This window comes from Streptomyces sp. NPDC048106, assembly GCF_040706415.1.
Taxonomy (GTDB): domain Bacteria; phylum Actinomycetota; class Actinomycetes; order Streptomycetales; family Streptomycetaceae; genus Streptomyces.
On sequence record NZ_JBEZND010000038.1, the window covers coordinates 1 to 56568 of the forward strand.

General features: G+C 72.7%; 51 protein-coding genes (1 of these 51 only partly in view). 21 read left to right on the forward strand and 30 right to left on the reverse strand.

The genetic code is table 11. The annotated features are described in order from the left end of the window. Window positions 1-91: 91 nt before the first annotated feature. On the reverse strand, window positions 92-928 hold the full coding sequence (locus AB0927_RS30590) for an EamA family transporter (RefSeq protein ID WP_366671009.1): 837 nt from the start codon (window positions 926-928) through the stop codon (window positions 92-94). A 65-nt stretch (window positions 929-993) separates the two neighbouring features. Here AB0927_RS30590 and AB0927_RS30595 point away from each other — a divergent pair, with 65 nt between their 5' ends. Then, entirely contained in the window at window positions 994-1857 is an 864-nt protein-coding gene (locus AB0927_RS30595; protein ID WP_366671010.1) for a MurR/RpiR family transcriptional regulator, read from the forward strand. Window positions 1858-1880: 23 nt separating this feature from the next. Here the strand turns inward: AB0927_RS30595 and AB0927_RS30600 are convergent, their stop codons facing one another. The 5 genes from AB0927_RS30600 to AB0927_RS30620 all read right to left on the reverse strand — a co-directional run bounded on the left by AB0927_RS30600 (window position 1881) and on the right by AB0927_RS30620 (window position 10116). Further along, window positions 1881-2918: a rod shape-determining protein gene (locus AB0927_RS30600; RefSeq protein WP_366671011.1), complete on the reverse strand. Its 1038-nt coding sequence runs from the start codon at window positions 2916-2918 to the stop codon at window positions 1881-1883. Between the two features lie 144 nt (window positions 2919-3062). Beyond that, complete coding sequence (locus AB0927_RS30605) at window positions 3063-6824, reverse strand: SAV_2336 N-terminal domain-related protein (RefSeq protein WP_366671012.1); 3762 nt, start codon at window positions 6822-6824, stop codon at window positions 3063-3065. Next, window positions 6814-7899, reverse strand: a complete 1086-nt coding sequence (locus AB0927_RS30610) for a MoxR family ATPase (RefSeq protein WP_366671013.1) — start codon at window positions 7897-7899, stop codon at window positions 6814-6816. The genes AB0927_RS30605 and AB0927_RS30610 overlap by 11 nt, the downstream gene beginning before the upstream one ends. A 31-nt stretch (window positions 7900-7930) precedes the next feature. Then, window positions 7931-9727 carry a trypsin-like peptidase domain-containing protein gene (locus AB0927_RS30615; RefSeq protein ID WP_366671014.1) on the reverse strand — a complete coding sequence of 599 codons (1797 nt, stop codon included), beginning with the start codon at window positions 9725-9727 and terminating at the stop codon, window positions 7931-7933. Continuing rightward, window positions 9724-10116 carry a CU044_2847 family protein gene (locus tag AB0927_RS30620; protein WP_366671015.1) on the reverse strand — a complete coding sequence of 131 codons (393 nt, stop codon included), beginning with the start codon at window positions 10114-10116 and terminating at the stop codon, window positions 9724-9726. Before AB0927_RS30620 ends, AB0927_RS30615 begins: the two co-directional genes overlap by 4 nt. Before the next feature lie 261 nt (window positions 10117-10377). On the opposite strand from AB0927_RS30620, the gene AB0927_RS30625 reads away from it, so the two are divergent. Continuing rightward, entirely contained in the window at window positions 10378-14001 is a 3624-nt protein-coding gene (locus AB0927_RS30625; protein WP_366671016.1) for a S8 family serine peptidase, read from the forward strand. On the opposite strand, the gene AB0927_RS30630 is transcribed toward AB0927_RS30625, so the two are convergent. The 3 genes from AB0927_RS30630 to AB0927_RS30640 all read right to left on the reverse strand — a co-directional run bounded on the left by AB0927_RS30630 (window position 13979) and on the right by AB0927_RS30640 (window position 17938). Then, window positions 13979-15355, reverse strand: a complete 1377-nt coding sequence (locus AB0927_RS30630) for a carboxyl transferase domain-containing protein (RefSeq protein ID WP_366671017.1) — start codon at window positions 15353-15355, stop codon at window positions 13979-13981. The genes AB0927_RS30625 and AB0927_RS30630 overlap by 23 nt on opposite strands. Further along, on the reverse strand, window positions 15348-16799 hold the full coding sequence (locus AB0927_RS30635; RefSeq protein ID WP_366671018.1) for an acyl-CoA synthetase: 1452 nt from the start codon (window positions 16797-16799) through the stop codon (window positions 15348-15350). Before AB0927_RS30635 ends, AB0927_RS30630 begins: the two co-directional genes overlap by 8 nt. 128 nt (window positions 16800-16927) lie before the next feature. Further along, complete coding sequence (locus AB0927_RS30640) at window positions 16928-17938, reverse strand: MerR family transcriptional regulator (protein ID WP_366671019.1); 1011 nt, start codon at window positions 17936-17938, stop codon at window positions 16928-16930. 134 nt (window positions 17939-18072) lie between these two features. Between AB0927_RS30640 and AB0927_RS30645 the strand changes: the two genes are divergently transcribed. Then, a complete protein-coding gene (locus AB0927_RS30645) occupies window positions 18073-18975 on the forward strand; it encodes a hypothetical protein (RefSeq protein WP_366671020.1) in 903 nt (300 codons plus the stop codon). On the opposite strand, the gene AB0927_RS30650 is transcribed toward AB0927_RS30645, so the two are convergent. From AB0927_RS30650 to AB0927_RS30665, 4 genes are all read right to left on the reverse strand, one after another. Then, window positions 18965-19561 carry a hypothetical protein gene (locus tag AB0927_RS30650; RefSeq protein WP_366671021.1) on the reverse strand — a complete coding sequence of 199 codons (597 nt, stop codon included), beginning with the start codon at window positions 19559-19561 and terminating at the stop codon, window positions 18965-18967. The two genes, AB0927_RS30645 and AB0927_RS30650, sit on opposite strands and share 11 nt — an antisense overlap. A gap of 79 nt (window positions 19562-19640) precedes the next feature. Further along, window positions 19641-20873 (reverse strand): MAB_1171c family putative transporter, encoded by a 1233-nt coding sequence (locus tag AB0927_RS30655; protein ID WP_366671022.1) that lies wholly within the window; start codon window positions 20871-20873, stop codon window positions 19641-19643. Further along, window positions 20870-21472 (reverse strand): toxin-antitoxin system, toxin component family protein, encoded by a 603-nt coding sequence (locus AB0927_RS30660; RefSeq protein ID WP_366671023.1) that lies wholly within the window; start codon window positions 21470-21472, stop codon window positions 20870-20872. Before AB0927_RS30660 ends, AB0927_RS30655 begins: the two co-directional genes overlap by 4 nt. A gap of 81 nt (window positions 21473-21553) precedes the next feature. Further along, on the reverse strand, window positions 21554-24514 hold the full coding sequence (locus tag AB0927_RS30665) for a beta-galactosidase (protein ID WP_366671024.1): 2961 nt from the start codon (window positions 24512-24514) through the stop codon (window positions 21554-21556). A 75-nt stretch (window positions 24515-24589) separates the two neighbouring features. Here AB0927_RS30665 and AB0927_RS30670 point away from each other — a divergent pair, with 75 nt between their 5' ends. After that, on the forward strand, window positions 24590-25048 hold the full coding sequence (locus AB0927_RS30670; RefSeq protein ID WP_366671025.1) for an Rrf2 family transcriptional regulator: 459 nt from the start codon (window positions 24590-24592) through the stop codon (window positions 25046-25048). 24 nt (window positions 25049-25072) lie between these two features. On the opposite strand, the gene AB0927_RS30675 is transcribed toward AB0927_RS30670, so the two are convergent. The 3 genes from AB0927_RS30675 to AB0927_RS30685 are packed head-to-tail and all read right to left on the reverse strand — an operon-like array spanning window position 25073 to window position 26414. Next, complete coding sequence (locus AB0927_RS30675) at window positions 25073-25366, reverse strand: DUF397 domain-containing protein (protein ID WP_366671026.1); 294 nt, start codon at window positions 25364-25366, stop codon at window positions 25073-25075. Window positions 25367-25395: 29 nt separating this feature from the next. Beyond that, on the reverse strand, window positions 25396-25590 hold the full coding sequence (locus AB0927_RS30680) for a DUF397 domain-containing protein (RefSeq protein WP_366671027.1): 195 nt from the start codon (window positions 25588-25590) through the stop codon (window positions 25396-25398). After that, window positions 25587-26414 carry a helix-turn-helix transcriptional regulator gene (locus AB0927_RS30685; RefSeq protein WP_366671028.1) on the reverse strand — a complete coding sequence of 276 codons (828 nt, stop codon included), beginning with the start codon at window positions 26412-26414 and terminating at the stop codon, window positions 25587-25589. Before AB0927_RS30685 ends, AB0927_RS30680 begins: the two co-directional genes overlap by 4 nt. A 115-nt stretch (window positions 26415-26529) precedes the next feature. Here AB0927_RS30685 and AB0927_RS30690 point away from each other — a divergent pair, with 115 nt between their 5' ends. From AB0927_RS30690 to AB0927_RS30700, 3 genes are all read left to right on the forward strand, one after another. Then, window positions 26530-27009 carry an ATP-binding protein gene (locus tag AB0927_RS30690; RefSeq protein ID WP_366671029.1) on the forward strand — a complete coding sequence of 160 codons (480 nt, stop codon included), beginning with the start codon at window positions 26530-26532 and terminating at the stop codon, window positions 27007-27009. A 196-nt stretch (window positions 27010-27205) separates the two neighbouring features. Further along, a complete protein-coding gene (locus AB0927_RS30695; protein ID WP_366671030.1) occupies window positions 27206-27733 on the forward strand; it encodes a hypothetical protein in 528 nt (175 codons plus the stop codon). Between the two features lie 117 nt (window positions 27734-27850). Continuing rightward, window positions 27851-29014 (forward strand): serine hydrolase domain-containing protein, encoded by a 1164-nt coding sequence (locus tag AB0927_RS30700; protein WP_366671031.1) that lies wholly within the window; start codon window positions 27851-27853, stop codon window positions 29012-29014. A gap of 118 nt (window positions 29015-29132) precedes the next feature. Here the strand turns inward: AB0927_RS30700 and AB0927_RS30705 are convergent, their stop codons facing one another. Next, entirely contained in the window at window positions 29133-30158 is a 1026-nt protein-coding gene (locus AB0927_RS30705) for an NADP-dependent oxidoreductase (RefSeq protein ID WP_366671032.1), read from the reverse strand. Between the two features lie 72 nt (window positions 30159-30230). On the opposite strand from AB0927_RS30705, the gene AB0927_RS30710 reads away from it, so the two are divergent. The 3 genes from AB0927_RS30710 (at window position 30231) to AB0927_RS30720 (ending at window position 31951) form a co-directional block, all read left to right on the forward strand. Beyond that, window positions 30231-30665: a MarR family transcriptional regulator gene (locus AB0927_RS30710; RefSeq protein ID WP_366671033.1), complete on the forward strand. Its 435-nt coding sequence runs from the start codon at window positions 30231-30233 to the stop codon at window positions 30663-30665. 10 nt (window positions 30666-30675) lie between these two features. Beyond that, window positions 30676-31506, forward strand: a complete 831-nt coding sequence (locus AB0927_RS30715; RefSeq protein ID WP_366671034.1) for an EI24 domain-containing protein — start codon at window positions 30676-30678, stop codon at window positions 31504-31506. A gap of 79 nt (window positions 31507-31585) precedes the next feature. Then, window positions 31586-31951 (forward strand): hypothetical protein, encoded by a 366-nt coding sequence (locus tag AB0927_RS30720; protein WP_366671035.1) that lies wholly within the window; start codon window positions 31586-31588, stop codon window positions 31949-31951. Window positions 31952-31989: 38 nt separating this feature from the next. Here AB0927_RS30720 and AB0927_RS30725 read toward each other — a convergent pair whose 3' ends face one another. Continuing rightward, window positions 31990-32967, reverse strand: a complete 978-nt coding sequence (locus tag AB0927_RS30725) for an aldose epimerase family protein (protein ID WP_366671036.1) — start codon at window positions 32965-32967, stop codon at window positions 31990-31992. 47 nt (window positions 32968-33014) lie between these two features. On the opposite strand from AB0927_RS30725, the gene AB0927_RS30730 reads away from it, so the two are divergent. Beyond that, window positions 33015-33497 (forward strand): SRPBCC family protein, encoded by a 483-nt coding sequence (locus tag AB0927_RS30730; protein ID WP_366671038.1) that lies wholly within the window; start codon window positions 33015-33017, stop codon window positions 33495-33497. On the opposite strand, the gene AB0927_RS30735 is transcribed toward AB0927_RS30730, so the two are convergent. Further along, on the reverse strand, window positions 33472-34356 hold the full coding sequence (locus AB0927_RS30735) for an SGNH/GDSL hydrolase family protein (protein WP_366671039.1): 885 nt from the start codon (window positions 34354-34356) through the stop codon (window positions 33472-33474). The two genes, AB0927_RS30730 and AB0927_RS30735, sit on opposite strands and share 26 nt — an antisense overlap. A gap of 254 nt (window positions 34357-34610) precedes the next feature. Here AB0927_RS30735 and AB0927_RS30740 point away from each other — a divergent pair, with 254 nt between their 5' ends. Beyond that, entirely contained in the window at window positions 34611-35105 is a 495-nt protein-coding gene (locus tag AB0927_RS30740) for a DUF3145 domain-containing protein (RefSeq protein ID WP_366671040.1), read from the forward strand. A gap of 69 nt (window positions 35106-35174) precedes the next feature. Here AB0927_RS30740 and fabF read toward each other — a convergent pair whose 3' ends face one another. The 5 genes from fabF to fasR form a co-directional block, all read right to left on the reverse strand. After that, the gene (fabF, locus tag AB0927_RS30745) at window positions 35175-36437 is read right to left on the reverse strand and encodes a beta-ketoacyl-ACP synthase II (RefSeq protein WP_366671041.1); all 1263 of its coding nucleotides are present in this window, start codon (window positions 36435-36437) and stop codon (window positions 35175-35177) included. 113 nt (window positions 36438-36550) lie between these two features. Then, window positions 36551-36799: an acyl carrier protein gene (locus tag AB0927_RS30750; RefSeq protein WP_366671042.1), complete on the reverse strand. Its 249-nt coding sequence runs from the start codon at window positions 36797-36799 to the stop codon at window positions 36551-36553. Between the two features lie 81 nt (window positions 36800-36880). Further along, the gene (locus AB0927_RS30755; protein ID WP_366671043.1) at window positions 36881-37912 is read right to left on the reverse strand and encodes a ketoacyl-ACP synthase III; all 1032 of its coding nucleotides are present in this window, start codon (window positions 37910-37912) and stop codon (window positions 36881-36883) included. 17 nt (window positions 37913-37929) lie between these two features. Beyond that, on the reverse strand, window positions 37930-38856 hold the full coding sequence (locus AB0927_RS30760; RefSeq protein WP_366671044.1) for an ACP S-malonyltransferase: 927 nt from the start codon (window positions 38854-38856) through the stop codon (window positions 37930-37932). Between the two features lie 89 nt (window positions 38857-38945). Continuing rightward, on the reverse strand, window positions 38946-40151 hold the full coding sequence (fasR, locus tag AB0927_RS30765) for a fatty acid biosynthesis transcriptional regulator FasR (protein WP_366671045.1): 1206 nt from the start codon (window positions 40149-40151) through the stop codon (window positions 38946-38948). Window positions 40152-40248: 97 nt separating this feature from the next. Between fasR and AB0927_RS30770 the strand changes: the two genes are divergently transcribed. After that, window positions 40249-40902 (forward strand): pirin family protein, encoded by a 654-nt coding sequence (locus AB0927_RS30770; protein WP_366671089.1) that lies wholly within the window; start codon window positions 40249-40251, stop codon window positions 40900-40902. Window positions 40903-40912: 10 nt separating this feature from the next. Here the strand turns inward: AB0927_RS30770 and AB0927_RS30775 are convergent, their stop codons facing one another. Together AB0927_RS30775 and AB0927_RS30780 are read right to left on the reverse strand one after the other, a co-directional pair. Beyond that, window positions 40913-42607, reverse strand: coding sequence for a serine/threonine-protein kinase (locus AB0927_RS30775; RefSeq protein WP_366671090.1), 1695 nt, complete (start codon window positions 42605-42607; stop codon window positions 40913-40915). 75 nt (window positions 42608-42682) lie between these two features. Further along, on the reverse strand, window positions 42683-43510 hold the full coding sequence (locus AB0927_RS30780; RefSeq protein WP_366671046.1) for a serine hydrolase domain-containing protein: 828 nt from the start codon (window positions 43508-43510) through the stop codon (window positions 42683-42685). A gap of 194 nt (window positions 43511-43704) precedes the next feature. On the opposite strand from AB0927_RS30780, the gene AB0927_RS30785 reads away from it, so the two are divergent. Both AB0927_RS30785 and AB0927_RS30790 read left to right on the forward strand, forming a co-directional pair. Then, window positions 43705-44169, forward strand: a complete 465-nt coding sequence (locus AB0927_RS30785) for a MerR family transcriptional regulator (protein WP_366671047.1) — start codon at window positions 43705-43707, stop codon at window positions 44167-44169. Then, entirely contained in the window at window positions 44166-45182 is a 1017-nt protein-coding gene (locus tag AB0927_RS30790; RefSeq protein ID WP_366671048.1) for an aldo/keto reductase, read from the forward strand. Before AB0927_RS30785 ends, AB0927_RS30790 begins: the two co-directional genes overlap by 4 nt. Window positions 45183-45190: 8 nt before the next feature. On the opposite strand, the gene AB0927_RS30795 is transcribed toward AB0927_RS30790, so the two are convergent. The 3 genes from AB0927_RS30795 to AB0927_RS30805 all read right to left on the reverse strand — a co-directional run bounded on the left by AB0927_RS30795 (window position 45191) and on the right by AB0927_RS30805 (window position 48126). Next, entirely contained in the window at window positions 45191-46030 is an 840-nt protein-coding gene (locus AB0927_RS30795) for a DUF4429 domain-containing protein (protein ID WP_366671049.1), read from the reverse strand. Window positions 46031-46096: 66 nt separating this feature from the next. Beyond that, entirely contained in the window at window positions 46097-47314 is a 1218-nt protein-coding gene (locus AB0927_RS30800; RefSeq protein WP_366671050.1) for an alpha/beta hydrolase, read from the reverse strand. 185 nt (window positions 47315-47499) lie between these two features. Further along, complete coding sequence (locus AB0927_RS30805; protein WP_366671051.1) at window positions 47500-48126, reverse strand: TetR family transcriptional regulator; 627 nt, start codon at window positions 48124-48126, stop codon at window positions 47500-47502. 121 nt (window positions 48127-48247) lie between these two features. Here AB0927_RS30805 and AB0927_RS30810 point away from each other — a divergent pair, with 121 nt between their 5' ends. Beyond that, window positions 48248-49867 carry an MFS transporter gene (locus AB0927_RS30810; RefSeq protein WP_366671052.1) on the forward strand — a complete coding sequence of 540 codons (1620 nt, stop codon included), beginning with the start codon at window positions 48248-48250 and terminating at the stop codon, window positions 49865-49867. Window positions 49868-50296: 429 nt separating this feature from the next. Here AB0927_RS30810 and aceE read toward each other — a convergent pair whose 3' ends face one another. After that, complete coding sequence (aceE, locus tag AB0927_RS30815) at window positions 50297-53044, reverse strand: pyruvate dehydrogenase (acetyl-transferring), homodimeric type (RefSeq protein ID WP_366671053.1); 2748 nt, start codon at window positions 53042-53044, stop codon at window positions 50297-50299. A 459-nt stretch (window positions 53045-53503) separates the two neighbouring features. Here aceE and AB0927_RS30820 point away from each other — a divergent pair, with 459 nt between their 5' ends. From AB0927_RS30820 to AB0927_RS30840, 5 genes are all read left to right on the forward strand, one after another. Next, window positions 53504-53941, forward strand: coding sequence for a DUF3052 domain-containing protein (locus tag AB0927_RS30820; RefSeq protein ID WP_366671054.1), 438 nt, complete (start codon window positions 53504-53506; stop codon window positions 53939-53941). A gap of 123 nt (window positions 53942-54064) precedes the next feature. Next, window positions 54065-54523, forward strand: coding sequence for a peroxiredoxin (locus tag AB0927_RS30825; RefSeq protein ID WP_366671055.1), 459 nt, complete (start codon window positions 54065-54067; stop codon window positions 54521-54523). Between the two features lie 138 nt (window positions 54524-54661). Further along, window positions 54662-55237 carry a TerD family protein gene (locus AB0927_RS30830; protein WP_285554371.1) on the forward strand — a complete coding sequence of 192 codons (576 nt, stop codon included), beginning with the start codon at window positions 54662-54664 and terminating at the stop codon, window positions 55235-55237. A gap of 98 nt (window positions 55238-55335) precedes the next feature. Continuing rightward, window positions 55336-55914: a TerD family protein gene (locus AB0927_RS30835; RefSeq protein WP_366671056.1), complete on the forward strand. Its 579-nt coding sequence runs from the start codon at window positions 55336-55338 to the stop codon at window positions 55912-55914. A gap of 63 nt (window positions 55915-55977) precedes the next feature. Then, window positions 55978-56568, forward strand: the 5' portion of a protein-coding gene (locus tag AB0927_RS30840; RefSeq protein ID WP_366671057.1) for a DUF475 domain-containing protein. It continues 549 nt past the right edge of the window; the window shows 591 of its 1140 coding nt (coding positions 1-591); its start codon is at window positions 55978-55980; its stop codon lies beyond the right edge, outside the window.

The window sequence follows — 56568 nt, forward strand, 5'->3', positions numbered from 1 at the left end:
GGCTGCACACCTACAATCACCACCGCGGACACACCGCGCTGAAAGGCCAACCACCCGCCAGCCGCGTCCCCAACCTCACGGGTCAATACACCTAGCGCATGAGCCCGATCCCCGTCAGCACCACCGCCCCGGCCACCAGGCGCAGCCGTCCGAACGGCTCCCGGAACACCAGGGTCGCGATGACCGCGGCGACGAGGATGCCGGTCTCGCGCAGGGCCGCGACCGCGGCGACCTGGCCGTGTGCCTGGGCCTGGACCACGAGGCCGTAGGCGGTCATGGAGAGCACTCCGCCGAGCAGGCCGGTGCCGAGGACCGGGCGCACCTGGGCGAACAGCGCGCCGCGGCGCCGGGCCAGCGCGATCAGGGGCATGACCGGGCCCTGGAGCAGGAACAGCCAGGCGGTGTAGGCGAGGACGTCGGAGGAGTGCCGCACGCCCATGCTGTCGACCAGGGTGTACGACGCGATGATCGCGCCCGAGCCCAGCGCGGCGCCGAGGGCCGGCAGCTGGGCGCGGCGGATGCGGCCGGAGGCGAGGGCCAGGGCGGCGAGGCCCCCGGAGACCAGCAGCACGCCCGCCGCCTGGACCGCGGTGAGCGCCCCGCCGAGCAGGGTCACCGAGGCGATGGCCACGAGCAGCGGGGCGACGCCGCGCGCCAGCGGGTACATCTGCCCGAAGTCGCCCAGTTGGTAGGCGCGCAGCAGGAAGAGCTGCGAGGCGACCTGGAGCGCGGCCGAGGCCGCGAGGAACGGCCAGGCGCCCGCCGGGGGCAGCGGGGTGAGGGTGACCAGAACGGCCGCGCAGCCGGTGCACGCGACGCTGATCAGCGTGAATCCGACGAGCTTGTCCGGGATCCGGTGGGCGATCGAGTTCCAGACGGCGTGCAGCACCGCGGCCGTGAGGACGGCGGCGAGCACTCCGGCGGACATGGTTCCTGGCATGGTGCGGCGACTCCCGGACGGGACGGAATGGAATTCCACGGTACGCTATGGCCATGGAACAGAATTCCACCAGTGGTTCCGCCGGTACCGGTGGTTCCCTCTCCGCACGGATCCGGGCCCGGCTCCCCGAACTGCGCGAGACCGAGGCCCGGGTGGCGCGGGTGGTGCTCGACCAGGGCGCCGCGCTGGTCCACCTCAGCGTCAGCGACGTGGCCGCGCTGGCCGGCACCGCGTCCTCCACCGTCGTCCGCACCTGCCAGCGGCTCGGATTCCGGGGCTTCCAGGAGCTGAAGCTGGAGGCCGCCCGGCACGCGGCCGCACCGCCCCCGCCGCCGGTGGACGAGCCCGCGGCCCACGCGCTCGCCGCCACCCTGCACGCCTCCCGCGACGCCCTGGACGGCGTCGCCGCGACCCTCGACACCGGCACGCTCACCGCCGCGGCCGAGGCCCTGCACGCGGCGTCGCGGGTCGTCGTCCTGGGCGCGGGGCTGTCCGGCGCGGTCGCCCTCGACGTCGCCTACCGGCTGCGCGCCCTCGGCTGGCCCGTCGACGCGCCGCCCGACCCCCTCACCGCCCAGCTCGCCGCCGCCCAACTCCCGCCGGAAGGCGTCTGTTTCGCCATCAGCCACACCGGGGCCACCCGCACCACGGTCGACGCCGCTCGGCGCGCCCGGCAGGCCGGGGCCACCGTGGTCACGCTCACCAGCTACGCCCGTTCGCCGCTGAGCGAGACCAGCCACCATGTGCTCGTCGCGGGCGGCCAGGACCTCGTGTTCGGCCTGGAGACCTCCGCCAGCCGGATCGCCCACCTCGCCGCGGTGGACGCCCTGACCCATCTCCTGATGGGCCTGCGTCCGGAGACCGCCCGGCGCCACCTCGACCTGTCCGCGGACATCACGGCCGACCACGCCTACTGAACACCCGTCAGAAGAAGGGGGGTTCACGCGGCCAGCGGGTCGAGGACCAGCGGCTCGATCCGGCCCTCCAGCATCTCGCCGAGCCCCCGGGCCGCGCACAGGTCCGGGCGCTCGGCGATGAACACCGGCATCCCGGTGGCCTCGCGCACCCTCTGGTCGAAGCCGGGCAGCAGCGCCGAGCCGCCGACCATGATGATCCCGCGGTCGGCGAGATCGGCCACGAGGTCCGGCGGGCACTCGCGCAGCACCTTGCCGATGCCGTCCAGGACGGCCGTCAGCGGCGTCTGGATCGCCTCCCGCACGGACGCCGTGTCCACCCGTACCGTGCGCGGCAGCCCGGTCGCCACGTCCCGCCCGTTGATCTCGGTCTGCGACGGGCCCTGCGGGGTGAGCCCGTTGCCGGACAGGGCCAGTTGCAGCGGACGTACCGACTGGCTGGGCAGCACCAGTTCGTGCGCGTGCCGCAGGTACTGCACGATCGCGTGGTCCACCGCCTCCCCGCCCACCGGAATCCGCTCGGCGGTGACGATCGAGCCCAGCGACAGCACCGCCACCTGGGTCGCCGCCGCCCCGCACACCATGATCATGGTGGCCTCGGGCCGCTCCACCGGCAGCCCGCAGCCCACCGCCGCCGCGATCAGCGTGTCCACCAGCTCCACCCGGCGCGCGCCGAGACCGAGCAGCGTCTCGATCGTCGCCCGCTGGGCCAGCGGATCGGCGTCGTGCGGGGTGCACGCGGCCGCCCGCAGCCGGGCCTTACGGCGCAGCGACCGGCGCATCTTGTCGCCCATCAGGTGCCGCAGCATGCGCTGGGCCATGTCGATGTCGACCACCGTGCCGCCCGAGATGGGCCGCACGACCCTGATGTAGTCGGGGGTCCGGCCGGTCATCTGTTCCGCGAAGTCGCCCACCGCGATCAGCGAGCCGGACCGCACGTTCACGGCCGCGACCGAGGGCTGGTCCACGACGAGCCCCGCGCCCTTCACGTACACCCGGGTTCGGGCCGCGCCCAGGTCGACGGCGAAGTGACAGCGGCGCAACTGCTCCAGGCTGACGGACACGGCAGCTCCTCCCGGGCGCGGGCATTCGGCTTTTCCTGCTCACCGCATCCTGCGCGGCGCGGGGGGCCGGGCGCCTTTTCTGGGGGGCCGGGCGGGGCGCCGCCGAACGGGGGTAATCGCCGGGCTCCCCGGAGTGTCGCCGGGTCAGGAGGCGCGGATCGCCTCCAGCAGCGGTTCCAGCGAGGAGACCACGGCCCCCGCGCCGCCCTCCCGCAGCAGCCGGCGCCCGGCGGCCGTGGGGGAGAACCCGACGAAGGGCAGGCCGAGCCGCTGGGCCGCGGTCAGCTCGGCGACCGAGGAGCCGAGCAGCACCCCGCGGCCGGCCGGCGTGCCGAGATACTCCAGCGCCCGCAGCGGACAGTGGGGGTCCGGCGTCAGCAGACCGAGATCCTCCCGCCGCCCGTGCACCCCCGCGAGCGGCAGCCGGTACGACTCCACGCCCCGCTGCACCGCCCGGGAACTCACGTCCGACACCACGCTCACCCGCCGCCCGGACTTGTGCAGCGCGCGCACCAGCGCGAGCGAGCGGTGCGTCATGGGCGCGTCGGGCACGGCGGCCAGCTCCAGTTCCTCCAGCCGGTCCCGCAGCAGCGGCCCGAGCCGGTCGTGGGCGAACGCGCGCAGCAGATCCAGCGGATGCGGGAACGCGTCCCGGCCGCCCGGCCCCGCGACCGCCGGCAGTGGCCCGCCCGCCAACGCGTCGGCGGGATCGCGGTGTTCGGCCACGATGTTCAGCAGATCGAGTACGGCCGCCCGTGCGCTCTGCGCCGTGAACAGCCGGGTGAGGGGCCCGTCGAAGCCGATCAGCACGCAGTCGGCCTCGGCGAGCAGCACCCCGGGCGGCGGGGCGGCGGCGGGCGCGGGGCCGGGCGCGCCGTCCGTGCCCAGCCGCACGGTGTACGACACGCTGAGCCCCGGCACCGGCCAGTCGCGCACCCCCTCGTTGACCGCGCGCTCGGCCGCGCCCGCCCGGCGCGCCGGATGCCGGCCGGTGATCCGGGCCGCGGCGCCGCGCAGGTGCTCCAGCAGCCGGGCGGAGACGGCGGCGACCCCGGCCCGGACGAAGGCGACGGGGTCGTCCACCTGCCAGGTCAGCTCCGCGACGGCCGTGAACACGGCCTTCCCGGAGCTGGGCAGGGACAGGGTGTGCCGGGCCTGCCGCACGGTGAGGTCGACCGTGTAGTACGTCTCGGGGCGGGGCGCCCGGGTGCCGTACGGGTGGATCGGGTCGAGCAGGGTGAGCGGGCCGTCGGGGCGGGTGTGCACGACGGCCGTACGGCCCGGGGCGGGGACGCCCAGCTCGCGCAGGTCCCGGGTGATGAACGGGCCCTGGACCAGCTCGCGTCCGGGGTACTCGGCGGTGAGCGGGCAGTGCCAGGCCGCCGGGGGCGAGTCGGGGGCGTCGTCGCTGTAGAGCGGTTCGAAGGGCGGCGCGTCCCGGGCGGCGGAGCTGGCCGCGAAGTCGTCGTACAGCGCGGGCGGTACGAGGACGTCGACGCCCCCGGCGGTCTCCGGCGGCCGGACGAAGACCGGTCCGAACGTCACGCGCAGCCGCGTCGGCTCGGCCAACCCGGCGAGTGCGAAGGGGAGTTCGCGCAGCGCGGCGGCCAGCACGGGCAGCAGATAGGTGCCGGGCTCGACGCCCACCCGGTAGCCGTCCGGGCGGGCCCGCACCTGGAACCGGCCGGCGGGCAGGGAGCGGGTGACGATCTCGTGCACGGCGGCTTCGAGCGTGATGCGGGCCTCGGGGCGGCCGGTGAGGTCGTCGGTGGTGAAGAGGATCTCGGTGCCGCCCGGGTCCGGGTGCCCGGGGGCGAGCCCGGCCAGGATCTCCGTGACCGTCCGCAGCGCCTCGGCGCGGCTGCCCTGGCTGATCGGCGCGGCGTCCAGGCAGGTCAGGACCGGTCCGTTCGGGGAAAGGACCACGGAACGGGCGGTCACCTCGCCGCGCGGTCCCTCCTGCGCGTACAGAGCGAGGACCGCCTCGCGGAGCCGCAGCCCCAGGGCGCGCACCTCGTCGCGGGACAGCCCCGAGGAGGCGTCGGCCACCTGCTGGTGCAGCGTCGGGCCCTCCACGAACTCCCGCACCAGGTAAGGCTTTCCCTCGGCGAAGCCGTGGCCGAGGACCCGGGCGATCCCCGGATGCGCCACCCGCGCGAGGCCCTGGCAGAGCTGATCGAAGGGTTCCCGGTACTCGCCGGGCACGTACCGGCACACGACGACCAGCGCGCCCCCGTCCCGCGCGTCCTCGGCGACCCACCCCCCGATGCCCGCGTCCGACCTCCGCACCAGCCGGTACCGGCCCGCGAACAGCCGCACGCCGGCGGCCGGCGCCAGCCTGCGCACACTGTCCTCGCTGAGCATGGCGACCGGCTGCCGCTCCACCGGCGTCGGCGTGCCCCCCGGGGACGGCACCACCGCCCGGAAGCCGCCCGGCGCCCGGCCCGCCAGCTCGTCGATGAACTCGCCCATGCGGTCCAGGAGTTCGACGGTCCGGTTGCGCTCGGTCCGGGGCAGCCCGAGCAGCAGCAGCTCCCGTACGCCCTCCCGGAAGGCGTACGAGCCGGGCGGGGCGCCCGGGAGCGTGGTGAGCATGCCGCTGAGCACGACCTCGGCCAGGTGCCGGGGCCGCGGCTCCGGTTCCACCGCGGCCTGCACCAGCCGCATCACCGGCAGGTCGGGCCGCCCCACCGCGAGATGCCCGGCCAGCCGGAACGCCTCCGGGGACGCCGTCGCCCGGAACCGCAGCACCAGTTCCTCGGCGGACAGCCTGCCGACGTCCGTACGGTCCTCCGCGTCGCCCGGCAGCGGCCGCCCCAGCCGGGCCGCCGCCGCCGGGAACCGGGTCCCGCCGGGCGCGCTGATCAGCCCGGCCCAGTTCGCCAGCCAGCGCGGCTCCGGCTCCAGCACCGGGAGCACCACCGCGCCCGCCCCGCCGTCGGTCTCCGGCCGCTCGTACGGCGCGAACGTGAGCGCGGCCGAGGGCGCCACGGGATGCGGCGCCGAAAGCCGGCCCGGCGCGGCGGGCAGCGCCGACTCCCGCCACAGATGTTCGGGCAGCGGCTGGACGACGGCCAGCGGCATCCGGCGCGCCCAGCGGTGCAGGGTGGTGTACCACAGGGTGCCGGAGGGGCCCTCCCGCCACTGGGGGCCCATGCAGTCGCTGATCAGCAGGGTGACAGTGCGGCCGTCGGCGGGGAGCCGCCCGTCGGGGCCGCGCACGGCGCCGTCGGCGTCGGCGCGGTACAGGGCGACCGTGCGGAAGGCGCCCGACTGGGCCAGCGCGGTGTGCAGTTCCCGGATCAGGGGCCGCCACACCGGCATCGTGGGACCGGCGTCGTACACCAGGTTCAGGCTCAGCCAGCGTTCCCGGGCGGGGCGCAGCACCGGCAGCCACCAGTCCGGGTCCGCGCCCAGGCGGGCGATGCGGTCGGCGGTGGCCCGCTCGTCCAGCTCCCGGCCCACGGGCGCGTCGACCCGGCGGCGCAGGGGGCGCAGCGCGCGCTGGAGGGCGAGCGGGTGGCGCAGCATCGGGGGCGCGGGGGCCAGCAGGGTGGTGTGCGGCCGGTGGTCCGCGGCGGGCGCGGGGGAGGGGAGGCGCAGCGGGACCCGGGAGGGGGGTTCCGGCGTGGGTGGCGCGGGGTCCGGCCGGTGGTCCTCCACCTCGGGGAGCCGGGACGGAGCTCCGGCGAGACCGGGTGGTGGCGCCGGTTCGGTGGTCCTCCGCGCCGGGGTGTCGTCCCCCGCGCGCTCGGCATCCGCCTCGCCGTCGTCGCCCATGTGCCGCGCCAGCCAGAGCAGTTCGGCCAGTTCGCGCGGCGTCGGGGGCACGCCCCGGCCCGCCTCGGCCAGCACGGCGGCGAGGCGGACCAGGGCGTCCCGCGCGTCCGGGGTCTCAGAAGACATCGCTCTGCGTGCTCTGCCCCAGGTGCGGCATCAGCCGGTCGGCCAACTGGTCCAGGGAGCCGGCGTCCAGGTCGCTGGTGCGGGCCAGGTAGATCGCGTTGAGCAACTGGTCGGTGGCCAGGTCGCCGGTGCCGGTGCGGTCCAGGAAGCGGGCGATCAGCTCCTGCGCGTAGGCGTCCGGCTCGCCCAGGTGGGCGCGGACGATGTCGGCGAGGTGCCGGTCGTCCGGCCGGCGCAGCCGCAGCGTGACGCAGCGGCGCAGGAAGGCGGGCGGGAACTCGCGCTCGCCGTTGCTGGTGAGCACGACGAACGGGAAGGCGCGGCAGCGGACCTGGCCGCGCACCACCGGGACCGGCTCGCCGGTGCCGTCGGCCGGCACCCGGGCGGTGCCGTCCGGGGTGAGCCGGGCGGCGCGCACCAGCTCGGGGATCTGGTACTGGCCCTCCTCCAGCACGTTCAGCAGGTCGTTGGGCAGGTCGAGGTCGCTCTTGTCGATCTCGTCGATGAGCAGCGCGCGGGGGCGGGCGTAGGGCAGCAGCGCGGTGCCGAGCGGCCCGAGGCGCAGATGGTGCTCGATGCCCGCCTCGTCGGGCGCCTCCGCCATGGGCTCGCCCGCCTCGCCGGGCCCGCCGGGCGCCGGACCCGCGGGTTCCGGCCGGTCCTGGCGGGCGACCTGCTGCCGTGCCGCGTACAGGCGGGACAGGGGGTCGTACTGGTAGAGCCCGTCGTTGAGCGTGCTGCGGCTGGTGATGTTCCAGCGCAGCACCGGGCCGAGCCGCAGCTCGCGGGCGACGGCGTACACCAGGGAGGACTTGCCGGTGCCGGGCGGGCCGGTGACCAGCAGCGGGCGGCGCAGGTACAGGGCCGCGTTGACCAGTTGCACCGTGTCCTCGGTGGCCCGGTACGTCTCGGCGCGGTGCACCCGGTCGGGGGAGACGGCCGATCGGTCGGCGGCCGCGTCCGGCGGATCCAGCACCGGGCCGCCGTCGAAGGCACGCCAGGGCGGCGGCGGGGGCAGCCGCGCGATGCCGTCGTGCGGCGCGTTCGTACCGGTGTAGACGGGCCACAGGGGCATGGCTTCTTCTCCGTGGTGGTGGTGCGGGCGGTCAGTCGACGGGGGAGTGCAGGCTGGCGGCGGGCTCGGGGAAGCAGCGGGGGTCGTCCCAGAGAAGCTGGAGATCGCGCGCCCAGTGCCGGTCGGGTTCGTCGGCGGCGTCCGCGGTCAGCCGTAACGAGAGGACGTGGCGCGGGAGTTCGGCGGGCGGGACCTCGGCGACGGCGGCGGCGAGCTGGTCCAGGAAGGCGCTGCCGGGGCACGGTTCACCGGCGCGGGGAGGGGCGGCGGACACGGTGACGGCCGTGTCCCGGTGCCCGCTCCAGTCCCGGCGCGGCTCCTCGTACCCGCCCCCGCCGTGCCCCGCGCACGTCCGCTGCTCGTGCTCCCCCTCCGGGCAGCCCGTACGGGACCACAGCAGGACCGGGACCGGGACGGTGAGGCCGATCTCGAAGTGCTCCCGGGCCGCCGCGGGCGGGACCGCGAACCCGGCGAGCCCCGCGTCGCCGTCCCACAGCCGCTTGCGCAGGCTCGGCGGCCGCTCCTGGCTGCCGCACTCCACGCGGTGCACCTCCACCGGGCGCCCGGTGTCCAGTTTCTGCCACTTCTTGCGGAGCTGGTGCCGCAGCCGGTTGCTGCGGTGCCGCGCGCGGTCGGTCACCACGAGGGGGTAGGCGCAGCCGAGCGGAGTGCTGTCGTCCACGCCGCACTCCCAGTGCGCCACCGCCTCGTTGAGCCACTCGCGCGGCAGCACGAAGGTCACCAACTCCTCGGCGTCCGGGTCGAGATGGGCGACGGCCTCGTCGATGCGGTGCTGGACGTACGACCGTACGCCGGTGCGCGGCAGCCGGCGGGTGCCCACCGGGCGGCGCTGTCCGTCGCGGTACGCCGACACCTCCACGGTCACCTGGTCGGGCCCGGCGCCGCTGTGGTCGATCTCCACGACGACCGGCGCCCAGGGCGGGGACTCCTTCGCGGCGGGCGGCGGCACGGGCGCGGCCGGCGCACGGCCCGCGCCCACCAGTTCCCGCAGCCGCCCCGCGAACCGGTGCACCGCCGCCGGATCGGGCACCTCCCACTGCACATAGGCGGCGGCCGCGCCCAGCGTCGGGAACCCGCCCTCGGGCAGCGGCGGCCCGAAGGCGCCCACCGCGTCCACGTACAGCCGGTTGGGATCGCACTCCCGGGCACCCGGGGCCCGCCGCAGCAGTCCGTACAACTCCCGCAGCACCTCGGTGTGATGGCCCGGCGTGGGCACCAGCTCGCCCAGTTCCGGCCAGTACCGGGCCAGTACGTCCAGCGGCAGCATCCGGCCCTTGCGCACGTCCGGCGCGTCCGAGGCCGAGGTGACCATGCCGACCACCCGGCCGTCCGGCAGGGTCGCCGCCGCCCCGCTGAACCCGGCCACGATCGGCTGCCCGTGCCCCTGCCAGGCCACCAGCTCCAGCCATTCGTCCGCGATCAACTGCCCGGACACGGCCCGGTATTCGGCGAGCGTGCCCTCGTCGTAGCCCGCCGGGAAGCCGTAGGCGACCAGCCTGGGGCGCGGCTCGGCGTACGCGGCCTGGGGCGGCGCGAACCCGGCCGGGGCGAGCGGGACGTCCCGGTCGAGTTCCAGTACGGCCACGTCGCCGGGGTCGGTGGGGCCGCCCGCCCAGCCGCCGTGCGCGACGACCGACGCGGACACCTCGCCCAGCTCCCTGGCGTGCGGGAAGACCACGGTCACCGCGTCCTGGTCGCTGAAGCGGACGACATGGGCACAGGTGAGCACCCGGCGGGCGGTGACCAGGAAGCCCGCGCCCACCTCGTGGCCGCAGTGGATCCGGGCATGCCAGGCGGCACTGTTCATGGGCGCTCGGCGGGCTCCGGTCCGGCGGCGGCCTGACCCGGCACGGCGGGCACCGTGCCGCCCGCCGAAGTCCCCGGTGCCCAGCTGAGCTTGACGACGAGCTGCCCCTCGGCCGCCCCCTTGGCGATGACCGCACCGGCCTCGGCCGAGATCTTCACGCCGAACTCGATCTCCACCGAGTCGGGCCGCAGGCTGCCGTCCCTGAAGACCCGCAGCGCGGCCTCCGCCGCCGCCCGAACGCCGTCCAGCGCGCCCTCGAAGGTGCGCGTGGCCCGCACCATCTCGTCGCCGCGCGAGACCAGCCGGGTGCCGGGCCGGGGGCTCGCGCCGGCCCCCTCCACCACGACGAGCGCGCCGTCCTCGGTCCTGAACTCCACGAGCTGGTCCATGACTCCGCTCGTTCCCCCTCCGTAGCAGACCTGTGGGCAACCCCCATGGTACGGACGGGGCTTCGCGGATCCCACTCGATACTCCGGGCGGGTCAACCGCCGGAACGTGGCGAGAACCCGCCACTGTGACAACCCGCCACGCCCGGCCTCCTGTGCGCCCCCACCACTCGCACCACACTCGTGCCTGCACGCAAAGCATGTACACGACAGTTCTGAACGAGCCATTCCGGGCGCGCGATCCGGACGTGGAAGAGGGCGTGGATGACCAGAGGACCAGTCAGACGTCGGGCGGCGCTGCTGTCGGCAGGGCTCGTGCTGGCCGTGGTGCCGGTACCCGGGGCGGTCGCCGCGGACGGGAAGGCCACGGCGGCGAAGCCGGCCGGTGCCGCCCCGAAGACGGTCACCCTGGTCACCGGCGACCAGGTGACCGTCACCGACCTCGGGCACGGCAAGCGGACCGTCACCGTGCGGCGGCCGCGCGGCGCCGAGGGGGCCGTCCGCACCCAGACCAGCGACGGCGACCTCACCGTCGTACCGGACGAGGCGCTGCCCTACCTGCGCGCCGGGAGACTGGACCGGCGGCTGTTCGACGTGAGCGCGCTGATCCGCCAGGGCCTCACCGACAGTCAAGCCAAGTCCCTTCCGCTCATCGTGGGTTACGCCAAGGACACCCGTGCCCCCGCCGCCGCCCCGGCCGGCACCCATCGCACCCGGAGCCTGCCCAGCCTGCGCGGCGCGGCCGTCGAGGCGGGCAAGGGGCGCGCCTTCTGGCAGTCGTTCACCCGCGGTGACGGCGTCTCCAAGGTGTGGCTGGACGGGCGGGCCAAGGCCGACATGGCCGAGAGCAACGCCCAGATCGGCACCCGGGCCGCGTGGGACGCGGGGCTGACCGGCAAGGGCGTCACCGTCGCCGTGCTCGACACCGGCGCCGACCTGACCCACCCCGACCTGGCCGGCCGGATCAGCCAGTCCAAGAGCTTCGTCGACGGCGAGGAGGTCGCCGACCGTAACGGGCACGGCACCCACGTCACCTCCACCCTCGGCGGCAGCGGCGCCGCCTCCGACGGCAAGGAGAAGGGCGTGGCGCCGGACGCGACGCTCGCCGTCGGCAAGGTGCTCGACGACCAGCGCACGGGCAGCGAGTCGCAGATCATTGCCGGGATGGAGTGGGCCGCGCGGGACGTGCACGCCCGGATCATCTCGATGAGCCTCGGCTCCAGCGACCCGAGCGACGGCACCGACCCGATGTCCCAGGCCGTCGACAGCCTCTCCCAGGAGACCGGCGCGCTCTTCGTCGTCGCCGCCGGGAACACCGGCGCCCCCTCCTCGGTCACCTCGCCCGGCGCCGCCGACGCGGCCCTGACCGTCGGCGCGGTCGACTCCGCCGACCAGCCCGCCTACTTCACCAGCGCGGGCCCCCGCACGGGCGACAACGCCCTCAAGCCCGACCTGTCCGCCCCCGGCGTCGACATCCTCGCCGCCCGCTCCCAACTCGTCGACGGCAGCGGCTACTACACCACCATGAGCGGCACGTCGATGGCGACACCGCACGTCGCGGGCGTGGCCGCGCTGCTCGCGCAGGAGCACCCCGACTGGACCGGCGCGCGGTTGAAGGACGCGCTGATGTCCACCTCGCGCCAACTCGACGTCTCCGCCTACACGGTGGGTGCGGGCCGGGTGAGCGTGCCGGACGCCGTGGGTGCCACGGTGACCGCCACGGGCAGCGCCGACCTCGGTTTCCACAGCTGGCCCTACGACGCGGACAAGCCGGTCACCAGGACCCTGACCTACACCAACTCTGGTGACCAGGACGTCCACTTGACCCTGTCGGCGCAGGGGGCCCCGGACGGCGTCGCCACGCTCGCCGACTCCTCGCTCACCGTGCCCGCGCACGGCACCGCGACCACCACCGTCACCAGCGACGCCGCCAAGGCGCCGGTCGGCGAGACCAGCGGGCAGATCGTGGCCACCGACGACACCGGCGCGGTGCGCGCGCACACCGTGTTCGGGCTGGTCAAGGAGGACGAGCGGTACACGCTCACGATCCACGTCAAGGACCGCTCGGGCGCCCCCACGGCCGCCGACGTCACCGTGCAGCGGCTCGCCCAGAACGCGGACCCCGAGTCGGACCACGTCGGCGACTCCGGCACGCTCAAGCTCCGGCTGAAGCCGGGCACGTACGCCCTGACCTCCTTCCTCGACGTGCGGGGCAGCCACGGCGCCGACTCGCTCGGCCTCGGCTTCCTCTCCGCACCCGAGGTCACCCTCGACCACGACAGCGACGTCACCCTGGACGGCACCAGGCTGCGCGAGGTCAGGGCGGCGGTCTCCCGGCGCACCGAGACCCACCAGCTCCTCATGGAGTACGACCGCCACGCGAACGGCACCGACCTGTCCGGCGCGGTCCAGGTGCCCCTCACCTACGACAGCGTCTTCGCCGCGCCCACGCCCGAGGTCACCCAGGGCGGCTTCGAGTACCGCACGGTGTGGCGGCTGGCGAAGCCCCAGTTGGAGGTCAAGGGCATCGGCGAGGCGTCGGTGCAGTCCGGCGGGACGTTGTTCTCCGGGCGGCGGAAGCTGCCCCTGGTGGACGTGGGCGACGGTCCCCTGCCCTCCGCCGTCTCGGGCAAGGCGGTGCTGGCGCGTCTCGCCGACGGCGCCGACCCCCTGGCGCTCGCCCGGGCCGCGCAGGACGCCGGGGCCAAGGCGCTGTTCGTCACGGACGACACGCCGGGACGGCTGATGGACTGGTGGGGCAACGACGACAACACCGACCGCCCGCTGGTGATCGCCACGGTGAACCAGGCGGACGCGGCCCGGCTGCGGGCGGACGCGACGGTCGACATGACCGGCACCCCGGACTCGCCCTATGTGTACGACCTCTCCGAGGGCCACCAGGGGGCGATCCCGGACCGCGACCTCACGTACCGGCCCACGGCGCGCCAACTCGCCGCGCTGGACGTCTCGTTCCACGCGGACCGGCCGACGAGCGGCGGCGAGTTCCGGTACTCCCTCACCGACACCTTCCCCATGGGCATCGGCTTCCAGGAGGACATCGACCTGCCCGCCACCCGCACCGACTACGTCTCCACCGGCCCCGGCCAGCTCTGGACCGAGACCGTCACGATCGGCATGGGCACGCTGGAGGAGCGCGGCGGACCGGTCCGCTACCAGGGCGGCAGCCGGCCCCGGTTGCACTGGTTCCAGCCGGTGTGGCACCCGTGGCTCGGTTCCGGGCTCGGCTGGGGCGAACAGCGCACCGGGAACCAGATCCAGCTCAACACGCCCGGCTGGGGCGACTCGGGCCCCGACCACACCGGCTCCGGTGACGTGTGGGGCGACAGCGGCATGAGCCAGACCACGTCCGTCTACCAGGACGGCACCCTCGCCGACAGCGAGTCCGGCTCGTCCGCCTTCGTCTGGGACGCGCCGGCCGACGAGCACACCTACCGGGTGGTGACCGACACGGCCCTCGACGCCGACCACTGGAAGCTCACGACGACGGGGCACACCGAGTGGACGTTCCGCTCGGCGCGGACCCCGGACGACCACCCCACGACGCTGCCGCTGATCAACCTCTCCTACGGGCTGGACACTGACCTCGCGGGCACGGTGCCCGCCGGGCGGCGCCTGCCGGTGACGCTGGGCGCCCAGTACATGGCCGGGGCGTCGGGCACGGGCACGCTCGGCGGGGGCCGGCTGTCGGTGTCGTACGACGAGGGGGCGAGCTGGCAGGACGTGCCGCTCGACGGGGCCGGCGCGTCCTGGCGCGGCACGCTGGACGTGCCGGGCACGGCCACCTCGGTCTCCCTGCGGGCATCGGCCCGGGACGACAAGGGCGGCTCGGTGTCGCAGGAGATCGTCAGGGCGGTGGGGGTGAGGTAGGCGCCTCGCCGGTGGGCGCGACGATGCCCCGGATCAGGCCCAGCTCCAGCAGATCCTGCGGGCGGACGCGGAGCTGGTCGGCGGTCGCCTCGACCCGGTCGGGGGCGCGTTTGAGGATGGCCGCCGCCAGCTCCGGGGCGATGACCGAGAAGTAGCTGTCCGGGGTGGCCCAGGTGTTGCCGGGGGCGGCCAGCGCGAGGGCACCGCCCGAGCCGCCCTCGCCGATCACCAGCGTGGTCACCGGCACCCGCGCCCCGGCCACCGCCCCGAACACCTCGGCGATCGCCGCACCGGCCCCCTGCCGCTCGGCCGCCGCGTCGTTCGCCGCGCCAGGGGTGTCCACCAGCGTCAGCACCGGCATCCCCAGCCGGTCCGCCAGCCGGATCACCCGCGCCGCCGTCCGGTACCCGGCGGGCCGCGTCCCCGTCCCGGTCTGCGCGGCGAACGCGACGGTACGACCGTCACGCTCGCCGAACCCGCAGAGGATGCCGTCGGGATCCCGGCCGCCGCACCGGTCGCCGCTGAGGAGGGCGTGATGGGCGAAGTAGGCGTCCAGATAGGTTTGCGCGCGCGGGCGTTCAGGGGTGCGGGCGCGCTGGACGGCCACCCAGCCGGTGGCCGGGAGGCCGGGGGCGCCGAGGGCGGGCGGGACGGGGGCGGCCGTCCCCAGTCCCGGCCGGGACAGCAGCCGCAGCCAGACTCCCAGCACCTCCTTGAGGTCCTCCGCCCGCACCACCGCGTCCGCCGACCCCGCCGCCACCTGGGCCTCGGCCGTGTAGGCGGCGGGGTCGGCGTCGGCGGGGCGGACCCGGGAGCCGGCGAAGCCCACCTGGGCCCCGGGCAGGGCCAGGATCACGTCCGCGCCGGCGCCCAGGGTGGCCCAGCCGCCGCCGGTGGTGGGGTCGCGCAGGACGGCGATCTGGGGCAGGCCCGCCTCGCGAGTGAGCGCCGACTGGCGCGCGACCCGCTGGAGCTGGGTCAGCGCGACCATGCCCTCCTGCATGCGGCTGCCCCCGGTGGCGATCAACGGCACGACGGGCAGCCGGTGTTCACGGGCGTAGGTGTACGCCCCGGCGAGCCGGTCCCCGGTGCGTTCGCCCAGGGAGCCGCCGAGGAAGCCGAACTCGAAGGCGATCAGCACGGCACGGGTGCCCGCGACGGCCGCGGTGCCGCAGACGACGGACTCCTCCTCGCCGGTGCGTTCGGTGGCGCGGGCGCGCGAGGCGTCGTACCCCTGCCAGGCGAGCGGTCCGTCGGGCCCGGACTCCCGCACGGGCGGCGGGAGTTCGGCGAAGGTGCCGTGGTCCGTGACGAGGGCCAGCATCTCCCGTGCGGAGGGCCGCCGGTCAGGCATCGGGCAGGGCCCGCTTCATGATCTTCCCCATGTCGTTGCGGGGCAGGACGTCCAGGTGGCGGACGACCCGGGGACGCTTGTGCGGGGCGAGCCGCCGGGCGACGTGGTCGGCCAACTCCTCCGCTACCGGCGGGTTTTCGGGATCCGCCGGGACGATCCAGGCGACGATGCGCTCGCCCAGGTCCGCGTCCGGCTCCCCGGTGACCGCCGCCTCCCGCACGCCCGGGTGCTCCAGGAGCGCGTTCTCGATCTCGCCCGCGCCGATCTTGTAACCGCCGCTCTTGATGAGGTCGGTGGCCTTGCGCCCGACGATCCGCACATAGCCGTCCGGCTCGCGCACCGCCATGTCGCCGGTCCGGAACCAGCCGTCGGCGGTGAACGCGGCGGCGGTGGCGTCGGGCCGGTTCAGGTACTCGGTGAACAGGTTGGGCCCGCGGACCTGGATCTCCCCGACGCTCTCGCCGTCGCGACCGCCGATCTCCGACCCGTCCTCCTCCACCAGCCGCAGCTCCACCCCCGGCAACGGCACCCCGACCGTCCCCGCCCGGGCCTCCCCGTCCGCGCGGACGCTGGTGTTCATCAGCGTCTCGGTCATGCCGTACCGCTCGATGACCCGGCGTCCGGTGGCCGCCGCGATCCGCTCGTGGTCGTGGACCGGCAGCGCGGCCGAGCCCGAGACCAGCAGCCGGGCCCCGCCGAGCGCCTTGGCCAGCCCGGGGTCGCCGGGGAGGGCCTCGGCGATGCGGTGGTACATCGTCGGCACCCCGAACAGCATGGTCGCGCCGTCGGCCAGCGCCCGGGCCACGCCCTCGGTGGAGAACCTCCCCAGGTGCCGCACCGAGCCGCCGCGGCGCAGCGGGCCGAGGACGCCGAGCACGAGCCCGTGCACATGGAAGAGCGGCAGCCCGTGCACCAGCACGTCGTCCGCCGTCCACTGCCAGGCGTCGGCGAGCGCGTCCAGCGTGGTGGCGAGGGCGCGGCGGGGGAGCACCGCGCCCTTGGGCGGGCCGGTGGTGCCGGAGGTGTAGACGACGAGGGCGGGATCCTCCTCGGGGAACTCCGGGTGCGGGACGGCCCCCGCGGCAGGGGCATCGACGTCGACGTCGACCCGCTCCAAGTCCCCAAGAACCGACGGAAGTTGGTCGCCCGGAGCCGCGAGCACCAGGGCGGGCGCGCTGTCGGAGACGATATGGGCCAGCTCCTTCTCGCCCGACTTGGGGTTGAGCGGCACAGCGGTGGCACCGGCGAGCAGCACCCCGACGACGGCGACCACGGTCTCCATCTCGTTCGTCGCCCACACGGCCACCCGCTCGCCCCGGCCGACCCGCCGCGCCACCACCCCGGCCGCGTCCGCGAGCCCGCCGTACGTCAACGACCGCTCACCGAACCGCACCGCGGCCCGCTCCGGCGGACCACCGGCAAGGCCGGGAAAAAGTGAGGACACCCGACGCACTCCTTCACCCTCGGGACCATTGAGCCCCTTCCTACACCAGGATCCGCCCCACGACGACCGTGCCCGGCTCGCGCGCGAGCCGCGAGTCGGGCACGGTCGGCTCAGTCGGCTCAGTCGGCTCAGTCGGCCGAGAGGACGTCGGCCACGACACAGGTCACGTTGTCGGGGGCGCCGGCCGCGAGCGCGGCCGCCACCAGTTCCTCCGGCCCGGCGCCCATGGCCAGCAGCTCCCTGATCCGCGCGTCGGGGACGACCTCCGTCAGCCCGTCCGAGCACAGCAGATACCGGTCGCCGGGCAGCGGCTCCTGGAGGCGCAGGTCCGGGACGGGATCCGCGCCGCCGCCCAGCGCCTTGGACAGCAGCAGCTCGTGGGGCGACACCCGGTGGTCCTGGGTGAACCGGCACAGCTCGCCGTCGCGCAGGAGGTACGCCCGCGAGTCCCCGATGTGCGCGAGCGCCAGCCGGGTCCCGGTCCACAGCAGCGCGGTGAGCGTGGTGCCGACCTCGTTCGTGCCACGCGCCAGATCCGCCACCGCCACCCCCGCGGAGCGCACCGCGTCCTCCAGTGCCCCGAGCACCCCCAGCTCCCCGTCCGCGGGCAGCGATTCCGCCTCGTCCAGGAACCGCAGCGCCTCCACCGCCGCCCCGCTCGCCGCCGGCCCCGCGGGCCCGAACCCGTCGGCGACGGCGAGCAGCCTGCGGCCCGCGTACACGGCGTCCTGGTTGGTCGGGCGGACGAGTCCGCGGTCGGTGCGCGCGGAGTGTCGTAGTGCCAGCATGATGGTGGGTTCCCTTCCCGATGCGTCGGTGAGCTGCTCGACGAGAAACGCCGCGAGGTCCCGCCGTACCGCCGTCTCCGCCTCGACCCGCGCCCAGTACGCGCCGATCTCCCGCGCGGCGTCGCCCGGTTCCAGCGCGCACACGGCGCGTATCGAGGCGAGCGGCATCCCGAGCCGCCGCAGCCAGGCCACGAGCCGGGCCCGCCCCAACTGCCCGGCGGCGTAGTACCGGTAGCCGGTCTCGGGGTCGACCCGGGCGGGCCGCAGCAGCGCCAGCTCGTCGTACAGCCGAAGCGCCTTCGGCGACAGCCGGCTCAGCCTGGCGAACGCCCCGATCGTCAGCAGTTCCATCGCGTCCCCGTCTCCCGTCGTCCACCACCGATGCTGGGGCTTCACCAAAGGTGAAGGTCAAACCCCCTGTCCCGGTTCCGGGCCGCTTGTTAACCTCGCGGATGTTCGAACGCCGTACGACAGGGAGTCCCGCCGTGCCCCGCATAGCCCTCGCCACCTACGACCCCGGCACCGGGCCGAGCAAGGACGCGGATCTGCCGTCCCTCGTACAGGCACTGAACGACGCAGGCGCGCAGGCGGACGCCCCCTACTGGGACGACCCCGGCACCGACTGGTCCGCGTACGACCTCGTCGTCATCCGCTCCCCCTGGGACTACAGCTGGCGCGCGGCGGAGTTCACGGCGTGGCTGGAGCGGGTGGCGCGGGCGACCCGGATCGCCAACCCCGCCGAGATCATCCGGTGGAACATCGACAAGCGCTACCTGGGCGAGCTGGCCGCCGCCGGCGTCCCCACCGTGCCCACGACCTACCTCGCCCCGGGCGAGGCGGCCGGTCCGGGCCTGCCCACGGACCACGAGTACGTCATCAAGCCCACCTCAGGCGCCGGCGCCCGGTTCGCCGCCCGCTACACGGCCGCCGACCACGAGACGGCGGCACGGCACCTCGCGCGGATGCACGCGGAGGGCTTCACCGCGATGGTGCAGCCCTACCTCAAGGGCATAGACGTCACCGGCGAACGCGCCCTCCAGTTCTTCGGCGGCCGGCTGCTGCACGCCAGCCGCAAGGGCGCCGTCCTCGCCCCCGGCACGCCGTACGACGCCGACAAGGTCGCCCACCCCGATCTCACCCCCTGGCAGCCGAAGGACGACGAACTCGCGGTGGCGGAAAAGGCGTTGGCGGCCGTACCCGCCTCCTCCGCGCCCCTCCTCTACGCCCGCGTGGACCTCGCCGACGGCCCGGACGGCATGCCCCGCCTGATGGAACTCGAACTGGTGGAACCGAACCTCTTCCTCTTCCTGCACCCGGACTCCGTCCCCCGGGTGGCGGCGGCGATCCTCGCCCACCTCGACCAGGTCCGCGACGACGTCACGGCGTAGGAGAAGCGGAGCCGGGCGACGGGTCTCGACGGCTGACCCGCGCGGTCCGCTGAAGCAGGCCCCAGGTGAACTCGGCCACCACGTCATGGCGTACGCCGTCCCGGTCCGGCGCGGTGAAGGCGAGGCCCCAGCGGGTGGGGGCGGTGCCCTCCAGGGGGCGGGCCGGGGGGAAGGCGCGGGCCAGTTCGTCCACGGTGCAGGACCAGGGGACGAGGTCCTCCAGGGTCCGCAGCTCGGGCCCCACCGCGTGGGGCGCCCGCACGAGCCACTCGTTCCAGACGGCACCGCGGGGCCCGACCAGCACCTCGAACCGCAGGTCGGGCCAGAGCGGCAGCGGCCATCGCCGCGCCTCGCACTCGGCGTCGCCGATCCTGCGGGGCTCGACGCTTTCGGGTTCCCCGAGGACCGACCGGTACCGCGCGGCGGCGCTCCGCCCCCTCGGCGACCGCACCATCGCCTGCCACCGCTTGTTGGCCTCCCGCATCTCCGCGATCGACACGCCGAGCGCTCTCCGGGCCTCGTCCACCAGGTCCGGATTGTGATCGGCCATACGGCGCAGCAGCACCAGCTGGAAATCGAGGGTCATGTTCCTCATGGTGCCCCGCGCCGGTTCCCGGGGTCCGTCACTCCGGCACCGTTACTCCGGCACCGTTACTCCGGCACCGTCACTCCGGCACCGTCACTCCGGCACCGTGACGCTCGGGGCCAGGGGTCGCGGCGGCCAGGGACCGGATCGTCGCCAGGTCCTTCGGGCGGCGCAGCGCGTCCGAGATCGAGGCGATGTCCTTCAGGAGGCACGTGGGCTCGGCGTCCACCCCGGCCCCTCGCCCCCCGTTCTCGATCGCGTCCAGGATGCCCACCGCGGCGGACAGCGCGCGGGCGCGCTCCGCGGGGCGGCCCAGGGTGAGTGCCGCGGCGTACGCGCGGTCCGTCAGGTCCGGGTCCACGTGCCGGGCGAGCGGCAGCAGCGCGTCCCGGATGTACGTCTCCCGGCGGATCAGCCGCAGCTCCGTCCGCGCGCGCAGCGAGAACCGCGGGCCCGAGCCGTTCGCCGAGCGCAGCAGGCGGTACAGCGGGCCCAGCCGGTGGTGCGCCAGCCGGATGCGGCACCGGTCGTGCAGGGCCTGCCCGGCGTGCGGGAGGATGAAGCCGGCCGCCAGCAGGGTCGCCGAGAACGACGCCACGGGCGGGGCCAGGTCCGTGCTGAGCCAGTCCGGGTTCCGGCCGAGCCACCGCGCGACCACCGCCGTCACCTTGGACGCGTCGTACAGCAGGCTCAGCACGTACCCCGCGCCCAGCAGCCGCAGCCCCCACCGCAGCCACGGGTCCAGTCCCCGGTCCCGCACCCAGTTCCAGATCAGCCGGGAACTCAGCGCGCAGGCCACGGTGTGGGCCAGCAGATAGAGGAGGATCTCCTCGCGCATGAAGGGTGTTCGGGCGTAGTACGTGTCCAGGTCGCGCACCCGCTCCACCGGCACGTCGGCCAGCAGGAACAGCACCCACAGCGCGACGACCACCGTGGCGTACCCGGACACGATCCACCGCGTCGCCCGCCGGATGGCCGCCGACCGCTCGGCGAGCCCGTTGCGCCAGGTGACGATGAACAGCAGCCCCGCCCCGGAGTTCGCGGCGATCAGCGAATAGCAGAACGGCGCCGAGAAGTTGGGCACCCCGGTGAGCACGTTCATCCGGTGGATCATCGCCGGCATGCAGAACACGAACACCGTGCAGGAGAACAGGAGCACCCCGCCGACCGCGCGCAGCAGGGGGTCCCGCCACAGCCGGATGATCGTGGGCAGCTTCAGCAGCAGGGCGGCGGTCAGCAGCGTCGTCGGGACCCAGAAGGAGATGTAGAGCCGGCCGAGCAGCACCGAGGGGTCCAGTGCCAGTGTGTTCACCGCGCCGCTCCGCCCCGCCCGCGGTAGCCGAGGGCACGCTGCAACGGGTCGGGCGGCGCGTCCCCGGAGCCGCCGAGCCGGGACCGGAACAGTGTGGCGAGCCGGTGGCCGAAGTCGTCCGCCTCGGCCTCGTCCGCCTCGCGGGAGCCGTTGCGCGCGGCCACGGTGAGCGCCATGTCCGGCCAGCCGGGCGAGTCGGCGAAGGCCCGTGCCGCGGCGTCGCCGGCCAGATGATGGTGCCGGTGCCCGGCGTGCAGGTGCCACAACTCGTGGCCGAGGATGACGAGTTGCTGGACGTCCTCGGCCCGGTCCTCCACGATGACCAGGTCGAAGTCGGCGAACTCCACGCAGAGCCCGGTCACTTCGATCTCGTCCGGGAAGCGCTCGAATCGCAGCTCCAGGGGCCGTCCGCCGCGCAGCGTGCTCATCTCCTCGCACAGCGCCCGGCACAAACCCCGTACATCGTCGGGTGCTTCGGGCCGCGCGCGGACCGCCGTGGCCAGCTCGCCCGCCAGGGCGCGCATGGCCGTGCCGGCACCGGAGCGCCGCAACCGTGCGGTCAGCCGTGCCGCCCGCTGTCGCGCGCCCGCGATGCCCATCCGTTCCCCTTCTCGCCGACGGTGCCCGAACGAGCGTACGCGTCGGGATATGCCGTCGTCACGCGATCCCAGGGGGGCGGTTCAGGACACAACTACCTTTGCCGCCGTCAGTCCGCCGGCCGCCTTCCCCAGCAACGTCAGCCGGACCTCGCCCGGCCCCGACAGGGTCGTGAACTCGGACAACACCGCCAACGCCAGTGTGTTCTCGCCCCGCGTCCGCAGCACCCCGTTCGGCAGCACGAACGTATGCTGCGGGCCCACGTCGTTGACGTACTGCCCCATGTTCCAGCCGTTGAGGAAGATCTGCGCCCGGTAGGCCCGGTACGGATCGTCCGTCAGCGTCAGCCCGACCGAGGCGTCCACGTCCCCCGGAACGGCCAGCCGGAACGTGGTCCGGTACCAGGTGACCCCCTGGTACCGCTCGGCGCGCGGGAAGCCCACGGACTCCCAGTCCCCGTCCCGGAACCCGGGCAGGTGCCAGCCCGCCCGCTCCCCGTGCAGCCCGCCGTTGTTCAGCGGCCCCCGCACCGGGTCCGGCCGGCCCTCGCCCTGGATGCGCCAACTCACCTTCCGTGAGGCCCCCTTGAAGACCGCGGCCGTCAGTCCGCGCGCGGCCTTGTGGGTGTCGTCCGCCTTGCCGTCCTGGTCGTGCTGCATCCGCCGGACGAGGACGGACAGCACATGCCGGCCGGGGGAGCGCAGCGCGTCGCGCACCGGGAAGGACGCCGTGTCCGTCCAGGTCCCCCTGCGGATGGTCGCCGCGTCCGGCACCGGCATCCGGTGCGTGCCCAGCGGCTCCCCGTCCAGCCACGCCATCAACATCCCCTGGGTGCCGGTGCTGTAGCCGAGCGCGACCTCCTCGACACCGCTGGAGTCGTCGAAGGTGCCCCGGTACCAGACGTCCCCGTAGTGGAACCCGTAGTCGTCGGCGAACAGCACCGGCTGGCCCTCCGGGACGGCCGAAGTGCTGTACGACGCCTTCTTGTCCGCGACCCGCCACGCCGAGTCGTCGTAGCCCGGTCCGACTTCCGGGTTCTCCCGGCGCGTCCGCCACCCGCCGAGCGCGGGCAGCCGCACCTCGGGCACCCCGGGCAGCATCTCCTTGGTCATCAGGCTCCCGGACATCGTCACCCGGGTGGCCAGCTTCCGCCCGTTCCACACCAGGCCGGAGATACCGCGTGGTCCCCACACCTCCACGCTCGTCGTGTCGGTGACGTCGCCGGTCAAGTGGACCTCCGAGCCGCGCAGTTCGACGTGGCGCAGCAATTGCGGGCCGTACACCAGCAGGGTCCCGGACGGGGTGTCGTAGGGGAACAGCCGTGCGGAGGTGGCGTCGTCGGCGAAGAGGAGGAGCAGCGGGGTGTCGGTGTCGCCCTTCTCCACCAGCACGCGGATCAGACCGCTCTGCCCCAGCGGGGCGTTCACGTGCAGCCCCGAGTCGTCCACGCCCCAGGCCGCCTCCGGGTCGAGCCGCATGACGTCCGGGTCGGTGTCGCACCTGAGCACCAGCTCGGCCATCTCGCCCGTGCGCCCGGTGAACACCGCGACGTCCTGCCGCCCGGCCCTCAGGCACATGGCCGGCTGGACGGTGGCGTACTTCAGCGTCCGCCTGCCCAGCGAGAGGCCGGTGGTCAGCAGCTTGGCGTCCTTGCCCGGCACGGTGATCCGCAAGCGGCCCTCGGCGGTGGGCAGATCGGCCGTCACCGGGTCGGCGCCGTCATTGCGCGCGACGTACACATGGGCGCCGGTGTCCGGGTTGGTCAGGTGGTAGACCTTCAGCCCCTCGGCGTGCACGCCCGCCGCGCGGTCCAGCTTGGCGAAGTCGGGGACGCGCTGGAGCAGATGCCCGAGCTGGTGCATCGGCGCGATCTTCTCGGTGACGTTGCGGGCCTCGTCGATCGCGGCGCCGTAGTCGTACGACGTGTAGACGACCGGCGCGGGCAGCCAGCCCCAGGAGGTCCCGCCGAAGGTCATGTAGACGTTGTGGAGCGTGATGCCGTTGGCCAGGTTGGTCAGGTAGAAGCGGCGCTCGTAGGCGGAGTCCCGGGTGCGGCGCGCCTCGGCGTACCCCTTGCCGTCGTAGAAGGAGCCGCCCCACGGGTCGAACCAGCCGCCGCCGAACTCGGGCACGAACCCGGGCGTGGCGGGCGAGGCGCTCGCCCCGCCCGTGGCCCCGCCGGGCCCGAACCGCCCCCAGTCCGGCGGGGTCTTGGACGGCGAGGGATATCCGTCGAAGCCGTACAGCCAACCGCCGCGCTCGCCGCCGGTGTCGAAGGAGCCGGGGGTCCAGTACCCGTTGCGGCCCTTGTCGTTGTGGAACAGCGGCACGTCGATGCCGTCGGCGCGCACCTTCTTGTACAGGTGGGACATGTAGGCGCGGCTGTCGGCCGAGTCCACCCGCGCGTCGAACTCGTTCTCGATCTGGTAGAGCAGGACGGTGCCGGTGCCCTGGGTGAACAGGTGCTCGCGGGCGATCCGGTCGACCTGGGTCAGCCACTCGTCCACGTGGGCGAGGTACGTCGGGTCGGCCGACCGCGCCCGGCCCTTCGTCGCCGTCAGCCAGCCGGGGAAGCCGCCGCCGTCCACCTCGGCGTTGATGTACGGGCCCGGCCGCAGGACGACGTAGAGCCCGGTCTCGGCGGCCGTGCGCAGGAACAGGTCCAGGTCGCGGACGCCGGAGAAGTCGTACGTGCCAGGGGCGGGCGAGTGGTAGTTCCAGGCGACGTAGATGCTCACCGCGTTGTAGCCGTGCGCGCGCATCTTCTGGAGCACGTCCCGCCACAGGGACGGGCTCGGCAGCCGGAAGGGGTGCAGCTCGCCGGACCACAGGACCAGCCGTCTGCCGTCGACCAGCAGGGAGTAGCGGTCGTACCCGATGGTGTGGTGCCCGCCGTCCGCGCGCGGCGGGGCGGGCGCCGGGCCCGTCGGGGCGCTGCGGGCCGCGTACGCCGACGGCGCCCCGGTCCCGCCGCTGCCGCCGAGGGCGAGGCCGAGCGCGGCCGAGCCGGTCAGGGCACTGAAGGTACGTCTGCTGAGCGCCACGGTGGATCCTCCCGGCGGTCTTACGGGGGCGCGGGTGCGGCCATTCTCCACGTGAGAACGTCCCACAATGGATTCATGAGGATCTCGGCACGGGCGGATTACGCGGTACGGGCGGTACTGGAGCTGGCCGTACGGCAGGGTAACGGGCCCGTGAAGGCAGAGGAAATCGCGGCCGCGCAAGGGATCCCGCACAAGTTCCTGGAGGGAATCCTCGGCGATCTGCGACGCGCCGGGATCGTGGACAGCAGGCGCGGCGGGGGCGGCGGTTACCGGCTCGCCCGCGACGGTACGACGATCACCGTGGCCGACGTGATCCGGGGCGTGGACGGCCCGATCGTCTCGGTCCGCGGCGAGCGCCCGACCGACCTCTCCTACACCGGCACGGCCGAACCCCTGCTGCCCCTGTGGATCGCCCTGCGCGCCAACGTCCGCCGCGTCCTGGAGAGCGTGACGATCGCCGACCTGGCCTCGGGCACGCTGCCGGACCCGGTACGGACATTGGCGGCGGACCCGTCGGCGTGGGAGAACCCGTAGCGCCGACCGGTCCAGGAGTACGGATCAGCTCTGCGCCCCGGCGTAGGCGACGAACGCAGCCCAGGTGGTGGGGGCGAGGGCGAGCTGGGGGCCCTGCTTGGCTTTGGAGTCGCGGATGTGGATGGTGGCGGGGGTGGTGGCGACTTCGATGCAGTCATCCCCTGAGCCGCTGCTGTAGCTCGACTTGTGCCAGGTTTCGGCTACCTCCACGCAGTTGTCGCCGGAGCCGCTGCTGTACGTGGATTTGCGCCAGTTGAGGGCGACCTCGATGCAGTTGTCGCCAGCCCCGCTGCTGTAGCTGCTCTTGAACCAGTTCATGGGTTCCCTCGAATCCGGTGGAAACAGGCTCACCCAGTCTGCTCCGCAGAGTACGAGACGAAAGCCGACCAGGCGGTGGGGGTGAGGGCGAGCTGGGGGCCCTGCTTGGCTTTGGAGTCGCGGATGTGGATGGTGGCGGGGGTGGTGGCGACCTCGATGCAGTCGCCGGAGCCGCTGCTGCTGTAGCTGCTCTTGAACCAAACCAGTTCGGAGGGGCTGCTCATAGGTCTCCTCGAATACGTTCAAGCAGGCTCACCGAGTCCTGGAAGGTGAGAGCCTGTGAACGCATCCTGGCATATCGGCCGTTGAGCGCGCTGACTGACTTCGGGTCGGAGATGAGCACGCCGCACTCGGGCGCCTCCATGTAGGCGAACCACTTGTGCTTAGGGGTCTCCAGCAATTGCATCGGCCCATGCAGCCCTGCGTGTGATTCCCGGACCAACGGCATGATCTGGATCTCGACGTTTCGCAGCTGCGTCAGGCCGAGGATGTGGTCGATTGCCTCACGCATGACTTCTGTGCCGCCGGTCCGGCGCAGGAAGACTTGCTCTTCGATGATGAAGCTGAAGGCGGTGTTGGGCCGCTCCCGGAGCAGTCGCTGACGCTCGGCCCGAGCAGCCCAGTTCGCCTCGATCTGCTCGTCGGTCAAAAACGGCAGTTCGTCCAGGAACAACTGGCGTGCGTACGCCTCCGTCTGAAGCAGGCCCGGGATCATCCGGCACTCGTACGTGTGCAGCGTGATCGCCTGCCTCTCCAGCTCAGCCCACCGGCGGAACCAGGCGGCGAGCCCCGGTTGTCGTTCGAGGTGCTCCAGCGCCTTCCTCAAGGCGCTGGTGTTGCCGAGGACCGCCTCCGCCGCCTCGACGAAGTCGATGTCCGGCATCCGCCTCCCCAACTCAACTGACGCGATGGTGTGTTTGGAGAACCCCACCAGGTCCCCAAGCTCTTCCCGGGTGAGCCCGTGATGTTCGCGGAGTGCCTGTACAACCGCCCCGAACGTGCGCAGACTGTCTGACGACTCCGGCTCACCGCCGATTCCTGTTGCCATGAGCCGATCGTCACGCGCCGTCATGAGTACTGTCCAGTGCGTAACCGTGTACGCCCGCGCAGCGTACACGCGTCACCTCTGGTGAACCCTCTTTCCCAGCCGCCACATTGGGCGCATGACAGTACGCCCGGTCATCACCCCCACGCTCGTCCAGCGCCTCAGCCCCACCCCCCGCGGTGCCCGTCTCGCCCGGCGGCTCGCCGTGGCGCAGTTGGATGCCTGGGGGTTTCCGCACGACAGTGAGACCACCGGTGCCGTCGCCCTGGTCGTCGCCGAACTCGCCGCGAACGCCGTCACCCACGGGCGCGTGCCGGGGCGGGACTTCGAGCTGTGCCTCTCCCGCGAAGCGGACGGCATCCGGATCGAGGTGAGCGACACCCGCGCGGAGTGCCACCCGCCCGGCCCCGGTCACCTCTCCCCGCCCCCGGCGCTCGCGGAGTCGGGGCGGGGGCTGTTCCTCGTGGCCGCGCTCGCGGAACACTGGGAGGTGGTGGACCGGGATCCACCCGGCAAGACGGTGCGCGCCCTGGTTGCCGTACCGGCGTCTTCCGGGAACCTTCGCGACCCCGCACCAAACATTCACAGCGGTGCCTAGGAACGTGACGCGCGTCGACCCTAGTCTTCCGGGCGTCATGGACTACTGCCTCCCGTGCCGACGGCACCTCAACGGCGCCCTGGTCTGCCCGGGGTGCGGAACACCGGCCGACCGAATACCCGGTCCGACGCGGCCGGAGCCGGCACGCGGGGAGCCGGAACACGGGGGGCCGGAACCCGCGGAGCCGGAACTCGGGGTGCCCCCGAGGGCCCGCGCGGACCGGCGGAGCCGCCGCGCCGCCGCCCACCGCCGCCGTCGTCGCCGTACCGTCATGCTCGCCGCCGGCTTCGCCCTGGCGGCGGGCGGGCTCGGCTTCGCCGAGCTGGGCACGGACACGCCGCTGCCCTTCACGGGCGGCGGGACGGCCTCGGTCACGGACACCTCGGCGGGCGACGGCGACACCTCCGCCCCACCGGGCCGTACGACCGCCCCGCCCCAGGCCGGCGGCGCCTCGGCGGCCCCCGGCGCGTCCGCCACCGGCTCCCCGGCGCAGGGGGCCACCGCCTCCGCCTCCGCCACCACCTCCGGCTCCCCCTCCGCCACCGCCTCCGGCACCGTCGAGGCGCCGCCGTCCGCGACCACCGGCGGCGGCACATCCCCCACCACCCCGCCCACGACACGGCCGACCGCCGCACCCCCCACGACCGCCCCGGCGACCTCGGCGCCACCCCCGGCACCGTCTCCGACCCGCACCTGCGACCGCTTCCTGTGGTGGTGCACCTGATCAGGGCCGCCGGAATTGCGCCTCTCCCATGCCATCGGCCATCCGGGGCATCCATGACACCGAAGGGGCGTTGAAGCGGTTGAGTCGGTTACAGGGACAGGTTCTGAAGGAGAACGGATGACGCAGGACATCGCCGTGCACGGCACGGTCGCCGACGGATTCGAGGCGGTGCGGGAGGAGTTCGCCGCCTTAGTCGCGCGCGAACGGGACGACTACGAGGGCCAGCTCTGCGCCTATGTGCGCGGGCGCCGCGTGGTGGACCTGTGGGCGGGCGACGTCGGTGCGGGCGACGCGCTGTACGGCGTGTTCTCGGCCACCAAGGGCGCGGCCCACCTGGTCACGGCGCTCCTGGTGCAGGACGGCACGCTGGATCTGGACCGCAAAGTGACGTACTACTGGCCGGAGTTCGGCACCGAGGGCAAGGGCGAGCTGACCCTGAGGGATCTGCTCGCGCACCGGGCCGGACTGGTCGGCACGGATGCCGGGTTCACCCGCGCGGAACTCGCGGACGACCGGGTGATCGCCGAACACCTCGCCGACCAGCGGCCGTTCTGGCGCCCGGGGGCCGCCTTCGGCTATCACGCGCTGGTGATAGGAGCGCTGACGGGCGAGGTGGTGCGCCGGGCGACGGGCCGCACCGTCCAGGACCTGTACGAGGACCGGGTGCGCGCCCCCTACGGCCTCGACTTCCACCTCGGCCTCCCGGCCACCGCCGAGTCCCGCTTCCGCGGCCCGCAGCCGATGGCCCCCACCCCCGACGAGCAGGCGTTCCTCGACTCCCTGCCGAAAGACGGCCCGCACACCCTCACGGCCATCGCCTTCAACCGGCACGCGGCCGAACCGACCGACATGGCACGGCTGCACGAGGATCCGCTGATCCGCGCCAAGGGCCCCGCCTCGGTGGGCGGGGTCGCCTCCGCGCGGGGGCTGGCGCGGATGTACGCGGCGATGACCGGGGAGGTCGACGGCAAGGCGCCGCTGCTGAAGGCGGACACCGTCGCCGAGTTCGGCCGGATCCACTCCGCCGGTTACGACCTCGTGGCCCGCGGCCACATGTCCTTCGCCCTCGGCTTCCAGGCCACCGCCGACCTCTGGCACCCCTTCCTGGGCGCCGGGGCCCTGGGCCACAGCGGCGCCAACGGCACCCAGGCGTTCGCCGACCCGCGCACCGGCCTGGCGTACGGCTACACGCGCCGGAGGTTCGGCTTCACGCCGGGGGCGGCACCGGAGAACGACAGGCTGGCGCGGGCGGCGCATCAGGCGGCGCTGGCCACCGGGTGACCCCGTCGGGCGGGGGCGGGGACACGCGCCCCCACCCGGGGACGCGGGAAACCGCGCGAGCGACCCCCCGCCACCCGCGGCCGACAGCGCGCCGGAAGGCCGCCCGCCGCGCCGCGCGCTACGGCTTGACCACCATCTTTCCCGTGTTGTCACCCCGCAGCAGCCCCAGGAACGCCTCCAGGGTGTTCTCGATGCCGTCCACGACGGTCTCGCGGTACTTCAGCCGCCCGGAGGACACCCACGGCCCGACCTCCTTGACGAACTGCGGCTGGAGGTCGCTGTGGTCGTTGACGAGGAAGCCCTCGATACGGCCGCGCGTCTGGATCAGCCGCGCCAGGTTGCGCGGGCCGGGCGCGGGCTCGGTGTCGTTGTAGACCGAGATCATGCCGCAGACCGCGATCCGGCCGCCCCGCCGCAGCGAGCCGATCGCCGCCTCAAGGTGGTCGCCGCCGACGTTGTCGAAGTACACGTCGATCCCGTCGGGCGCGGCCTCGCGCAGTTGCTCGGACACCGGCCCGTGCTTGTAGTTGAACGCGGCGTCGAAGCCGTACTCCTCCACCAGCAGCCGCACCTTCTCGTCCGACCCGGCCGAGCCGATCACCCGCGCGGCCCCCTTGAGCTTCGCGAGTTGCCCCACCTGGCTGCCCACGGCCCCCGCCGCGCCGGACACGAACACGATGTCGCCCTCCTTGAAGGAGGCGGTGCGCAGCAGGCCCGCGTACGCGGTCAGGCCGGTCATGCCGAGCACCCCGAGGTACGCCGACAGCGGCGCAGCGTCCGGGTCGACCTTCACGGCGTGCCGGGCGTCCATGGCGGCGTACTCGCGCCAGCCGAAGAAGTGCAGCACGTGGTCGCCGGCGGCGATGCCCTCGGCGCGGGACTCGACCACCTCGCCGACCGCGCCGCCCTGCATGACCTTGCCCAGCTCGAACGGGTCGACGTACGACTTCGCGGCACTCATCCGGCCCCGCATGTACGGGTCCACGGAGAGGTACGTGTTCCGTACCAGGATCTCGCCCTCGCCCGGGGTCGGAACGGGCGTCTCCACGAGCGCGAAGTCCTCGGGCTCCGGCCAGCCGACGGGGCGGTTGATCAGGTGCCATTCGCGGTTGATGTGCGTGGTCATCGCGATCGTGCCTTTCATTTACTTCACTACCTGAAACAATGGTTAGTCTGAATATTTCAGGTTGTCAAGCAACCGGGTAGGCTGTGGGGCATGGCACCACCGCATCCCAGCCGTCCGGACCAGTTGACCTCGGACGTCGTAGAACTGATCGCCGAGGTCGTCGCGCGTTACCACGCGGACTACGACGAGGCGGCGGCCGCGCACGCCCTGACCGGCGCCCAGGCCAAGCTCCTCAGTCTGCTGTCCCTCGGGCCGCTGCCCATGCGCAAGCTCGCGCAGAAGCTGAAGTGCGAGCCGTCGAACGTGACGGGGATCGTCGACCGCCTGGAGGTCCGGGGTCTCGCCGAGCGCCGGCCGGACCCGACCGACCGCCGTATCAAGATGGCGGCGGCCACGGAGGAGGGGCTGCGGGTGGCCCGCGACCTGCGCGAGGGGCTGCGCTTCGCGCGGGAGCCGCTGGCGGGGCTCTCCGCGGAGGAGCGGGGCACTTTGCGGGACCTGCTGCGGCGGATGCTCGACGCGTAAGGTTTCCGCCATGCGTGATCTAGGGGCGGGATTCAAGTACGTATTCGAAGGTCAGCGGTGGGTGGCCCGGCATGGCCGGCGGTACGGGGTCGCCCTGCTGCCGGGCCTGATAGCGCTGGCCCTCTACGCGGTCGCGCTGGTCGCGCTGGCGATCTGGGGCGACGACGCGGTGACGTGGGCCACGCCTTTCGCGGACGACTGGTCGAGCCCGTGGGGGACGCTGTTCCGGGGCCTTCTGACAGCGGTGCTGTTCGCGCTGGGGCTGCTGCTGGCGGTGCTGACGTTCACCGCCGTGACGCTGGTGATCGGACAGCCGTTTTACGACAACCTCTCGGAGCAGGTGGACGCCGCCGAGTCGCCCGACGGCACGGCCCCGCGGTCCGACCTCCCCTTCTGGCGGGAGCTGTGGCTGTCGGCCCGCGACAGCGTCCGCATCCTGGTCCGGGCGACGGTGTGGGGCGTGCTGCTCTTCGCGCTGGGCCTGCTGCCGGTCGTCGGCCAGACGGTGGTCCCGGTGGTGGGTTTCTTCGTGACGGGCTTCTTCCTCGCGGAGGAGCTGACGTCGATCCCCTTGCAGCGCAGGGGGCTGGATCTGCGAAACCGTCTCACCCTCCTGCGTTCGCGCCGCCTGCTGGTGTGGGGCTACGGCACGCCGCTCGGCCTCGCCTTCCTGGTCCCCTTCGTGGCGGTCTTCCTGATGCCGGGGGCGGTGGCCGGCGCGACGCTGCTGGCGCGGGACCTGCTGGGGGAGGAGCGGGCGGGGGAGCGCGCGGAGGGGAACACCGGTGCGTCCGACGACTCCGAGGGCTCCGACCCGGCCCGGTGGCTTCCGGCCACGTGAGGTTGAATCCTTGACTACTTCTGGGAGGGACGGGCAGCCTCCCCGGCGTCCTCGTCGATCTCTTCCTCAGGAGGAAGCAATGCGTATCCGTGGAGTCAGCCGGACCGCGACCGGTATCGCGGTGGCGTCCGCCGCTCTGCTGCTCGGCTCGGCGGCGGGCCCGGCCTCGGCGGCAACCGGATCCACCGCCTCGGCCGACTGCGGTGACACCGGCACGCTGTGTGTCTGGGAGGGGGCCTTCACCGGTCGTACGGCCGTGTACTCCGACCTCGGCGGCGACTGCGTGACCCTGCCGTTCGGCGTGCTGGCCGACCTGAACATGACCGACAAGAGTGTCTCCTTCTACCCCAGCGGCGACTGCACCGGCTCGGCACTGGTCGCCCCGTCGCTGGACCTGCACTCCTGGACGAGCCACGGCGCGGTGTACAGCTTCCGGGCCTCCTGACCCCGCCGCCACGGCCCGGCGGCCCCCCTCAGCGCGCCTCAGCGCGTCGAGAAGCCGTACACCGTCTCCGACCGGTACACCTCGCCCGGCCGCAGCACCGTGGAGGGGAAGGCGGGGTGGTTCGGGGAGTCCGGGAAGTGCTGGGTCTCCAGGGCGATCCCCGCGCCGGGGACGAACGGCGCGGGCAGGTGGTCCCCGGTGTAGAGCTGGAGGCCCGGTTCGGTCGTCGACACGGTGAGGGTGCGACCGGAGGCCGGGTCGTGCAGCTCGGCGACCTCTTCCGGCGCCTTGCTGACACCCTTGTCCAGCGCGAAGTTGTGGTCGTAGCCCGAGCCCACCTTGCGGGCCGTACGGAAGTCGAAGCGCGAGCCGGCCACCTCGCGCAGCTCACCCGTCGGGATCAGGCCCTCGCCGACCGGCGTCAACCGGGAAGCGTCCAGCCGGAGTTCGTGCCCGGCCGCGGAACCCGACCCGGCACCGGCCAGGTTGAAGTAGCCGTGGCTGGTGAGCGCGACCACCGTCGGCGCGTCCGTCGTCGCCTCGTACCCGATCCGCAGCGCGCCCGACGCGTCGAGCGAGTACGTCACCGCCACGTCGAGCCGGCCCGGGAAGCCCTCCTCGCCGTGCGGACTCACCCGGGCGAGCCGCACCCCGTGCTCGACGGCCGCCGCCTCCCACACCCGCTTGTCGAACCCCCGCGCACCCCCGTGCAGCACGTTGGGCCCCTCGTTCGGCTCCAGGGTGTACACCGCGTCGTCCAGCGGGAACCGCGCCCCCGCGATCCGGTTGGCGTACCGCCCGATCAACGCGCCCAGATAAGGGTCCGGGTGCGCGAGATAGCCGTCGAGGCCGGCGAACCCGAGCACCACGTTCGCCGCCCGGCCCTCCCGGTCCGGAACCTCCACCGACCGCACGATCCCGCCGTACGTCAGGATCTCCACCCGGGTCCCGCCCCGCTCCAGCGTCCAGCGGTGGACCTCGGTGCCGTCGGGAAGTGTGCCGAAGAGTTCGCTCATGTGGAAAACCCTAGGTCACCCGCCGCGGTGCTCTGTAGCGTGCCTTCATGCGACCCGTCACCGTGTCGACCGAGGTTCCGTACGCGCCCGCGCAGGTCCACGAGTTCCTCGACGTGATGGCCCACCACGAGCGCTTCACCGACCACTACCTGAGCGACTGGCGCTACAGCGGCCCCCGCCGGGGCACCGGTGCCCGCGCCACCGTCACCGCGGCCCTGGGCGGCACGCGGACCGACGTCGGCATCGAGGTCATCGGCTCCGACCCGCCGCACCGCATCGTCGAACACAACGTCAGCGCGGGCGGCCGCCGCCAGGCCCACGGCATCTACACCATCGCCCCGCTCCCGGACGGCGGCAGCCGGGTCTCCTTCACCTACGCCTGGCTGTGCGCGCCCCTGCCCGAACGCCTCCTGGCCCCCCTCGTCCGCGCCACGATGCGCCGCGCCAACCGCACGGTCATGCGGCGCCTGGCCGCCGAACTGGCCCGGCACGAACGCGCCGGCGCTACGCCGCCGGAGCCGCCGCCGTGACCGTCCGGTAGGCGATCGCCGCCAGCCGGGCCTGGCCGTCCCTGCCGGGGTGGAACCAGTCCCAGTGGCTGAGCTGGTCGGTGCCGAAGCGGTAGTCGTACACCGCGTTTCCGTCGAAGCGGCAGCGGCGGTCGGTGGCGCAGACCTCCTTGAGGACCTTGTTGTAGGCGATCACCCGCTCCTGGACCCGGTCGCGTCTGCGCTCGGCCGCCGCGCTCAGATCGTCGGCGTCACCCAGCATCGAGGGGCAGATGCCGAGCTTCCAGACCTCCTTGCCCAGCGGGTTGCCCCGGCCCTGCTCCCAGAGCCGCTTCAGGTTCGGCACGCTCGCGACATAGAGCTGCGCCCTCGGCGCGGACGCGCGCAGGGTGCGCAGGGCCTCCTCGAAGTCCGCGCGGAAGCCGGCGACCGAGGTCATGGCCCGGGTGGAGGAGCGGCAGGCGTCGTTCGCGCCCACCATCACCGTGACCAGCTCCGGGTCGCGGCTCGCCGCGTCCGCCATCTGCTGCGAGAGATCGGCCATCCGGGCGCCGGTCATCGCGTAGTTCCAGCTGTGCGTGGCCGCGCCCGCCGCGCCGAGCAGCCGTACCGCCAGGCTGTCCACCTTGGCGTCGCTGCCCGTCGCCCAGGACACCTCGGGGCAGTCCGACAGCACCGTGCACGCGTCGAAGCCCCGGGTGATGGAGTCGCCCACCGCGGCGATCGAGGCCGGACTGCGGTTCCACAGCGGCGCCTTGGCGGTCCGCGCGCCGGTCCCCCGGGCCGCGGGCGAGCCCGGGGCGTCGCATCCGGCCACGCCCAGCACGGTGACCGCCGCCACGGCCAGGGCGGCCCGCGCCCGGTGGCTTCGCTTCCGCATCCCCGCGACTCTCCTCGCTCGACGTCGGGCTTTCCTCCATGACAACGTGCGAGGGTTCCCGGTGCCGGGCCCGCTGGAACGAACGGGGCCCGTACAAGCGTCCCCCTGGGTGAATGGTGGAGGATTCCTGGCAGCGGGACCGACGGTACGTCACACTCCTTGCCCCGCCGCACGGTAGCCTCGCCATCAGCGCGGCCGTCCTGCCACAGCCGCCGGCAAGCCAGCAAGATGTCCCGCTCTGCCCGGAGGTTCCGGTGACGACACGTGGAGTTCTGTACGTGCACTCCGCGCCGCGCGCGCTGTGCCCGCACGTCGAGTGGGCCGTCGCGGGGGTGCTCGGTACGCGCGTCAACCTCGACTGGATCCGGCAGCCCGCGGCCCCCGGCACCTGGCGCTCGGAGTTCTCCTGGCAGGGCCAGCCCGGCACCGCCTCCAAGCTCGCCTCCGCGCTGCGCGGCTGGCACCTGCTGCGCTTCGAGGTCACCGCCGAGCCCTGCGCCACCGCCGAGGGCGAGCGCTACAGCTGCACCCCCGACCTCGGCATCTTCCACGCCGTCACCGGCATCCACGGCGACATCCTCATCCCCGAGGACCGGCTGCGCGCCGCCCTCATCCGCTCCCAGCGCGAGGAGGCCGACCTGGAGGCCGAGATCGCCAAGCTGCTCGGCAAGCCGTGGGACGACGAACTGGAGCCGTTCCGGTACGCGGGCGAGGGCGCCCCGGTGCGCTGGCTCCACCAGGTGGTCTGAGAACGCGCAGGTGGTCTGAGAACGCGTGAAGGGGCCCCCACCAGCCGGTGGGGGCCCCTTCACGCGTTCTCAGATGGTGCGGAACGCCAGCACCACGTTGTGCCCGCCGAACCCGAACGAGTCGTTCAGCGCGGCGATGCGGCCCTCCGGCAGCGGGCGGGCCTCGCCGACGACGACGTCCGCGTTGACCTCGGGGTCGAGGTCCTTCACGTTGATCGTCGGCGGCGCCGTACGGTTCACCAGCGCCAGGATCGACGCCACGGTCTCGATGCCACCGGCACCACCGAGAAGGTGACCGGTCATCGACTTCGTGCCGGAGATCGCCATGTGCTCGACGTCGTCGCCGAACACCTTCCACAGCGCCTTGATCTCGGCGACGTCACCCTGCGGGGTGGACGTGGCGTGCGCGTTGACGTGCAGGACCTCGGCCGGCTTCAGATCCGTGCTGTCCAGCAGGTTCTGGAGCGCGTGCGCGATGCCGTTGCCCGACGGCTCGGGCTGCGTGATGTGGTGGCTGTCGGCGGAGATGCCCTGGCCGACCGCCTCCACGTAGACGCGGGCGCCGCGGGCCTTCGCGTGCTCCTCGGACTCCAGGATGATCACACCGGCGCCCTCGCCGAGCACGAAGCCGTCGCGGCCCGAGTCGAAGGGCCGGGACGCGCCCGCGGGGTCGTCGTTGTTCTTGGACATCGCCATCATGTTGCCGAAGGCGGCGATGGGCAGCGGGTGGATCGCGGCCTCGGTGCCACCGGCGATGACCACGTCCGCACGCCCGGTGCGGATCATCTCGATCGCGTACCCGATGGCCTCCGCGCCGGAGGCGCAGGCCGACACGGGGGTGTGCACACCGGCGCGCGCGCCCAGGTCGATGCCGACGTTGGCCGCCGGGGAGTTGGGCATGAGCATGGGCACGGTGTGCGGGGAGACGCGGCGCACACCCTTCTCCCGCAGCACGTCGTACTGGTCCAGGAGCGTGGTCACACCGCCGATCCCGGAGGCGATCACCGTGCCGAGACGGTCGGGGTTGACGGACGCGTCCTCACCGGCCCTGGCGGTGAAGCCGGCGTCCTTCCAGGCCTCGCGCGCGGCGATCAGCGCGAACTGCGCCGAGCGGTCGAGCTTGCGGGCCTGCGGCCGGGGGATGATCTCGCCCGGCTCGACGGCTACGCGGGCGGCGATGCGGACCGGGAGGTCCGCCGCCCACTCCTCTTCCAGAAGACGGACACCGGACTCGCCGGCGACCAGAGCCTTCCAGAACGAAGCTACGTCGCCACCCAGCGGTGTGGTTGCGCCGATACCGGTGACGACCACGGTGCGATTGGTCGGGCTCACGGGAATTCTTTCTCCAACGGATGCGGGAATCTACGGCGCCACCGCCGGGTGGCGGGGCCTCGCGGCCTGCCGGGCCTTGCGGCCTGACGGGCCGTAGGGCCTCAGCGAATGGCTCAGGCCTGGTGCTTGAGGATGTAGTCGGTCGCGTCACCGACCGTCTTGAGGTTCTTGACGTCCTCGTCCGGGATCTTCACGTCGAAGCGCTCTTCGGCGGCGACGACGACCTCGACCATGGACAGCGAGTCGACGTCCAGGTCGTCGGTGAAGGACTTGTCCGTCTGGACGTCCTCAACCGGGATGCCGGCGATCTCGTTCACGATTTCGGCGAGACCCGCGACGATCTCTTCCTGAGTGGCGGCCATGTCAGGCGCTCCTTCTTCGATATTCCAGACGGTTTGCGGCATTTGTCCCCCCGCCGAATCACACGATCCGGCACGGAGTGCCTAGGGGAGGGTAACGACCGTGGCGGCGTAGACGAGACCCGCCCCGAATCCGATGACGAGCGCGGTGTCGCCGCTCTTCGCCTCCCCGGTCGCCAGGAGCCGCTCCATGGCGAGCGGGATCGAGGCGGCCGAGGTGTTGCCGGTGGTACGGATGTCACGCGCGACCGTGACATGCTCCGGCAGCTTGAGGGTCTTCACCATCGAGTCGATGATCCGCACGTTGGCCTGGTGCGGGATGAAGACGTCCAGGTCGTCCGAGGTGATCCCCGCCGCGTCCAGCGCCTGCTGGGCGACCTTCGCCATCTCGAACACGGCCCAGCGGAACACCGCCTGGCCCTCCTGCGTGATGGCGGGGAACTTGATGTTGCCCGCGCTGTCCAGCGGAAGCTCGTTGACGTCGCCGACGTGGAAGCGGTCCCACGAGACGGTCTGCTTGATGGTCTCGGACTTGTCGCCCTCGGAGCCCCACACGGTCGGACCGATGGCCGGCTCCTTGGAGGGGCCCACGACGACCGCGCCGGCGCCGTCGCCGAACAGGAAGGCGGTGGCCCGGTCCTCCAGGTCGGTCAGGTCGCTGAGTCGCTCCACGCCGATGACGACGACGTACTCGGCGGAGCCCTCCACGACCATGCCCTTGGCCAGGGTGAGGCCGTAGCCGAAGCCCGCGCAGCCGGCCGAGATGTCGAAGGCGGCCGCCTTGCCGGTGCCGAGCTGGTCGGCGATCGAGGTGGCGATGGCCGGTGTCTGGGCGAAGTGCGAGACCGTCGAGACGACGACCGCGCCGACCTGCGAGGCGTCGATGCCGGCGTCGGCGATCGCCTTGCCGGCCGCCTCGACCGACATCGCGGCCACCGTCTCCTCGGGGCCCGCCCAGTGCCGGGTCTCGATCCCGGAGCGCGACCGGATCCACTCGTCGGAGGAGTCGATCTTCTCCAGGATCACCTCGTTGGGCACCACCCGGGTCGGGCGGTAGCCGCCGACCCCGAGGATGCGCGCGTACGGGGCACCCTTACTGGGCTTGATCTTCGCCATCTACGGCTCCTTAGGCGTCAGGCGTCGACGTGCTCGGTGATGAGCGCACGGGCCGCGTCGAGGTCGTCGGGGGTCTTGAGGGCCAGCGTCTTGACGCCGGGCAGCGCCCGCTTGGCCAGTCCGGTCAGCGTGCCGCCGGGGCACACCTCGATGAGCGCGGTGACGCCCAGCTCCTTGAACGTCTCCATGCACAGGTCCCAGCGCACCGGGTTGGCGACCTGGCCGACCAGCCGCTCCAGCACCTCGGTGCCGGAGGCGACGGCCCGGCCGTCCCGGTTGGAGACGTAGGTGACCTTCGGGTCGGCGGGCGCCAGGTCGGCGGCGGCCTTGGCCAGCGTCTCGACCGCGGGGGCCATGTGCCGGGTGTGGAAGGCGCCGGCCACCTTCAGCGGGACGACCTTGCGGACGCCCTCGGGCTTGTCCTCGCTCAGCGCGGCGAGCTGCTCCAGGGTGCCCGCCGCGACGATCTGTCCCGCGCCGTTGATGTTCGCCGGGGTCAGGCCCAGCTTCTCCAGGTGCGCGAGGGAGGTCTCCGGGTCGCCGCCGAGCAGCGCCGACATGCCGGTCTCGGCGATCGCGGCGGCCTCCGCCATGGCCAGGCCGCGCGTGCGGACCAGCTTCAGGGCCGCGGCGTCCGACAGCACGCCCGCGAAGGCGGCCGCGGTGATCTCGCCGACGCTGTGACCGGCCACCGCGCCCGGCGTGATCTCCGACATGGCACCGAGTGCCGCGGCGGACAGGATCCCGGCGGCGACCAGCAGGGGCTGGGCGACGGCGGTGTCCCGGATCGCGTCGGCGTCGGCCTGGGTCCCGTAGTGCACCAGGTCGAGGTCGATGGCGTCCGACCACGCGGCGACGCGGTCCGCGGCACCGGGGAGTTCGAGCCAGGGGGTCAGGAAGCCGGGCGTCTGGGCGCCCTGGCCGGGAGCGACGAGTACGAGCACTCTCACACTCTCTCTTGGGTACGGGCACGGCCGCCCGTGGGGACAGGGACGAAGAACACGAGGGGCTTTTGTTGACCTCCGACAAAACCCTATGTCTGGGGGTCGCCGTCGGCCAGGCGCCCCAGGATCAGCGCGATCCGCAGCGTGAACGCGGATCGTACATCCGAAGGCGACCATCCGGTGACGTCCGTCACACGTCGGAGCCGGTAGCGCACGGTGTTCGGGTGAACGAAGAGCATCCGGGCCGCGCCCTCCAGGCTGCTCGCCTGCTCCAGGTAGACACTCAAGGTCTCCAGGAGTGCCGATCCGGCCTCTCCCAGCGGTCTGTAGATCTCCTCCACCAACTGCTCACGGGCGCTCGGATCCCCCGCGATCGCGCGCTCCGGCAGCAGATCGTCCGCCAGCACCGGCCGCGGCGCGTCCTGCCACGCCGTGCACGCCTTCAGACCCGCCGCTGCGGCCTGCGCGGACCGGGTGGCGGCCAGCAGGTCCGGCACCACCGGACCGGCGACCACCGGACCGGCCGCGTACGGCCCGATCAGCGACTTCGCCACCGCGAGCGGGTTGGGGTTGCCGCCCGCGATCACCACGAGACGGTCCCCGAGGACGCCGGTGAGCACCTGGACCTTGGCGTGCCGCGCGGCCCGCCGGATCGCCTCCACGGTCAGTTCGCTGTCCCCGTCCGGCGCGGTGCCGAGGACGACGCACACATGGTCGGGGGAGTTCCAGCCCAGTGCCGCGGCCCGGCTGACCGCGCCCTCGTCGGCCTCGCCGCTGAGCACGGCGTTGACCACGAGCGACTCCAGGCGCGCGTCCCAGGCACCGCGTGCCTCGGCGGCCTGGGCGTATACCTGGGCGGTCGCGAAGGCGATCTCCCGCGCGTAGACCAGCAGCGCCTCGCGCAGCACGCTCTCGTCGCCCGGCGCGGCCACCTCGTCGATGGCGCTCTCCATGACCTCGATGGTGGTGCGCACCATCTCCACGGTCTGCCGCAGCGTGATCGCCCGGGTCAGCTCGCGCGGCGCGGTCCCGAAGACGTCCGTGGAGATCGCCTGCGGGGCGTCCGGGTGCCGGAACCACTCGGTGAAGGCCGCGATGCCCGCCTGGGCGACCAGCCCGATCCAGGACCGGTTCTCCGGGGGCATCGCCCGGTACCACGGCAGGGTCTCGTCCATCCGCGCGATGGCCTGGGCGGCGAGACTCCCGGAGGACTTCTCCAGCCGTTTCAGGGTCGCGGCGTGCGTGTGGACGGAGGCTGCTGCGGGATCACCGGGGTGGGATTCGGGTTCGGGCACGGGGACAAGAGTGCCTTATCCGGACGGGAGCATGCGTCGCCGGGTCGGCGACCCGGCACCCGCGCGCAGCGGGGGCCCGACTACGGTGGGGGACGTGATGGACGTACGGCGCGCCGCCGAGCGCTACCCGGGCGGGGACCCGGCGGCCGGGATCGAGACCCGCCACGCCTTCTCCTTCGGCCCGCACTACGACCCCGGCAACCTGCGCTTCGGCGCGCTGATCGCCTGCAACGAGGAACGGCTCGCGCCCGGCGCCGGGTTCGACGAACACCCGCACAGCCACACCGAGATCGTCACCTGGGTCGTCGAGGGCGAACTGACCCACCGCGACTCCGCGGGCCACGAGCGGACCGTGCGCCCCGGAGACGTCCAGCACCTCAGCGCGGCGGCGGGCGTCCGGCACGTCGAACGCAACGACGGCGAGGGCCCGTTGACCTTCCTCCAGATGTGGCTGGCCCCGCTGGAACCGGGCGGCGAGCCGGCGTACGGGATCGTCCCGGGCATCGCCGACGCCACCCCCTACGCGGTACCGGCCGCGGGCGCGATGCTCCACGTGCGCCGCCTGGGCGCGGGGGAGCGGACCGCCGTACCGGACGCGGCGTATCTGTACGTCCACGTCGTGCGCGGCGAGGTGCGGCTGGACGGCGGGGAACTGGGCGCGGGGGACGCGGCGCGGATCACCGGCGCGCGCGGTCTCACGGCGGTGGCGGTGACCCCGGCCGAGCTGCTGGTGTGGGAGATGACGGGCTGAGGGGCACGGGTCAGTCGTCGCTCGCGGGCTCCGCGTTGCGCCAGATCGTCAGGTCGACCGTGATGTAGTCGCTGGGGCTGTGGCGGGCCGCCGAGCCGCGGTAGGTGACCAGGGCGATGTGGCCGGAGTTCGTGTACACGCAGATCTGCGAGCCCTTGCTGAGCTGCGAGAGGTGGACGCGCTCGGCGTACCGGGTCACCTTGCGGCAGGTCGCCAGCGAACCGTGCTCGGCGTTGTTCAGCAGGACGACCTTGTCGCTGTAGCTGCCGACGGCAGGGGTGTCGTCGTCCGTGTCGTCGTAGTCGGCGTAATAGAAGTCGGCGGTGTCCTCGTACCAGGGGGAGCTGCCGTCCCCGGTGACCGGCTTCGGCGGCGAGTCGGCGAACCGCACCCAGTAGCCGTTCGGGATGTTGACGCCCTTGAAGGCCACCGGCTTGGGGTCGGGGCGGCGCTGGCCGGTCGCGGTGGAGGGGCTCCGCGAGGAGCCGTCGTCCGCGGTGTCGCCGAGGTGGCTGAGCACCGAGACGCAGCCCACGCCCCACAGCAGGGCGAACCCGACGGCGGCGCCGATGGCGATCTTCCGGCCGACGCGGCGTTTCGGCCTGGGCGGCTGCCAGACGTAGGGCTGGACGTACGCCGGGTACGGCCGCGGCGGCACCGGCTGCTGGTACACGGGAACGCGCGGCGGCTGGGCGACGGCCGGCGGGACCGGGGGGTGGCCGGCCGGCCGGACCGGCCGGGTCACCGGTGCGGTGGGCGGCGGTGCGGCCGGTGCGGCCGTCGGGGCCGAGGCGAGCGCGGCCGAGGCGGAGACCCGCTGGGTGATCTGCGCCGTGAGCGCCGCCGGCAGCCAGGAACCGGACTGCCGCAGCGGCGTCGGCGACGCCTCCTGGCACAGCGCGACCACCTCGGCGGGGGTGGGCCGGTCGGCGGGGTCCTTGGCCAGGCACCGCGCCACGAAGGCGAGTTGGCCGGGCATGCCGTCGAGGTCGGGCTCCTCGTGCACGATCCGGTACAGCACCGCGTGCGAGGGACCGTCGCCGTACGCGCCCTGGCCGCGCGCCGCGAACACCGCGACCTGGCCCAGCGCGAACACGTCCGAGGCGGGCGTGACCGGCCGGCCCGCCGCCTGCTCCGGCGACATGAACGCCGGGGTGCCGACCGAGACGCCGGTGCCGGTCAGGGCGGTGGCGTCGGCGGCCCGGGCGATACCGAAGTCGATCACCCGGGGGCCGTCCCCGGCCAGCAGCACGTTGGACGGCTTCAGATCGCGGTGCACGATGCCCGCGCCATGGATCACCGACAGCGCCTCGGCCATCCCCGCGAGCAGCAGCAGGACCGACGGCAGCGGCAGCGGGCCGTGCTCGGCGACCGCCGTGGCCAGCGAGGGCCCGGCGACATAGGCGGTGGCCAGCCAGGGCCGGGCGCCCTCGGTGTCGAAGTCGATGACCGGCGCGGTGTACAGGCCCTGCACCCGCTGCGCGGCCCGCACCTCCTGCCGGAACCGGCGCCGGAACTCCCCGTCCTCGCCGAGCTCCGGCCGGATCGTCTTCAGGGCGATCGGGTGCCCGCCGGGCGTGTACGACAGATACACCGTGCCCATGCCGCCCGAGCCGAGCCGGGCGGCGAGCCGGTAGCCCGCCACCGCCCGAGGGTCACCGCTGTCCAACGGCCGGAACTCGTCGTCGTCCCGAAGCCCGCTCATCATCTTCCCCCGATGCGTACCACTGGCGAATCTCGTGGATCTCCTTGTGCACGGGGGAGATTATCGGACCGCTGGTCAGCGGATGCCGCGCGTCTCGGCCAGCACCGCGTCGGTGAGGACCGGCCACGCCTCGACCGCCCACGGCCCGAAGGCGCGGTCGGCCAGCGCGGCACAGGCCAGGCCCGCGTCCGGGTCGATCCACAGGAACGTACCGGCCTGGCCGAAGTGGCCGAAGGTGCGCGGGGAGGAGGAACCGCCGGTCCAGTGCGGGGACTTGCCGTCGCGGATCTCGAAGCCGAGGCCCCAGTCGTTGGGGTTCTGGTGGCCGTAGCCCGGCAACACGCCCTTCACGCCGGGGAACTGGACCGTCGTCGCCTCCGCGACGGTGCGCGGGTCCAGCAGCCGGGGCGCCTGCACCTCCGCCGCGAACCGCAGCAGGTCCCCGACCGCCGAGACGCCGTCCTTCGCCGGGGAGCCCGCGAGCGAGGTGGCCGTCATGCCCAGCGGCTCCAGCACCGCCTGCCGCGCGTACTCGGCGAACGGGATGCCGGTCGCCTTGGCGATGTGGTCGCCGAGCTGCTCGAACCCGGCGTTGGAGTACAGCCGCCGCTCCCCGGGCGGCGCCATCACCCGGTGCTCGTCGAAGGCGAGGCCGGAGGTGTGCGCCAGCAGGTGCCGCACCGTCGCCCCGGGCGGCCCGGCCGGCTCGTCCAGCTCGATCGCCCCCTCCTCGTACGCCACCAGCGCCGCGTACGCGGCCAGCGGCTTGGTCACCGAGGCGAGGGGGAAGCGGTGGGCGACGGGCCCGTGGGTCCCCAGGACGGTCCCGTCGGCTCGTACGACACCCGCGGCCGCGGTGGGCACGGGCCAGTTCTCGATCGACGCCAGGCTGTTCAACGACATGCCGCCGAGCCTATGCGGCGCACGGCACGAGCGGCGCCGACGGGTCCGGATCCCGCCCCGCCGCACTGTCGCGGCGGGGCCCGGGATGCGAGACTCGTGCCCCGCGCGCCCTCCGGCGGTCTCCGGCTGGTACTGCGGTTTTCTTACCGGCTCCGCTTGCTTGGAGTGCACTCGAAGGTCATAGCGTTGAGCACATGACGGTGATGCAGACCACGCCCGCGACCCTTGAGGACTCCCAGCCCGCCGACATCTGCGCCGCCCGGCCCGCGCGGCACCCGCGCCCGGACGGCCAGGACCGCTACACGATCAGTGAGGTCGTCGCCTTCACCGGCCTGACCGCGCACACGCTGCGCTGGTACGAACGGATCGGCCTGATGCCGCACATCGACCGCTCGCACACCGGTCAGCGCCGCTACAGCAACCGCGACCTGGACTGGCTGGACCTGGTGACCAAGCTGCGCCTCACGGGGATGCCGGTGGCGGACATGGTCAGATACGCGGAACTGGTGCGCGAGGGGGCCGCCACCTACCGGGAGCGGCAGGAACTGCTGGAGCAGACCCGCCGGGACGTGCTCGGCCGGATCGCGGAGCTGCGGGACACGCTCGCCGTGCTCGACCGCAAGATCAATTTTTACGCTACTGAGGGGAACGTGCGATGACCGACGCCAGGATTCCGACGGCACACCTGGGAGCGCGGGGGCCCGAGGTCGGCGTGCAGGGACTCGGCTGCATGGGCATGAACTTCGGCTACGGCCCCACCGACGCCGACCAGGCGCGCGCCACCCTGGACCGGGCGCTGGAGCTGGGGGTGACCCTCTACGACACCGCCGACGCGTACGGCGCCGGCGAGAACGAGCGGTTCCTCGCCCCCTTCTTCCGGGCCCACCGCGACGAGGTGGTGATCGCCACCAAGTTCGCCCTGTCCATCCCGAAGGACGACCCGACCAAGCGGGTCATCCGCAACGACGCCCCGTACATCCGCGAGGCCGTCGAGGGCAGCCTCCAGCGGCTGGGCGTGGACGAGATCGACCTCTACTACATGCACCGCCGCGATGTGAACGTGCCCATCGAGGAGACCGTCGGCACGATGGCGGAGCTGGTGCGCGAGGGCAAGGTCAAGCACCTGGGCCTCAGCGAGGTCACCGCCGAGGAGCTGCGCGCCGCGCACGCCGTGCACCCGATCGCGGCCGTGCAGTCGGAGTGGTCGCTGTTCAGCCGGGACATCGAGGCGCACGTCGTACCGGCCGCGAGGGAACTGGGCGTCGCCCTGGTGCCGTACTCGCCGCTCGGCCGGGGCTTCCTCACGGGTGCCTTCGCCGACGCCGACAAGGACCTCACGGCCGGCGACTTCCGCCGTCAGCAGCCCCGCTTCACCGGCGACAACGCCGCCGCCAACACGGCCCTGCTCCAGCCGCTGCGCACCATCGCCGCCGCGCACGACGCCACCCCGGCCCAGATCGCCCTGGCCTGGGTCCAGCAGCGCGCCGCCGTCGACTCCCTGGCGGTGATCCCGATCCCGGGCACCCGCAAGGCGAACCGGGTGGAGGAGAACGTGGGCGCGACCCGCATCACCCTGACCGGGGAGGAGCTGGCCGAGCTGGAGCCGATCGCGGGCAAGGTGGCGGGCGACCGGTACGCGGACATGACGTTCACCTCCGCCGGCCGGGAGTGACCCGTCCCCTAGAGTTCCGCCAGCAGCTCGGCCTTCTTGCTGGAGAACTCCTCGTCGGTCACCAGCCCGGACTGGTGCAGCTCCCCGAGATGCCTGATCCGCTCGGCGATGTCGGCGGGGTCGCGGCGGCACCGTGACACCGCCGGCGCGGGCCCGCGCGCACGCACCGCCGCGAGCACCGCGGCGGCGAACGGCAGCGACTCGTGCACCGGTCCGTAGCCGAGCCCGAACACCACCGCCGCCGGGTCCTGATCCGGTTCCGGGACCGGCGGCGCGCCCGAGGCGCGCAGCCGCAGGAACCCCTCCAGGGCCTCCGGCGACCGCCACTCCACCCCGCTGAGGTCGGCGACCGAATAACTCTGGTCGCCGGCCTTCCACTTGGCCGTGGACGCGCCCGTCCAGGACCACCGGAACCGCACGGACGTCCCGTCGAACGTCGCCTTCCCGTCGTACGCCTTGAACTGCAACGGCGCAGCGGGCGCGGCCACCAGGTACCGGTCGGCCGGACCCGACTCCGTCAGCCGCGCCGCCAACTCCTCGGCGCAGGACGCCGCCTGCGTCTCCCGCTCGGCCGGCAGGACCAGCCGGTAGGGGTCGGACCCCTCTTTGAGCTGCCCGTCCGCCGCCTCCATGAGCGGGTCGGCGCCCGCGCGGGGCACCAGCCGCATGACGAGGGTGCCCTTTCTGCCCGGCACGAGTGTGACCTCTTCCAGCGCGGACAGCGGGATCCGCCGCTCCCCGAGCGCCTGGAACAACTTCGGTGTTCGAATCCCCCGTTCGTAGCGGATGAGCACGGAGTCGGACTCGAACTCCCAGACGGCATGAAAACCCGCCAGTACGTCACCCATGCGGCTCATCGTATGCGGCACGTGCCCCTCCGTCGCCACCCGCGCAGACCGCACTTCCTGCTGTTTCTACGCGCGTTGGGCCGTGGTCGTCGCGGGCAGACCGGACCGGCACGCGTCATTCTCACCGGCGCACGTCACCGAGTCGTACGCGCCCGTGCCGATGTCGGCGAGGTTGCGCAGGCTGTCCGTGCCCGGGGTGAAGTACCCGGCGTGGCCCTGCGCGTCCCGCGCGGACAGCACCCGGGCGCCGAAGCCGGCCGCGACCGGGTCCGCGCCGTGCCCGAGCCCGCCCAGCTCCAGGTACGGCACGTCCTGGATCCAGTCGGTGGCGTCCCGCATGGCCCACACCCGGGCGGTGGTGCCCAGACCGGCGGCCTTGGAGACCCGCATGCCGGGGCTGGCGGCCACCGCTATGTCGGCGACCCGCGGGGGCATCTGGTGCGCGGCGACCCCGCACACCACGGACCCGTAGCTGTGGCAGAACATCGACACCGGGGCCCGGCCGGGCAGGGCACGCAGCAGCGCGTTCAGCCGCAGGGAGCCCTCCGCCGCGCGCGCCCCGGTGGCCGCGTCCACGCCGAGGCCGTCGGGGGAGGTGTAGTCGGCCCAGGCGATCACGGCCGTACGGGTCTCTGGGGCGGCCGTGCGCTCCGCCGCGTACAGCGCCTTGGCCATGCCGACCGGGGCGGTGTAGGGGCGGTTGGTCTTCTGGAAGGTGAGCACGTCGGTGTCGACGCCGGGGACGACGACCGAGATCCGCTGCGCTTTTGCCAGGTTCCCGAACACCTCCGCGATGCGGCCGGTGCCCTCCGGGTCGAAGGAGAGGATCTGGCGGCCGGGAGTCAGCAGCGACTCGTAGCGGTGCATACGACGGCCCGCGTCCTGCTGTCCGGCCGCGCTGAGCCGGTTGTCGTGCATGCGCTTGCGTTCGAGCACGCGCTCGTGCTCCAGGGCGATGTGGTTGGCCCGGTAGCGCAGGGAGACCGGCGCGCCGTTCATGTTGCCCACCGCGAGCGGATAGCGGTGGGCGAGGCGGGCGCGGTCCTGCGCGGAGAGCGAGGCGAAGAAGCGGGTGAGCCGCGCGGGGTCGGCCGCCGGATCCGGCAGCCGCAGGCTGTGGAGGCTGCCGTGCCGCCACTTCTCGAGCGAGGCCTGGAGTCCGCCCGACTCCCGGTGGGTGCGCAGGGCGGTCCAGCCGGTGGTGGCGAGCATCACGAACACGACGGCCAGCGCCAGCATCGCGCGCCAGACGTTGAGTTGCGGGGAGGTATCGAAGGAAGTCACTGGGAGGACACACTAGGAGAACGGGACGGTCTCGCGGTAACCCAGTGACCGGGATCACGTTTCGTCGTAGATCGAACACCCGGTGAACGATCTTTCGAACCTGTCGCAGTCGATCTGCTGAACACCACATCGGCGGTCCCCCCGAACGCATCTCCGTCGATCTTCCCGACGTGATGCCAACGGCCTCAGCTCGTGCGCCAGTTCCCCCGGAGGGCCGAACTCACCTGATCGAGGTAGGCCGCGGTGAGCGATCTGACGGCTTCCAGGCTGCAGTCCCGGCCCTCGCACCACTGCCGCTCCGTGACCCTTATCACCCCGCCGAACACCGCCACCGCGAGCCTCGGCCGGGGGTCCGCGTCCACGTCCACGCCCTCCCGCTCGGCCAGCAGCCGCGCGAGGGTCTCCTCGACGGCGGTCGAGCGGCGCAGATGGGCGGCGAGCAGCGCGGGCGTCGACTCGATCGTCCGGTACATGCGCAGGTACAGCTCCATCGGCACGGCCGACTCGACGGTCTCCCGGATCGTGTCCCAGTCCTCCAGGACCGCCTGCCGCAGCGCCTCCATCGGCGCCTCGTGCGAGGGCCGGGCGCGCAGGGCGGACAGGAAGAGGGACTCCGTCATCTCCTGGACCGCGAAGGCCGCGTCCTCCTTGCCCGCGAAGTAGCGGAAGAAGGTGCGCTGGGAGACCTCGCAGGCCGCGGCTATCTCGTCCACCGTCGTGCGCTCGTAGCCCTGCGTGGTGAACAGTTCGAGAGCGGCCCGCAGCAGCGACTCCCGGGTACGCCGCTTCTTGCGCTCGCGCAGCGTCTCCATGGCCTCTCGACTGCCCCTCTCTGAACATCCGGCCAATTCGGCAAATGGCGGTGTGCCCTGTCAGTTACCGACTTATGAAATTGTTTGTCAAATGTCAGTGGCTGTCACTAGTCTCGAACGCATGACTGGTCAGACCATCATCGACACGACGGGATCGGGTGACGGAGCCCCGCCGGCCCAGGCGGAGCAAGCCCGTGCCACGGGGATGCGCGGCCATCCGTGGCTCACCCTGTTCACCGTCGCCGTGGGGGTCATGATGGTGGCCCTGGACGGCACCATCGTGGCCATCGCCAACCCGGCCATCCGCGACCATCTGCACGCGACCTTCGCCGACGTGCAGTGGATCACCAACGCCTACTTCCTCGCCCTCGCGGTCACCCTGATCACCGCGGGCAAGCTCGGTGACCGCTTCGGCCACCGGCAGACCTTCCTCATCGGCGTGACCGGCTTCGCCGCCGCCTCCGGGGCGATCGGGCTGTCCAACAGCATCGCCGTCGTCATCACCTTCCGGGTCTTCCAGGGCCTGTTCGGCGCGCTGCTGATGCCGGCCGCGCTCGGCCTGCTGCGGGCCACGTTCCCGGCCGAGAAGCTCAACATGGCCATCGGCATCTGGGGCATGGTGATCGGCGCGTCCACCGCCGGCGGCCCCATCCTCGGCGGCGTGCTCGTCCAGCACGTCAACTGGCAGTCGGTGTTCTTCATCAACGTGCCGGTCGGCGCGATCGCCCTGGTCCTGGGCCTGCTGATCCTGCTCGACCACCGTGCGCAGAACGCGCCGCGCTCCTTCGACCTGCTCGGCATCGCCCTGCTGTCCGGCGCGATGTTCTGCCTCGTGTGGGCCCTCATCAAGGCGCCGGGCTGGGGCTGGGGCTCGGGCGAGACCTGGGGCTTCATCGCCGCCTCGGTCCTGCTCTTCGCGTTCTTCGCGTTCTGGGAGACCAAGGTCTCCGAGCCGCTCATCCCGCTCGGCCTGTTCCGCTCCGTGCCGCTGTCGGCCGGTGTGGTCCTGATGGTCCTGATGGCCATCGCCTTCATGGGCGGCCTGTTCTTCGTGACCTTCTACCTCCAGAACGTGCACGGCATGACGCCGGTCAACGCGGGCCTGCACCTGCTGCCGCTCACCGGCATGATGATCGTCGCCTCGCCGCTCGCCGGCGCCGCGATCACCAAGCTCGGCCCGCGGATACCGCTGGCCGGCGGCATGGCCGCGACCGCGATCGCCATGTACGGCATGTCCACGCTCAAGACCGGTACCGGCAGCGGCGTGATGTCCGTCTGGTTCGCCCTCCTCGGCCTCGGCCTCGCGCCGGTCATGGTCGGCGCGACCGAGGTCATCGTCGGCAACGCGCCCATGGAGCTGTCCGGTGTCGCCGGTGGTCTCCAGCAGGCCGCCATGCAGATCGGCGGCAGCCTCGGCACGGCGGTGCTGGGCGCGGTGATGGCATCCAAGGTCGACAGCGCGCTGCCGGGCAACTGGAAGGGCGCGGGACTGCCGCCGCTGACGCAGGGCCAGCTCGACCAGGCGTCCGAGGCGGTGCAGGCCGGGGTGGCGCCGGTGCAGAAGGGGATGCCCCCCGAGATGATCGCCAAGATCACCAACGTGGCGCACGACACCTTCATCTCCGGCATGAGCCTCGCGTGCCTCGTCGCCGCGGGCGTCGCCGTGGTCGCGGTCCTGGTCGCCTTCCTCACCAAGCGGGGCGGCAACGCGGAGGCGGGCGCGGGCGTGGGTCACATCTGACCCCCGGTCGCCCGGCCGGGTGACTCGGCCGGGGTTCGCTGGCGCGGCGCGCCCGGCGCGGGACAGAGTCTTCCCCGGGCAACCCGGCCGCAGACGCCCACCGCGGGAGGGGAGCGGTGCGCGTCTGCGGCTCGCCACGGGAACGCGGACCGGGCGCTGGCGGGGGGCCGCCCGCGGGCGGCCTGGCCGGTGCCGGTACGCGTCCCCGCGTCCGGCCCGCCGCAGCCCGCCCGCGTCCACCCGGCAGGGTTACGGGTCGCCCCGGCCGCACCGGGGTGCGCCGCCGGCACCCCGGCGCAGGTCCCGCCGTCAGGGCGCGGGCCCACCCGTACCGCCGGGCCGCGCCGGTGGGCGCGGGCGAGCCGGTCGGTGCCGGGACGCGTCTCCGCGTCCGGTCCGCCGAAGCCCGCCCGCGCCCACCCGGCAGGGTTACGCGTCGCCCCCGGCTGCGCCGGGATGTGCTGCTGTCACGTCCAGTACCTGGTAGCGGTCGATCGCCTGCTTCAGTACCGAGCGGTCGATGCGGCCCGCTCGGGCCAGTTCCGTGAGGACCGCCACCACGATCGACTGCGCGTCGATGTGGAAGAAGCGGCGGGCCGCACCCCGGGTGTCGGCGAAGCCGAAGCCGTCGGCGCCGAGCGACTGGTAGGGGCCGGGCACCCAGCGCGCGATCTGGTCCGGCACCGACCGCATCCAGTCGGACACGGCCACGAACGGACCCTCCGACCCGCTGAGCTTGCGCGTCACGTACGGCACCAGCTGCTCCTCCTCGGGATGCAGCAGGTTGTGCTCCTCGCAGGCCACCGCCTCCCGGCGCAGCTCGTTCCAGGACGTCGCGGACCACACCGACGCCCGTACGTTCCACTCCTCCGCGAGGATCCGCTGCGCCTCCAGCGCCCACGGCACCGCGACGCCGGACGCCATGATCTGCGCCGGAATCGCCCCGCCGGGTCCGTCGGAGAGCTTGTGGACGCCCTTGACGATGCCCTCGACGTCCACGCCGGCCGGCTCCGCGGGGTGCTGGATCGGCTCGTTGTAGACGGTGAGGTAGTAGAAGACGTCCTCGCCGTGCGGATGCTCGTCCGAGCCGCCGTACATGCGGCGCAGGCCGTCCTTGACGATGTGCGCGATCTCGTAGGCGTACGCGGGGTCGTACGCGACACACGCGGGGTTCGTGGACGCCAGAAGCTGCGAGTGCCCGTCGGCGTGCTGGAGGCCCTCGCCGGTGAGCGTCGTCCGTCCCGCGGTCGCGCCGAGGACGAACCCGCGCGCCATCTGGTCGGCCATCTGCCAGAACTGGTCACCCGTGCGCTGGAACCCGAACATCGAGTAGAAGACGTACACCGGGATCAGCGGCTCGCCGTGCGTCGCGTACGCGGACCCAGCCGCGATCAGCGAGGCCGTGCACCCCGCCTCGGAGATGCCGTCGTGCAGCATCTGCCCGGTCGGCGACTCCTTGTACGCGAGCAGCAGCTCGCGGTCCACCGACTCGTACTGCTGCCCGAGCGGGTTGTAGATCTTCGCGCTCGGGAAGAAGGAGTCCATGCCGAACGTGCGGTACTCGTCCGGCGCGATCAAGACGAACCGCCGCCCGATCTCCTTGTCCCGCATGAGGTCCTTGAGCAGGCGCACGAAGGCCATGGTGGTCGCGATGGACTGCTGGCCCGAGCCCTTCTTCACGGTCGCGTACGCCTTGTCGTCCGGCAGCGCGAGCGCCTTGGAGCGCACGACGCGCGTGGGGACGTACCCGCCGAGGCCCTTGCGGCGGTCGTGCATGTACTGGATCTCCTCCGAGTCCCGCCCCGGGTGGTAGTACGGCGGCGCGCCGGACTCCAGCTCCCGGTCGGAGATCGGCAGGTGCAGCCGGTCCCGGAACCGCTTCAGGTCGTCGACCGTCAGCTTCTTCATCTGGTGCGTGGCGTTGCGGCCCTCGAAGTTCGGGCCCAGCGTCCAGCCCTTGATCGTCTTGGCCAGGATGACCGTCGGCTGGCCCTTGTGCTCGGTGGCCGCCTTGAACGCCGCGTAGATCTTGCGGTGGTCGTGACCGCCCCGGCCCAGGTGCAGGATCTGGTCGTCGGTCATGTTCTCGACCATCGCGCGCAACCGGTGGTCGTCGCCGAAGAAGTGCCGGCGGATGTAGTCGCCCGACTCCGTGGCGTACGTCTGGAACTGACCATCCGGGGTCATGTTCATCTTGTTGACCAGGACGCCGTCCCGGTCCTGCGCGAGCAGCGGGTCCCAGGTGCGGTCCCAGATCAGCTTGATCACGTTCCAGCCGGCGCCCCGGAAGACCGACTCCAGCTCCTGGATGATCTTGCCGTTGCCGCGCACCGGGCCGTCCAGGCGCTGGAGGTTGCAGTTGACCACGAAGGTCAGGTTGTCCAGGCCCTCCCGGGCCGCGAGCGTGAGCTGGCCGAGCGACTCCGGCTCGTCCATCTCGCCGTCGCCCAGGAACGCCCACACGTGTGACTTGGAGGTGTCCGCGATGCCGCGCGCCTCCATGTAGCGGTTCATCCGCGCCTGGAAGATCGCCCCCAGCGGGCCGAGGCCCATGGAGACCGTCGGGAACTCCCAGAAGTCCGGCATCGAACGCGGGTGCGGGTAGCTGGACAGGCCGTTCGGGTACTTCGACTTCTCCTGGCGGAATCCGTCGAGCTGGTTCTCGGTGAGCCGGTCCAGCATGTAGGCGCGGGCGTAGATGCCCGGGGAGGCGTGGCCCTGGAAGAAGACCTGGTCGCCGCCGTCGCCCTCGTCCTTGCCGCGGAAGAAGTGGTTGAAGCCCACGTCGTAGAGGGACGCGGAGGAGGCGAAGGTGGCGATGTGGCCGCCCACGCCGATACCGGGGCGCTGGGCGCGCGAGACCATCACGGCCGCGTTCCAGCGCGTCGCGTTCAGGATCCTGCGCTCGATCTCCTCGTTGCCCGGGAAGAACGGCTCGCTCTTGGTGGGGATCGTGTTGACGTAGTCCGTGCTGCGCATCTCGGGCACGGCCACGCGCTTCTCACGGGCCCGCTCGATCAGCCGCAACATGAGGTAGCGCGCCCGCTCCCGGCCGCGCTCGTCCACGACGGCGTCGAGGGAGTCGAGCCACTCCTGAGTCTCTTCTGGGTCGAAGTCAGGAACCTGACTCGGCAGGCCGCCAATGATGATCGGGGTGCGATCGGATCCGGAAGCCACGCTGTTCCTTACCTGTCGGAGGGCCGGTTCTCGCTGTACGTGCCTACTGCTCGTAGGCGCTGCTCGTGCCTACTGCCAGTGCCCGCGCCGTTCCCCATCGTGTACCTCGGGAGGACGTCCGTCATCTCCACCGGCGCCTCCCCGGCGTACCGCCGGAGCACACCGCCGGTCAAAACGCAACGATACGCCCGGGGTGTGACGCGTTTGGCAAAGTTGTTCGATGGTTCCATCGGTGGATGATTCCGCTGAGCGCAAACCGGGCACATGCGGGTGATGTGGGTGGGGCGGAATCGAGATACGGTGCCAGGAGTCGCCACGACACGGCCGGTAACGTCACCGTTTCGGCGGCCGGGACGGCCGGGTACTTGCGCTATCCGCCCTGCCCGTGTGGACTACGGCCAATGCTTCGCGCACGCGCGTGGCTGAGATATTCACCAAGACATGATCAGGAGGCAACCCGTGAGCGCGACCGCGGACCACGCGGAGGAGCGGACGAACCCTGCCGCCAGGCTGGGGTTCCAGCCCGGACAGGTGGTCCAGGAGATCGGCTACGACGACGACGTCGACCAGGAGCTCCGCGAGGCCATCGAGGAAGCCGTTGCGGGCGACCTGATGGACGAGGAATACGACGACGTGGCCGACGCCGTTGTGCTTTGGTTCCGTGACGACGACGGCGACCTGACGGATGCGCTGGTGGATGCCACCACGTACATCGAAGAGGGCGGCGCGATTCTGCTCCTCACGCCGAAGACCGGCCGTCCGGGGTATGTGGAGCCGAGCGACATCTCGGAAGCCGCGACGACGGCCGGCCTGACCGCCGCGAAGAGCGTCAGCGTCGGCAAGGACTGGAGCGGCAGCCGGCTGGCCACGCCGAAGGCGGCCAAGCCGAAGCGGTGACCGCTGTCCGGACGGGCCGGATCTCGCCCCGGCCCGTCCGGAACCCAGGTGATCGCTGATTAGGGTGGATCCAGAGCGTTTGCTGCGCTCTCACCCCGACAGCCCACCGAAGGGAAGCACGACATGGCGATCCAGGTCGGCGACAAAGCGCCCGACTTCGAGCTCAAGGACAACCACGGCCGCACCGTGCGGCTCGCCGACTTCCGCGGCGAGAAGAACGTGGTCCTGCTCTTCTACCCGTTCGCCTTCACCGGCGTGTGCACCGGCGAGCTGTGCGAGCTGCGCGACAACCTGCCGAAGTTCGCGGACCGCGACACCCAGCTGCTCGCCGTCTCCAACGACTCCATCCACAGCCTGCGCGTCTTCGCCGAGCAGGAGGGACTGGAGTACCCGCTGCTCAGCGACTTCTGGCCGCATGGCAACGTCTCGCGCGCCTACGGCGTCTTCGACGAGGACAAGGGTTGTGCGGTGCGGGGCACCTTCATCATCGACAAGGACGGCGTCGTGCGCTGGACCGTCGTCAACGGCCTGCCGGACGCGCGTGACCTGAACGAGTACGTGAAGGCGCTCGACACCCTGTAGTCGGCCGGTCGGCCGAACCTGGGAATCTTCGGGTCCAGGGTCGGCGGGGGGCGGGAACTCGTCACTAGGATCGGCTCGTTGATCCCATATCCGAAGCACGACGGGGCTCCCCGCCCCTCGACACCACTTGGAGGACTCGTGGGAGTCAGCCTCAGCAAGGGCGGCAACGTCTCGCTGACCAAGGAGGCCCCGGGCCTGACCGCCGTCATCGTCGGACTGGGCTGGGACGTGCGCACCACGACCGGCACCGACTTCGACCTCGACGCGAGCGCGCTGCTGCTGAACAACTCCGGCAAGGTCGTCAGCGACCAGCACTTCGTCTTCTTCAACAACCTCAAGAGCCCCGACGGCTCCGTGGAGCACACCGGTGACAACCTCACCGGTGAGGGCGAGGGCGACGACGAACAGATCAAGGTCAACCTCGCCGGCGTCCCCGCCGACGTCGACAAGATCGTGTTCCCGGTGTCCATCTACGACGCCGAGAACCGCCAGCAGTCCTTCGGCCAGGTCCGCAACGCGTTCATCCGCGTGGTCAACCAGGCCGGCGGCGCCGAGATCGCGCGTTACGACCTCAGCGAGGACGCCTCCACCGAGACCGCCATGGTCTTCGGCGAGCTGTACCGCAACGGCGCGGAGTGGAAGTTCCGCGCCATCGGCCAGGGCTACGCGTCCGGGCTGCGCGGCATCGCCCAGGACTTCGGCGTCAACGTCTGACGTCCTGGAGCCGGCACACCGTCCGGCGCCGAGCCGTTTACGGCCGGCGCCGGACGCGCAGGTAACAGGGAAGCACCGTCAGGGGAGGACCAGCAATCATGGGTGTGACGCTCGCCAAGGGGGGCAATGTCTCCCTCTCCAAGGCCGCACCGAACCTCAGCAACGTCATGATCGGGCTCGGCTGGGACGCGCGCTCCACCACCGGCGCCCCCTTCGACCTGGACGCCAGCGCGCTGCTGTGCGGCGCCAACCACCGGGTGATGGGCGACGAGTGGTTCGTCTTCTACAACCAGCTCAAGAGCCCGGACGGCTCGGTGGAGCACACCGGTGACAACCTCACCGGTGAGGGCGAGGGCGACGACGAGTCGATCCTGGTCGACCTCGGCAAGGTGCCCGCCCAGTGCGAAAAGATCATCTTCCCGGTCTCCATCCACATGGCCGACGAGCGCGGCCAGACCTTCGGACAGGTCTCCAACGCCTTCATCCGCGTGGTCAACCAGTCCGACGGCCAGGAGCTCGCGCGCTACGACCTCAGCGAGGACGCCTCCACCGAAACCGCCATGATCTTCGGCGAGCTCTACCGCCACCAGGGCGAATGGAAATTCCGGGCGGTCGGTCAGGGGTACGCGTCGGGACTGCGCGGAATCGCTCTAGACTTTGGGGTCAACGTTTCGTAAAGCCGTGCTCGGCGCGGGGGAAACCCTCATAGGAGGCACCCCCACAACACGATGGGGTAACCAGTGCTACTGAAAACCTTCGGCTGGTCGTTCGCGGTCACCGCGCTCGGCCTGGTCGCCGCGGTCTTCTACGGGGGGTGGGAGGCCTTCGGAGTCGTGGCGATCCTCGCCGTCCTGGAGATCTCGCTGTCCTTCGACAACGCGGTGGTCAACGCCGGAATCCTGAAGAAGATGAACGCCTTCTGGCAGAAGATCTTCCTCACGGTGGGCGTCCTCATCGCCGTCTTCGGCATGCGACTGGTCTTCCCCGTCGTCATCGTGGCCATCACCGCCAAGCTCAACCCGGTCGACGCGGTGCACCTCGCCTTCGCCGACAAGGACCGCTACCAGCAGCTGGTCACGGACGCCCACCCGGCGATCGCGGCCTTCGGCGGCATGTTCCTGCTGATGATCTTCCTCGACTTCATCTTCGAGGACCGGGACATAAAGTGGCTGCAGTGGATCGAGCGGCCGCTGGCCAAGCTCGGCAAGGTCGACATGCTGTCGGTCTGCATCTCCCTGATCGTCCTGCTGATCACCTCCTTCACCTTCGCCACCCACGCCCACCAGCACGGCGGCATGCACGCCGACAAGGCGCAGACGGTCCTCATCTCC

Excerpts from the sequence above, each read along its gene's own strand:
- AB0927_RS30795 (WP_366671049.1), bottom strand. The coding sequence starts at position 46,030 with ATGGGTGACGTACTGGCGGGTTTTCATGCCGTCTGGGAGTTCGAGTCC.
- AB0927_RS30720 (WP_366671035.1), top strand. The coding sequence starts at position 31,586 with ATGCGTATCCGTGGAGTCAGCCGGACCGCGACCGGTATCGCGGTGGCG.
- AB0927_RS30685 (WP_366671028.1), bottom strand. The coding sequence starts at position 26,414 with ATGGCAACAGGAATCGGCGGTGAGCCGGAGTCGTCAGACAGTCTGCGC.
- AB0927_RS30640 (WP_366671019.1), bottom strand. The coding sequence starts at position 17,938 with ATGGAACTGCTGACGATCGGGGCGTTCGCCAGGCTGAGCCGGCTGTCG.
- AB0927_RS30730 (WP_366671038.1), top strand. The coding sequence starts at position 33,015 with ATGCGACCCGTCACCGTGTCGACCGAGGTTCCGTACGCGCCCGCGCAG.
- AB0927_RS30670 (WP_366671025.1), top strand. The coding sequence starts at position 24,590 with ATGAGGATCTCGGCACGGGCGGATTACGCGGTACGGGCGGTACTGGAG.
- AB0927_RS30700 (WP_366671031.1), top strand. The coding sequence starts at position 27,851 with ATGACGCAGGACATCGCCGTGCACGGCACGGTCGCCGACGGATTCGAG.
- AB0927_RS30620 (WP_366671015.1), bottom strand. The coding sequence starts at position 10,116 with ATGGACCAGCTCGTGGAGTTCAGGACCGAGGACGGCGCGCTCGTCGTG.
- AB0927_RS30595 (WP_366671010.1), top strand. The coding sequence starts at position 994 with ATGGAACAGAATTCCACCAGTGGTTCCGCCGGTACCGGTGGTTCCCTC.
- AB0927_RS30675 (WP_366671026.1), bottom strand. The coding sequence starts at position 25,366 with ATGAACTGGTTCAAGAGCAGCTACAGCAGCGGGGCTGGCGACAACTGC.
- AB0927_RS30610 (WP_366671013.1), bottom strand. The coding sequence starts at position 7,899 with ATGCCCCTGTGGCCCGTCTACACCGGTACGAACGCGCCGCACGACGGC.
- AB0927_RS30630 (WP_366671017.1), bottom strand. The coding sequence starts at position 15,355 with ATGCCTGACCGGCGGCCCTCCGCACGGGAGATGCTGGCCCTCGTCACG.
- AB0927_RS30680 (WP_366671027.1), bottom strand. The coding sequence starts at position 25,590 with ATGAGCAGCCCCTCCGAACTGGTTTGGTTCAAGAGCAGCTACAGCAGC.
- AB0927_RS30660 (WP_366671023.1), bottom strand. The coding sequence starts at position 21,472 with ATGGGCATCGCGGGCGCGCGACAGCGGGCGGCACGGCTGACCGCACGG.
- AB0927_RS30755 (WP_366671043.1), bottom strand. The coding sequence starts at position 37,912 with ATGGCGAAGATCAAGCCCAGTAAGGGTGCCCCGTACGCGCGCATCCTC.
- AB0927_RS30650 (WP_366671021.1), bottom strand. The coding sequence starts at position 19,561 with ATGACCCTCGATTTCCAGCTGGTGCTGCTGCGCCGTATGGCCGATCAC.
- AB0927_RS30735 (WP_366671039.1), bottom strand. The coding sequence starts at position 34,356 with ATGCGGAAGCGAAGCCACCGGGCGCGGGCCGCCCTGGCCGTGGCGGCG.
- AB0927_RS30590 (WP_366671009.1), bottom strand. The coding sequence starts at position 928 with ATGTCCGCCGGAGTGCTCGCCGCCGTCCTCACGGCCGCGGTGCTGCAC.
- AB0927_RS30775 (WP_366671090.1), bottom strand. The coding sequence starts at position 42,607 with ATGAGCGGGCTTCGGGACGACGACGAGTTCCGGCCGTTGGACAGCGGT.
- AB0927_RS30750 (WP_366671042.1), bottom strand. The coding sequence starts at position 36,799 with ATGGCCGCCACTCAGGAAGAGATCGTCGCGGGTCTCGCCGAAATCGTG.
- AB0927_RS30710 (WP_366671033.1), top strand. The coding sequence starts at position 30,231 with ATGGCACCACCGCATCCCAGCCGTCCGGACCAGTTGACCTCGGACGTC.
- AB0927_RS30625 (WP_366671016.1), top strand. The coding sequence starts at position 10,378 with ATGACCAGAGGACCAGTCAGACGTCGGGCGGCGCTGCTGTCGGCAGGG.
- AB0927_RS30825 (WP_366671055.1), top strand. The coding sequence starts at position 54,065 with ATGGCGATCCAGGTCGGCGACAAAGCGCCCGACTTCGAGCTCAAGGAC.
- AB0927_RS30615 (WP_366671014.1), bottom strand. The coding sequence starts at position 9,727 with ATGAACAGTGCCGCCTGGCATGCCCGGATCCACTGCGGCCACGAGGTG.
- AB0927_RS30805 (WP_366671051.1), bottom strand. The coding sequence starts at position 48,126 with ATGGAGACGCTGCGCGAGCGCAAGAAGCGGCGTACCCGGGAGTCGCTG.
- AB0927_RS30770 (WP_366671089.1), top strand. The coding sequence starts at position 40,249 with ATGGACGTACGGCGCGCCGCCGAGCGCTACCCGGGCGGGGACCCGGCG.
- AB0927_RS30785 (WP_366671047.1), top strand. The coding sequence starts at position 43,705 with ATGACGGTGATGCAGACCACGCCCGCGACCCTTGAGGACTCCCAGCCC.
- AB0927_RS30790 (WP_366671048.1), top strand. The coding sequence starts at position 44,166 with ATGACCGACGCCAGGATTCCGACGGCACACCTGGGAGCGCGGGGGCCC.
- AB0927_RS30780 (WP_366671046.1), bottom strand. The coding sequence starts at position 43,510 with ATGTCGTTGAACAGCCTGGCGTCGATCGAGAACTGGCCCGTGCCCACC.
- AB0927_RS30835 (WP_366671056.1), top strand. The coding sequence starts at position 55,336 with ATGGGTGTGACGCTCGCCAAGGGGGGCAATGTCTCCCTCTCCAAGGCC.
- AB0927_RS30690 (WP_366671029.1), top strand. The coding sequence starts at position 26,530 with ATGACAGTACGCCCGGTCATCACCCCCACGCTCGTCCAGCGCCTCAGC.
- AB0927_RS30705 (WP_366671032.1), bottom strand. The coding sequence starts at position 30,158 with ATGAAAGGCACGATCGCGATGACCACGCACATCAACCGCGAATGGCAC.
- AB0927_RS30605 (WP_366671012.1), bottom strand. The coding sequence starts at position 6,824 with ATGTCTTCTGAGACCCCGGACGCGCGGGACGCCCTGGTCCGCCTCGCC.
- AB0927_RS30810 (WP_366671052.1), top strand. The coding sequence starts at position 48,248 with ATGACTGGTCAGACCATCATCGACACGACGGGATCGGGTGACGGAGCC.
- AB0927_RS30715 (WP_366671034.1), top strand. The coding sequence starts at position 30,676 with ATGCGTGATCTAGGGGCGGGATTCAAGTACGTATTCGAAGGTCAGCGG.
- AB0927_RS30725 (WP_366671036.1), bottom strand. The coding sequence starts at position 32,967 with ATGAGCGAACTCTTCGGCACACTTCCCGACGGCACCGAGGTCCACCGC.